The following is a 52,214-nucleotide window of genomic DNA, read 5'->3' on the forward strand; positions in this document are numbered from 1 at the left end:
GGTAGAGCATCTCCCTTACAAGGAGGAGGTCGTTGGTTCGAGCCCAATACCGCCCACCACTTCTTTTTATATCATTCGATAAAAATTCCTTTATTATTCCTTATCCTTATCCTTATCCTTATCCTTATCCTTATCTATTATCCTTATCTATTATCCTTATCTATTATCCATAGCGCTCATTTTGTATTCAGGACGTCTGTTACTAGACTACATCGACCTATCTATCTATCTATCTATCTATCTATCTACTTGGTGGTTTTATATCGAGCTGTGATCCCTGTTCTGTTCTCCTATTTATCGTTCTGAATTATTTTTGTGCTATCAGGGGTTGATTACCGACTTATTTACCCTACTAGTAGTGTTAAAAGATTGATGATGAAATGATTATTTAAAAGGATTAGCAAAATTACTGAGAGAAATAGCTAAGATGATACTTTTATTGAGTGCACATAGGTTATTTAATTGCTTATAAGATAGTTTAAAAATAGCAACGTCAAGGATATTCATTTTTTATCGCCTTGATATAGATAAGATTTTTAAATTAATTTTAAAAAAAAGTATTTTTTTATTATTAGTTAATTATACGTATTATGGTTTTTATATGGGTTAAAATAAAAATAATTCAAAATTATCCTTTACAGTAAACACCCTTAATATTTTTATGTGGTTTGTAACCAAATTATCTTTTTAATTAAAAATTATTATGTGTTTTTTCTGAAATATCGTTTTTTTGGTGCTATTTTTTGAACAAAATTTTTATATTAATTTGTTGATTTTAAACGTTTATTTTAATTATTGATTTTTATCAAATCGCTATCCTTATGAATTCAAAAGAAAATGATCTATGCCAATAAACGACATTTTCATTTGTTTAGATGTTGTCTTAAAGGGGGAAATTCCTTTTTTACACGAAAAAAGAGAAAATTGTGTATATAGCAGAAAGATAAATTATATAAAAATATTAATGTTTGCAGAGAGGCAAAAATACACTTTATAAGAAATAAGTATTTACACTTAGGATTAAAGGATTATCTAATTTTGAATTTTTAACAAAATGAGATCATTGTTAAATGGTCATTTAACAGCTTAATATAGCAAATATTTATCCTAAGTTACAATAACTGATAAGAAGTTCTTTTGTTTAAATATGTGGTTTGCGGAAGGTGGCAAAAAGCTATGCTGGCATGTTTTTAGTAGAACATTAGATGTTCTATAAATTAAGAAATGTATTATAACCATATGATATAAAATAGTTTTTATCATTTATTCTTCTTTTTATGGTCTTTTTCTATTTGGATTATCTTTAATAAGAGAACAAGAAAAAATATAAATAAATAATAATCCATAATGGAAATTATAATTCAAATTATAGTAAATAATAATTGGAAATTTATTTAAATTTAATAAGTACTCTAACGCTAAGTGTTTATGCTTATATAAATTAATTAACAAATGTTTAAAATTAGAACGAGTTCTATTACTTTATGAAAATTATGTAACTAATTGTTTCTATTGGTTTTAATCTGTGTCATTTTGTATTAATTAGAATTTATTGAGATTGCTCAATATTTTTTGTAAAAATGTAAAAAATGTTCTATTAACGAGGTTAATTCACAAATTTAAATAAATTAGACTGAAATTTATTGATTATTTTTTTATCAATTTGATATATTTATTCGTAAATTATTGCATTGATAGAATATAAATCTAATACATGAGTAATTCTAAAGATAAAAAAAGACTATATTTATATTTAATATATTATAAACTATTGATTAATATTGGATTTGTGACTTCTCCTAGGTATTAATAACTAGTGAGAGTAAAGGTGTTAGTTATTATTGTCATTTTTTGACTGGTTGAAAGTGTTTAAATGCGTAGTATATTATTTACATATGATAAGTGTTGTTATGAATTGTAATACTCTTATCAAGTCAAAATATTATTTTAATAAAATTAAAAAAGGTGCCCATGATATTATATTTTTTCATATATTATTAATGATGGCCCGCACTATTATAAATTAGATATCAATCAAAGTGAAAAGCGAGAACATATTATGAGTAACAAGTATCCAGTTGCTTACGCTGTTGGACAAAAAATAAAATCATTAAGAAAATCTCAAGGTTATACCGTATTTCAGTTAGCAAAAGAAATCGATATTAGTGAACAGCAATTATTTCGCTACGAACGCGGAGTTAATCGTATCGACATTGATTGCTTAGTTAAAGTCCTTGATGTGTTAGGCATTAATATAGGTAACTTCTTTGAAGATGTTATGGGGGGTATGGTTGATGTTCCTGAGAATAATGAACAACATATCCCAGCTCATTTCGACAATAAGGCTCTTTCTATTTTCTGATTGTAAGCTTTTAATTAGAAAGTTAGCTAGTATACAAATAATTAGATAAATAAGATGATTCTTATGAGAGTGTTAATCTAATTATTTAATAATAAGAATTATCTTATTATTAATTTATGCCTTGAATCTAAATAAAATGCCCTTAATGGGCATTTTTATTTTTTAACAGTAATAAGAATATCTAAATTATTCCATTAGTATAATAATATTGACTGTTACCTATAACATATCTTTTTTGTTGCTATTTCTACTATTATTTATGACTAAAATTTTTTATATAAAAGATTGGTTAATTATATTTTTTAATATATAAAAAATTTCAGTAAAAATAAAATTAAAACTAGCTAGTTCAAAAAACACTAATTTAGTAGAATATCATCATAAAAAGATTCATTTTTAGAAAATTAAGCTATATCAATTTTGTTCTGTTAATAATAAATAAAAAAATCGTAGTGAATAGGAGAATAATCTGTATTTTTACGTATCAGTGATCTTAGCTAAAAATACCAATACGTAAAAATGCCTGCTCGATAAGCAGGCATGAGGATATTAATAATTATCAACAAGGGATAATCAATTTTTTGTTGTTGTGCTTTCACCATGTTTTTGATGTCGATGATGCCCATCAATCATGCTGTGGAATGTTTGTGTAAAGGTATCGCCTAAAGTACATAAGTAGAAGTGTGCACAAATAAACATGAGTGCAACGATGCCTAATATAAAGTGTACTTTTAACATCCAATAGCCATAACCTAAGACTTCAGGGTATAAGCATAGTACGCCTGTGATAAGAAGTAGTGGAACTAACCCAAACATAACACCTAAGTAAGCAAGTTGTTGGAGAGGGTTAAATTTATCTGTTGCAGTCGCGGCAAAAGGATGTGGTTCACCTTTCATAATACCATAAAGATAAAAGCGAGCTTGCTTGATACAGCGTCCAATTAATCCTTGCGGTCTGACTTTGTAATGTACACCATTATTTGTGGTTAGGTTAATTACAACAAAACCTATCCAAAAAGCGATGAGAATAAAACCACAGATTTTATGTAGTAGTACCATCGATGGAACATTACCGATAGAAAAATGGCCTAACAATCCACTGATTAATAGAAGAATGAACAGTAAGGCATTACCCCAATGCCAAAAACGAATGGCTTTAGAGTATAAGTAAACACGCTCTTCTTCATAGTGACCACTTTGCTTAGGTGCCAGTGCATAACGTAAAAAACCATGTAGCACCAATATGGCTATCATGGCGACAATGATCAAACCTGCTGCAATTAACCATACAGGCCAGTAATCTGGCGTATAATAGAGTTCGGCTCCCCAGATACTTGTCATGCTTTATCTCCCTGATGGATCTCTTTACGGCGGAATAAATTTGGTTTTCCGACATTATCTAATTGGTATTGATAAACGGATTTCTGTTTGATCCAAGTTTGGATCTCGGGTGAGTCAATGCGACCAAATGCCAATGCATCAGTTGGGCATACCGTTACACAAGCAGGTAACTCACCTTCTGTTAGTCGAGTATCAGCACAGAAATTACATTTATCAGCAATGTGTGTTAATGGATTGATATATCGAACGTGATAAGGACAAGCACCAACACAGTAATCACAGCCAATACAGAGCTCTTTTTTAACCTGTACAATGCCATTTTCATCAATAAATGAAGCACCTGTAGGGCAGACAGAAACGCAAGGCGCATCTTCACAATGTTGACAGGAAACTCGGAAAAATTGGTAATGTGGATCTCCTGCCTCATCATTATGAGGGCCTTGAATTTGTACTTGTAGTCGGCTGTATCCTTCAGGAATATCATTGATGACTTTACATGCTACGGTACAAGCTTGGCAGCCAATGCAACGTTTTTCATCGTGTAGCATGACAAATTGTTTAGAGTTGCTATTCATCGTTATTTTTTTCCTTAAGCCAGACTAATTTTGACGCCTGAAGTATGTACATCAGTGCCTGAAACAGGGCTAATTTCATGAGGTAATAAACTACTGCAGTGGATCCCATTTGTGGTTGCTGGCGTTTTTTCGCCGGTCTTAGAGCCTGAACCCATATAGACAAACACTGTGTCAGGACGAATACCTGTGGTAATTAAGGCATGGGCTTTCTCTTTGCCTACGCTATTTTCTAAAATGATCTCATCACCATGCTTAATTCCATGACTTTTTGCAGTATCAGGATGTAACCAGACAGGATTTTTCCACATTAGCTCTGCTAATAAAGGTACATATTGAGTCGCGCCATTGGTATGTACTGCGACTTTTCCTTGAATAAAATAGAGTTCATCTTTTTGTTTTAATGGGAAGTTATGGAAACGAGGAATACCATAATTCTCTAATAGACTTTCTAACTCTTCCGAATAGATCTCAATAAGACCACTTGGTGATTTAAAAGAAAGAGATTTTTCCATCATATTGTTACTATCAACATGTTTGATAGCATCTGGGTATTGTGCAACAAAGGCTTTTACATAGGATGGTTCACGTAAAAGTAGCGGAATACCATAAGATAAATAGCCTTTTTGGTGGATCTCTTTATAGAGATTTTCATCCCCTTTAACTTGATAAAGTTGACGAACTCCCATGTTTTCCCAAGGAAAATAACTCGCTAATCCCAGTTTTTTTCCTAATTCCATCCAAATTAACCAACTTGGTTTGGTATCACCAATAGGTTCGACAACTTGTTGTCTTAATGCATAAGCAGGATTTAAACCAGAGACATCAGAAATCTCTTCATCTCTTTCTAAATAAGTGCTTTCTGGTAACAGATAATCTGCATAAGATGCACTTTCACTTAAATACACATCACAACTGACAATTAAGTCGAGTTTTTGGGCTGTTTTTTCTAGATCAGGTCGGCAACTTACTGTTTGAAATGGATTATGGCGTGACATAATCCAAGCTTTGGTTTGGTAAGGTACACCATGGAGTGTGGAGTCAATGATAGATTGAACAATACCGCCGCCTTTATTGATATATTTAAATTGAGGCGCTGTAGCATCGACTCGTTTTGCCGTAATTTTAGGCATGCCTTTAACGGTTGGTTTAGCTAATTCAGGGGCAACGTCGATGCCCGCTAATTTATTATATTTTGCAGCAGCTTTCTTTTGATACATGCCACCTTCACGTTCAATATTTCCCAGTAGGGCGTTGAAGGTGAAGATCATTCTGCGCATATTAATTTCATCTTTATTAAAGGTTGCGCGATGGCCTGGCATGACTAATGCGTGAGGAGCTTTAGCTGCAATTTCGCGTGTTATGCGAATAATATCTTTTGCGGGAACATCAGAGTGAGCTTGTGCCCATTCAGGCGTGGTATCTTGTAATACTTCCACCAATTGAGGGAAACCGACAGTAAATTTTTCTATAAAATCTTTATCATAAAGATTTTCTTTTACCATAATATGACACATGGCCATTAGAACAGGTAAGTCGCCACCTGGTCGGATAGCAAACCACTCATTGGCTTTACTGGAAACAACGGATAATCGAGGATCAAAACTGACTAATTTTGCACCACGCTCTTGTGCCGTCATTAATTCATAGGTTTCTGCAACTTCAATTCCTTCATAAAGATTATGACCAAAAGAAAGAATATATTTAGAATTTGCGAGATCCATTTTTAAATCACCACCCATCATTACCGATGCAGCAATGGCTTTGCCCGCAGGACAAGTTGATGCATGCGTAAAGGTGTTTGGTGACCCAAATGCCGCCGCTAAATGAAATAAATGAGAGGAAAGAGAGCCTGATTTTGATGAGAAAAAGATACTTTCAGCACCATAATGTTGTTTGATGCTTGCCATCTTTTCGGCAATTTCTGTATAAGCTTGTTCCCAGCTAATAACTTCCCATTCTCCGGTACCTCTAGGGCCTTTGCGTTTCATGGGCTTTACAATGCGTTTCGGATCATAAATAAGGCTAACACCACTGCCTCCTCTCGCACAGACTCGAGTTTTTTGATGTGGTGAATTTCGGTTACCTTGGATAAAGACAGTTTTGTTATTAACAACCTGAGCTTCTATAGGACAACGGTAAGAACACATCTCACACAAACTTGGTGTTAATTTAGACTGACCCTTAAGAGATGTTACTGGATTAAGTGCGAGGGCCCCTGGTGGCAAACTTCCCACCGTACAACCAACACATCCTATACCCATCCCCTTAATAAAAGAACGACGACTAATACTCATATAACCTCCAGTTTCTTCTTATAGCTAAATATTATATACAGTTGGTTAAATAAATATTTGATGGTGTCTTCAATTTATTCATTAATAAGTGATGAGTTAGTTGGAAATAATAAATAATAGCAACAAAGAAGTTAATAAATATCATAAAATAATTTAACAAATAGAGACAAAATAAAATGATAATTATTTTCTTCTAAGGCATTAGTTAGGATCTGGTTATTGTTAAAAGAAATGAATTAAGAGTTTTATAAAAAAATAACCATGCCTTTAATATTCATATGGTTATGGGAATGATTTATTCTTTTAAAGTGTATCTATAATATATTATTAAGGTAAGAAAAAATATTGATATAATTTCCAATCGATATATATTTTTATATATATCGGTGAGGGGTTTAATTGTAATTAAATTGTTATTAAAATAAAGACTAAATAAGTTTTTTAATTTTCTTAAGCTAAAGAAGCTATTTTATTATATTTGCTATAATGTCTTATTTTAATAATGAAATATCTATAAAAGATAGAATTAAATGTCAATTAAGATTTAATTTATCCAAGAGGTAGATAATTATGCCATCATAAAAAAGATAAGATAAATTATAATATATTATTCATTATGTATAATTTTTAATTAATTATATTAATGGTTATTGGGTTGTGTCTAGGGTGTCAAAATACGCTACTATTAAGTCGAGTAAATGTAACAATTTCACTTTTGTGTGAAATATTAAAGGCAATACAGATAGATAAGAATTGCCTTGTTCAGAGGTATGTTAGCGGGTTAGTTCAGCATAACGACTAACACCAATATCAATAACAGCGGATAAACTCTCGCATGCCATTTATCCGGTATACGTGATAAAAAACGTTCAGCTATTTTTAATCCTATCCATGTACTACAGATTAGAATAACGGCTGCTTTTATCCAAATATAGCCAACAAATCCAGCGCTATCCTCTAACGGGGTAGTGAAAGACAATAAGATATAAGTGAGTGTTGCCGTTAATGCTAAAGGGAATGTCAATGTGTTTGCCATTGCAGCCGATTGAGTCATTGACATACCTCTACGGCGTAATAAAGGTACGGTCATAACACTTCCACCTACACCTAAAAAAGCTGCAATAATGCCAATAATAGTGCCAGTTAACGCTTCTTTTTTGTTGGTTACTTTTTGTATTTCTTTGCGTGGCGCCATAAATCCGGGGCGAAAATAGCAATCTAAGATAGTCAGAAATAGATAACCAATAAAAATCCATCGGATCCATTCACCTTGGACGGTTGAGGCAAGTAAGGCACCGAAGATCCCACCGAATGCAATCCCCCAAAATAAGATCATAATTAATTTCCAATCTATTTTTTTCGCCTTATGGTGTTTTAGGGTCGTAATAATAGCGGAAAACAGCATAATGAGCGCAGAGGTAGCCACAGCAATTTGCATAGCATGTTCACCCGCTAAGCTATCACCCGCCCAAAGTGTAAGAATCAGAGTATAGAGTAGGGGCACAGTAACAAAACCACCGCCAAAACCAAATAACCATGTAGTAATACCTGAAATTAAGCCAAAAGAGATCAGCCAAAGTATCATTTAAATTCTCCTGTCCATAACAGGTGATATAAGCTACCGAATATAGATTTGATTTACTTCTGTCGTGCAGACAGTGAAATAGGAATTTAGGCCAAATTATCGACAATAAAGGTTATTATTTTTGATAAGGCTTTATTAAATCACCAAACTCTCATTGGGTGTTGTTAATAAAGAACCTATTCTTTATAGCAAGAATAAGCAGTGGGTAAAATGATAGGTTGTTATAATTGGCGTTCCCTACAGGAATCGAACCTGTAACTAGCCCTTAGGAGGGGCTCGTTATATCCATTTAACTAAGGGAACATTTTGCGAGAGGGTGCTTAACTGTTTCTCAGTGTCCGTATAGTACCGTTTTTGTGGTGGAGGGATCAAGGTATTTAGTCATTGAGTTAGCAAGGTTTATTTTGTAATCAATGATAATACTGTCTTAATCGCTATTTCTATATTTTTATATGTTACAGTAGATCGAAATAAAAATGATAAATATAAAATTAGTAGGTTAATTGAATGAGTCATAAAAAATAAAAACAATAAACGGGAGGGGAATGAAATAAAAAAGATCTCTACCCGTTTAATGTATACAAGCTAATAGCTTGTTAATATAGTGAGAGTGGTTTTGTTAAATTTTTTAAACACCGAAAGAGAATGTTAATACGGCCTCACCAATAAAATCGAGTCCATTACTAATATCTATTGCTTTTTTAGCCAACTCATCACGAGAAAGAATAAATGTATGAGATGTTTTTCCTGGCATGAATTTTGTGGTAAAGATTTCACCTGAGACTAATTTAAGAGATGCGGCGGATACATTCTCTTGTTGCTCTGATGTCCACCCATGAATATTATTTTTAACTAAGACAGATTTCCCCAGTTCAGCTATTTTAGGTGTTGCTCGGCTTATAAAAGCCGTTTTTCCGTCAACAGTTGCATCTTTCCAATTAAAAAATGAAGCCCCAACTGCTTTATCTGGGTTGGCTTTATCAACTAAGCGAAACCAAGCACTATCATAACTAGTATTATAATCAAGATCTACATCACCATATGTGTCAGTAGGTATAAACGTCAAATAAGTTTTAGCATCACATTCAATACTGATGCTTGTTTCTGGTTTCATATCCACATATTGATAGTTTGAAGATTGTGGTATCAAGCTTGGTGATATGCGGCCATAGTCAAAGACAACTTCTGTATTGTTAGAACTATTGATTGTACAAGTTGGCGGTTTTATATCTCCATTGATTTGTAATTGAGCTGAAGGAGCTACAGCCAGTGCTGATGTTGATATAGCCGTAAATAAGGTAAAATAGAGAAAATTCTTTTTCATTTTACTCTTCCTTTTCGTGAATGAATAATGAATTATTAAATTAGAGGATTATGATACCCCTTTTAAATTATTATTTAAGTTTTAAAATTAAGTATTTTCTTTTATTTTAGTCTGTTTAATCAAATTATGATGTTATTGAAAATATTTTATTATTTTCATCTAATTTAGAATATCACAAAATGTTTTATTTAAAATGAATCGTAAAGCTATTGTTTGAATTTTTATCATAAAAGTATAATCATTTCGTTAATGGTTATATTGTTATTTCTGCCCATTTTAATAATGAGTAATGAAAATTTTAATGCTTTTTGATTTTATATGTAGTGGGGCATCAAAAAGAGATTATTAATAATAGCTTACTTATAATGTGATATTTATTACTCATTTTGTTTAAATGTTAAATTCAAAAACTAAATGTAATAGTAGCTTGCTCTATATAATCTAAATTCTTCAGGAATATCTATATTTTATTTAGAGGTTTTTTAATTTATTTATATATCAATAAATTACATTACTTTCTGCTCCTCTGGTTTCTAAAATTACACTAAAGTTTTTTCCATGTGTTAGCTTTATTTTCTACAAACAAATCTGAAACTGTAAATGTTAAAAAAGTATCTACATTACAGGATGTTTTAATATCGCTACGTTGAGAGCCTAATGCATACTTAGCATTTTCAGGAATAATTGATAGTGCATGTTGGTGGCTTGATATCTCGATTAATTTGTAACTTAGCTGAAGGTATCTGGTAAAACTTGATGATATAATGGGTCAGCAAGGAAAAATAGAGAAATTTTTCTTCATTATATCCTAATATCGAAAATGATAATTTAGCTATTGATAGCCTAATCATGATATCTTTATTTTATCTATTTATGACTATCTTTAATCTATTCTAATTTTGCTTATTATAATTAAAAAATATTGATAAATTATTTTTATGTTTTATTTGGATAGGGAAATTTGTATATGTATCTTTATGTTTTTTTATTTCTTGATATAAAATGGATAAAAATAACAAATAAAATAGCGTATTTTTTATATAGATAGATACTTTAAGGTAAGAAAATTCTTAGCTTGATTATTGCGAATTACTTCTTCTTTGAACTATGTAACTATAGGTGTTTTGCATAAAAAACAATCTCAAATATTTTTATCAATCGGGCATAGTTAGCTCTATTGGATAAAAATAAATCCCGAATGTTCTTATAAGATTAAAAACGAATAACAGTATCACTTATCGCCTATTGACAGTATTATATGTAAAGATGATGAATAGTGACCTATGCTCTGATTATCATAGGACAGTTAGCGGAGAACATTATGAAGTATCGCCTGTGCGGTGTTGCTCTTTTAGTAGCTTTACTTTCAGGATGTGCAAGCACACCTAACAATGGTGACAGTCGTTCTGATCCCTTGGAAGGGTTTAACCGCCAGATGTTTAATTTTAACTATTATGTTTTAGATCCTTACGTATTACGACCTGTAGCCGTAGTATGGCGTGATTATGTTCCACCACCAGCACGTAATGGACTATCGAATTTCTTAGGTAACCTTGAAGAGCCAGCAAGTATGCTAAATAGCATCTTACGTGGAGATTTTGAAAAAGGGGCTAAGCATTTCGGACGTTTTTGGATCAATACCGTATTTGGTATTGGTGGTTTAATCGATGTTGCAGGAATGTCTAGAGAATCAATGGAAAAAGAAGTTCCTGTAAGGTTTGGTAGTACGTTAGGGCATTATGGTGTGGGATATGGCCCTTATGTGGTATTACCGGGCTATGGCAGCTTTACAGTGCGAGAAGAGGGGGGCGATTGGGCTGATGCCACCTATCCAGTACTGAGTTACCTCACTTTCTGGATGTCTGCGGGTAAATGGGCCCTTGAAGGTATTGAAACGCGAGCTCAATTATTAGATTCAGATGCAATTTTACAAAACTCATCTGATCCATATTTAATGATGCGTGAAGCCTATTTCCAAAAAAATGATTTCGATGCTAATGGCGGGAAAACAGGTGAAAATCCAAACGCAAAAGCGATTGAAGATGATTTAGATTCTATCGATTAATCTGTTTATCTGGTTGTTTAAATAAAAAATGGTCTTTTTTAAGACCATTTTTTGTATTTAAAGTAGCAAATCAGCTTAGAAGCGATAGTTAAAGTTCATACCGTATAACCATGCTTTACCTGATGATTCAAATTCATAAGCCGGCAATGGTAAGCTTTCAGATAGCTTCTCTTTAATCGTCACTTTCTTACCGTGCATATAGGCTAAACCAACATCCACAGACATATCTTTATTAAATGCGTAGGTTGCCCCTGCACTTAACCAGAAGCGATCTTGGTCAGGGATCGAGATAGAGCGTTTATCCGCAGGAACAGGACTATCATCAAAGGCAATACCGGTGCGGAATGTCCAATTATCATCATGGTAATAAGTGGTTCCTAATGCAATACGCCATGCATCACGGAAGCCTTCTTCTTTGTTGAAGAGTTGTTGACCATCACTTTTACGTGTTGCTCTTAACTCTTTAAACTCACTCCAACTGGTATAAGCTAAATTATAATGGACAGCCCATTTAGGGGCGACACGGTGGTAAGCGGCAAATTCCCAAATCTCCGGTAGGTTAAGGTCTAATTTACCTTTGATGGTGTCTCCATTAGTACCAATCACTCCCATACCTTCTAGTGCGGGTAATGAGCGGATATCACTTTGATAATCACCATCTTTAAATTTCACTTTTACTTTAGAGCGATAAGTGAAGCTGATACGGTTATCTTCATCAAACTCATATAATAAACCGGCGTTCCAGCCAAAGCCCCAAGCATCCCCTTTTAATTGTGCAAAACGATCACTTGGCGATAAGCTTGATAAATAACGGCCTAATCCCTGATAGTTAGTATCTGGATGTTGAGATAAGGTACCACCCAATAGCTTACCGGCTTCACCTACATGGCGGGTAATTTCAGCATCAGCATAGAGCGCATTTAAGCCTAAACCGACACTAAATTGTTTATTAACTCGATAACCTGCACTTAAATTTAAGTTCATGGTTTTTAAATCAGTTTTTCCGCCAATTAAACCTGCTGGGTAATCTTTTTTAAAGTCGGTAGCTAAACCAAAGTTAGTAGTACCTGATGCACCAATTGCCCATTTATCGTTGATAGGCGCAACAAAGTGAATATTGGGGACTAAAGCACTTGGGGCGATATCGCCGGCATTAGTGCTGGCGCCAGAGAGTGGAGATTTACCTTTAATATCAACACTGGGATTAATATGGATAGCACCAACGGAAAACTCAGGACGATCAAACATGGTCAATGCGGCAGGGTTTCGACTACCTACACTCGCATCATCTGCAATAACGCCTTCTCCTGAAAAAGCACGACCTAGTGCTGAAGTTGAATATTCATTTAACTGAAAACCGGCAGCGCTTGCATAAGAGGAAAGTGTTCCTACAATGGCAGCGAGAGCTGTGCGAGTAAACAGGTTTTTACGGTTCATGACCTAAACCCTCATAATTTTTTTAAATAAGTAACTTCTGATTAGAAGCGCTGGATTTTAGGTGCGGTTGTCGTTATGACAAATCAGACCAGTTGCTTAAGTATAAAGATGAATAGTGGTAATGTTGCAAGTTTGTTTTATATATATTTCCAATTTGATTTAAAATTTGGGATTTAGTTAACATTAATTTTACATTAAATGCCAATAAAGATGGTTTTGTTTATTAAACAAACAGTAAAATCAATTTTTTTTGTAAAATTGTAGGTTAATTTGAGCTAACGCAGGTTATTTTATTTTTTTGCTATTATGATAGATAATTAACACTTCTTTTGTTGGGAGACTAAAATGGCAGACGCAATTAATCGTTGTAATGCAGAAGAAACAGCTGCTTGTTGTTGTGTTGATGTTGGTACTATTATCGACAACAAAAATTGTACCGCATCTTATCAGCACGTTTTTGCCGATAAGGCTCAAGCTGAAGCGATGTTAAATGAGCTAACAGCTAAAGCTAATGCCACTGCATCTGAACCTTGCCAAATTAAACATCAATTTGCTGATGTTGAAGGTGGCGTTCAATTAACCGCTGATTTTACTTTCTCTTGTGAAGCAGAAAATCTGATCTTCCAATTAGGATTACGTTAATCCTTTGAAATTAAACTTCTTCAAGGCTATTGAAATTCAGTAGCCTTTTTTATTTTTTATCATTATTTATTCCTTCCTTTTATTGTTTTCTTCGAGTTACAGCTAATTGAATGAAATAATGAGCGCTAACTCCCACTTCTTATAAAATGATGTTTCTGATAAGTGAAAATTTTGTTAACTCTATTAATCAGGTCAGACCTCTTTGGTGTTAGGAATTCATTTTGTCAGGAGTCGTTATGAAGTCATCAGCGAGCAGTACCATAAAAGATCGTGTTGCGATTGTCAGTGGATTGCGTCTCCCATTTGCTAAACAAGCAACCGCTTATCGGGGGATCCCTGCGGTTGAGCTGGGGCGCTCGGTTGTACAAGAATTAGTGATCCGTAATGAAATTCCTCCTGAAATTATTGATCAACTGGTGTTTGGTCAAGTAGTACAAATGCCTGCCGCACCGAATATTGCCCGCGAAATTGTACTTGGCGCAGGGCTAAGTGTAAAAACAGATGCTTATAGTGTAACCCGTGCTTGTGCAACGAGTTTTCAGGCTATTGCTAATGTGGCTGAAAGTATGTTGGCAGGTCACGTTTCAGTGGGTATTGCTGGTGGCGCAGATTCATCTTCTGTATTACCGATTGGCGTGAGTAAAAAATTAGCCGATGTCTTACTCAGTTTAAGTAAAGCGAAAACATTAGGGCAACGGCTTAGTTATTTAAGTCAACTACGCTTTGGTGATCTGCTACCCGTTGCACCCGCAGTGGCTGAGTATTCCACAGGATTGCGTATGGGGGATACTGCTGAGCAGATGGCTAAGACTTATCATATTTCAAGAGTTGCGCAAGATGAATTAGCGCATCGCTCTCATCAATTAGCGGCCAAAGCGTGGGAAATGGGAAAATTAAATGACGAAGTTATGACGGCATTTTTCCCACCTTATAAATCAGGTTTTCATCAAGATAATAATATCCGCAAAAATTCTGTACTTGATTCTTACGCAAAACTGAAGCCTGCCTTTGATAGGCGCCACGGTAGTGTGACAGCGGCTAATAGTACGCCCCTTACGGATGGTGCTGCTGCTGTGCTAATGATGAAAGAGTCTGTTGCCAAAAGTTTAGGCTATCAACCTTTAGGTTATCTGCGTAGCTATGCTTTTACCGCCATTGATGTCTGGAAAGATATGTTGCTGGGGCCTTCTTATGCGACTCCGTTAGCACTATCAAGAGCCGGTCTTACTTTGAGTGATTTAACACTAATAGATATGCATGAAGCTTTCGCGGCTCAAACGTTGAGTAACTTAACCTTATTTGCAAGTGATAAATTTGCTCAAGAGCAACTCGGACTGTCAAAAGCAATAGGTGAAGTTGATATGGATAAATTCAATGTTCTTGGTGGCTCTATTGCTTATGGACACCCCTTTGCTGCAACAGGGGCGAGAATGGTGACTCAAACATTACATGAACTGAAACGCCGAGGTGGTGGCTTTGGTTTAACAACAGCTTGTGCTGCGGGCGGATTGGGTGCAGCGATGATTTTGGAGGTGGAATAATGGCGACTCAACAAAGGATACAAACCTCATCTGAGAAATCACCGGTATTCCAGTTTTCAGTACGTCCCGATAAGGTAGGAATTATCACCATTAATGTTGTAGATGAAAAGGTCAATACACTGAAAGCTGCTTTTGTTGAACAGTTTCAAAATGTATTAAAACAGGCTCAGCAACATTCAGGTGTAAAAGGATTAATTATCACCTCAGGTAAACCTGATAATTTTATTGCTGGTGCTGATATATCAATGATTGCAGATTGCAAAACCAAAGAAGAGGCCACCGCATTAGCAAAAGCAGGACAAGATCTTTTTACTCAATTAGAAAATTATCCTTTGCCTGTCGTCGCAGCCATCAATGGCGCCTGTTTAGGTGGAGGATTAGAACTAGCATTAGCCTGCCATGGGCGAATTTGCTCCGATAACAGTAAAACACGTTTAGGCCTTCCGGAAGTTCAATTAGGATTACTACCAGGTTCGGGGGGAACCCAAAGATTACCACGTTTAATAGGGGTTACGACCGCCTTAGATATGATCTTAACTGGGCGACAAATTAATGCCAAACGGGCTTTCAAGCTTGGCTTAGTCGATGACGTTGTGCCACAAGCTATTTTATTAGATGTTGCAGCCCAATGGATTTTAACAGCTAAAAAAGCTGCTAAAAAACAGACTATTATGGAGCGTTTTTGGGCAAATACCACATTAGGAAGAAATATCCTCTTTGATCAAGCTAAAAAGCGCACTTTAGCTAAAACCAAAGGTCATTACCCAGCGGCAGAGCGTATTCTTCACGTTATTGAACGAGGCTTAGAGAAAGATATTCAAACAGGTTTTAAAGAAGAAGCTAATGCGTTTGGTGAATTAGCCATGACCCCGGTTTCATCTGCATTACGGCATCTCTTTTTTGCCTCAACAGCATTGAAAAATGAAACAGGATCATCTGCAAAGCCAGATAACTTACACCATATAGGTATTTTAGGTGGGGGGTTAATGGGGGGCGGTATTGCTTTTGTGACAGCAACAAAAGGTAATTTACCCGTTAGAATTAAAGATATTAGTGATAAAGGTATTGCGCAGGCACTTAACTATAGTTGGAAAGCGTTATCAACTAAGGTCAAGAAAAAACGGCTCTCTGCTCGTGAACGCCAAAGACAAATGGGGTTATTATCAGGGACATTGGATTATAGCGGTTTCCATCAAACTAACCTTATTGTCGAAGCTGTTTTTGAAGATTTGGCTTTAAAGCAAAAAATGGTGGCTGATATTGAAGCCTTAGGTGAAGGCAAGATCATCTTTGCTTCAAATACTTCTTCTCTTCCTATCCATAAAATTGCTGAAAAAGCACAATATCCAGAAAAAATAATTGGGCTGCACTATTTTAGTCCCGTTGAAAAAATGCCCTTAGTTGAAGTGATCCCTCATGAAAAAACGGATGCTAAGACAATCGCCACAACTGTTGCTTTTGCTAAAAAACAAGGCAAAGTTGCCATTGTGGTAGGAGATAAACCCGGTTTTTATGTCAATCGAATTCTCGCCCCTTATATTAGTGAAGCCTTAACCTGTTTGGTTGAAGGGGAAACGATAGAGAATATTGACAAAGCATTAGTTCAATTTGGCTTTCCAGTCGGCCCCATTCAACTTTTAGATGAAGTGGGAATTGATATTGGTACTAAAATAACGCCTATTTTAGTCAATGAGTTTGGTGAGCGTTTTGCATCTCCTCCCGCGGTGGATGCGATTATTGCGGATGACAGAAAAGGGCGTAAAAACGGTCGTGGTTTTTATCTCTATAATCAGCATGCCTTACCTTTCTCTTTAGGAAAAAATAAAAAGCGTGCAGATCCGATGATTTATCGCTTATTACAGGTTAAACCTAAAAATCAGTTATCGGCTTCAGAAATAACCGAACGTTGTTTATTGCTTATGCTTAATGAAGCTGTTCGTTGTTTAGATGAAAACATTATTCAACAACCTAGGGATGGTGATATTGGTGCTGTTTTCGGTATTGGTTTTCCTCCCTTCTTTGGTGGACCATTCCGGTATATAGATAGTATGGGAACAACAAAAATAGTCGATAAGCTTAATCAATTAACTGAAAAATACGGTGAAAAGTTCCAGCCATGTGAGCGATTAGCAGCAATGGCCAAGTTAAATGAACGATTCTATAGCTAACTATCTATTCTATAATGTAATGAGTAGAAAGGATGATTAAGGCGCTTATGCGCCTTTTTTTGTACCTATATAATTGAGATGCAGTTCACTCATTGGGCGAGGGGTTACGGCGTTTTTCGCTAAATTAAGCGCTGATTAAACAAGGTGTTATTATTAATGAAAAATCGGCTCATAAATATTAATGATAGCTGAGTGAAAAGTGTTTTTGGGGGATAATAAACGCCAATGGTATATTCTAAAGGCAGTTTGTTTTAATAAGAGATTAAATATAATTTTTTGGTGTTAAAATATACCAAATAGAGCAAATTTACTGGATAAAATAGCGTATTATTTGTTAGGGGTTTTTGGTCAAAACTAGATATTTGTTATTCTTACTTGCTTTATGTATTGATACCCTTAGAAATGATAACAACAAAATAGGTTTATATTGATTATGCAAATTTTTATTATGCGCCACGGTGAGGCTACTTTTGATGCGCCTAGTGATGCACTACGATCTTTAACAGAGCGTGGTGAATATGAATCATTAACCATGGCGAATTGGATGACACAGCAAGAGCATAGTATTGATTATGTTTTAGTTAGTCCTTATTTGCGGGCACAACAAACACTTAATGTTGTGCAACAAGGCTTAGTATTACCCTCTAAGATAGAAACCGATGAAGGGCTTATTCCTGGGGGTAATCCTGATCATATTGCACATTATTTAAGGGCATTAGGGGAAGTGGGATATCACAATATTCTAGTTATATCACATCTACCTTTAGTGGGGTATGTCGTGGCAGAGCTTTGTCCAACAGTGAGTGCTCCGATGTTTTCTACCTCAACGATTGCTTGTGTTAATTTTGATTTATCAACAGGCTCGGGGAAATTGCTGTGGCAAGTCTCCCCAGCAAACTTAAAACAAATTACCGAATAAAGTCTATATGTTATTTATATTGTTCTGATTTATTCGGTGATGTTAACGACGCGCAATATCATCATTTTCGACTAACAGCAATAGTGCAGCATCACCTCCCCACTCTTTTGGTGCTTGATGAAAAGCAATAATATCAGGGTGTTGAGCTAACCAAAGAGGGGTTTGCTGTTTTAAAATATGTTTACCATGCCCATGCATAATACAGGCACAATACACATGCTCTCTTCTACAGGCCGCGATTAAGGCACCAATTTCTTGTTTGGCGATTAATTGTGTTAATCCATGTAAATCTAAAAAAAACTCTGGTACATAATCACCACGACGCAATTTTTTTAGCTCGTACGCATTTGCCCCTTCTCTTAAATAACGCATCGGGCCTTCTGTTGCCAAGTTAGGTTGAAACTCATCGGAAAAATAGTAAGAAGCATCTATTTGCTCTTGCTGTAATCGCTCTGTTGGATAATGAGTCACTTTTTTTCGCGGTGTTTGGTGGCGTATTTTATCTTGTGGGAGCTTTTTGGTGCCTTTTATCATCTCCTGAAATAATTCTATTTCTGAAGGAGGTAATATGAATTTTTTGTTCATTTTTAGCGTTCTTCATCATTGCTATCATCTATATCTATAAATAATAGTACCTTAAATATAAGGGGAGATAAAAAACTATTGTTAAATAGATGAAACAAAAAAGGCAGGGGGGATCCCTGCCAAAATAGTCACATAGCTAGCAAATAGATTAATTAGTGCCCTGATGTTTCTGCACGTCGACAAGCTTCAAATAAGAACCAAGTACGACGCTCTGTTTCATCGATCCAATTTTCAATTAAGCTTGCGGTAGAGATATCGTTATTTTCATCACAGACAACATGTGCTTTTCTCAGTTCTGCTGCAAGTAATTGATTATCTTGACATAGCTCAGCTAACATATCTAAAGGCTCAACAAATTCAGCATCATTATCTTTAATACGTTGCATTTTTGAGATCTGGCCTATAGAGCGTAATGTCATGCCACCAATTTTACGTACACGCTCGGCAATAGGATCTGTCATGGCAAAGAGCTGATCACCTTGTTCATCTAACATTAGATGATAGTCACGAAAATGAGGACCGCTCACATGCCAGTGGAAGTTCTTTGTTTTTAGATATAAAGCAAACACATCCGCAAGAATAGCATTCATCGCTGCACTAACTTCTTTTGTTGCTTTAGGTGCTAAATCTGTAGGGGTAGATAGAGGACGGGTTTGGAGTTTATGTGCATCATTAACTTCAGCAGGGGTTAGTTTTTTACTGCTCATTTTCATCTCCTAATAAATCGAAAAAGTATTATTGAGAGAACAACATCGTAAACAGAACAACCAATTGCAGAACAAGATGTTATTGATATTACTGACTGTTCAGTTCAATAATAAATCACATGTAAATAAGTATGGATCGATTTCTTATAATTACTAGTTAAAGTGATAAATATAATTATTTATTCTGGTTTTTTGTCTGTTGTTAGTTGATTGTATGGTTATTGTGTGATTGATTTGGTTTATCTGGCTAATATTGAATTTGTTTCGTCATAAAGATAAAACGAGATGAATTTAATAATATTGTCTTTTTTTATTATCTAACGCTGATTTATCACGATCTTCATGGCAAACTACAGACTTTCTATTTCGTCAGATCCGTCAGAGGACAACAGTTTTGGATATCACAGCAAAAGAAGAAGCCGTAGCTGATTTAAGCACGATCTTAGATATGTTACGTTGGGCTATGAGTCAGTTTAATTCATCAGATATTTATTATGGTCATGGTACGGATAACGCATGGGATGAAGCGTTACAGCTTGTTCTACCTACACTGGCTCTTCCTTTAGATATTCCTGATGCTCTTTTATCAACCAAACTTACAACCTCTGAAAAAATGGAAATCATTCAACTTATTGAGGTTCGTATTGAACAAAAAATTCCTGTGCCTTATTTAACGCATCGAGCGTGGTTTTGTGGACATGAATTTTATGTTGATGAACGTGTTTTGATCCCTCGTTCTCCCATTGGTGAATTGATTAATAACCATTTTGCTGGACTGATTGGGCAAGAGCCAACCCGTATCCTTGATTTATGTACTGGCAGTGGATGTATTGCTATTGCTTGCGCCCATGAATTTCAAGAAGCAGAAGTCGATGCAGTCGATATTTCAGCTGATGCGTTAGAAGTTGCCGAGTTTAATATTGAAAATCATGGTTTAATTCATCGTGTTTATCCAATGCAATCTGATCTCTTTGAGGCAATTGTTCCTACACCATACGATATTATCGTGACGAATCCACCTTACGTTGATGCTGAAGATATGGGTGACTTGCCTGATGAATACCATATTGAACCCGAACTTGCATTGGCTTCTGGTGTGGATGGCTTAGATATCACCAGACAAATTTTACTAAAAGCACCTGATTATTTAAGCGAAAAAGGCATTCTTGTCTGTGAAGTCGGTAATAGCATGGTGCATCTTATCGAACAATTTCCTGAAGTTCCTTTTACTTGGCTTGAGTTTGAAAAGGGAGGCATTGGTGTCTTTATGTTAACGCGTGAGCAACTTGTCGAATTTTCAGATAGCTTTGCTAGCGATAAACGTTGATGTCAATGTGATGAAACGGTAGATTGTTATGGTTGCAAATAACATATTAATAACATCACACAGTCAGTCATAAGATAGGAATTGAGGGATGGCGGGAAACAGTATCGGGCAATTATTTAGAGTAACCACTTTTGGTGAGTCTCATGGCACAGCGTTAGGTTGCATTGTGGATGGTGTTCCTCCCGGATTACCTTTAACGCAAGCGGATCTACAAGTTGATTTAGATAGACGTAAACCGGGAACTTCACGTTATACCACACAACGTAGAGAGCCTGATCAAGTGCGTATTTTATCGGGTGTTTTTAATGGTGTAACAACGGGAACCAGTATTGGATTATTAATAGAAAATACGGATCAGCGCTCTCAAGATTATAGCGAAATTAAAGATGTATTCCGCCCAGGGCATGCAGACTACACCTATGAACAGAAATATGGTTTACGTGATTATCGTGGCGGGGGACGCTCTTCTGCTCGAGAAACCGCCATGCGTGTCGCAGCGGGTGCTATTGCCAAAAAATACCTTAAACAAAAATTTGGTATTGAAGTAAAAGGTTACTTATCTCAATTAGGGCCGATTAGTTGTGAGTTAGTTGATTGGTCAATTGTAGAAACCAACCCATTCTTTTGCCCTGATCCTTCTCGCCTAGATGCCCTTGATGAATATATGCGAGCGCTAAAAAAAGAGGGTAATTCTATAGGTGCCAAAGTTACCGTGGTTGCAGAAGGTGTACCTGCAGGATTAGGCGAACCCGTTTTTGATAGACTTGATGCCGATTTGGCTCATGCGTTAATGAGCATCAACGCAGTAAAAGGCGTTGAAATCGGAGATGGTTTTGATGTGGTGACCTTAAAAGGGACTGAAAACCGCGATGAAATTACCAAAGAAGGTTTTAGCAGTAATCACGCGGGGGGCGTATTAGGCGGCATTAGTAGTGGTCAACCTATTATTGCACACATTGCTTTAAAGCCGACTTCAAGTATTACTATTGCTGGTAAGACGCTTAATCGACAAGGTGAAGAAGTCGATATGATCACCAAAGGGCGACATGATCCGTGTGTCGGTATCCGAGCTGTTCCTATTGCAGAAGCTATGATGGCTATTGTGTTACTTGATCATGCGTTACGTCAACGGGGTCAATGTGGTGATGTTATTCCTCCATTAATGCAATGGTGATCTTAGCTTACATCAATAATACAGCGCATAATCTGTAGTAAGTTTGCTATGAGTTTTTAAAGGTGTGAGCGCCTTATTATTCTATGCTCAGATAGTGTTACTGTTTTTATTTAAAATAATCAAATAAATCAGTAACACACGCCCCCTCATTTCTGATAATTCGGATAGATAAATGGATTGGCTATTTTCAGATGGCATCTACCTTCTACTCTTTTTTGTTGCTGTATTAGCAGGCTTTATTGACTCTATTGCTGGCGGTGGTGGGTTGATCACTATTCCTGCCTTGCTCTCTGCGGGGATATCACCCGTACAAGCGTTGGCAACAAATAAGCTTCAATCAGTGGGCGGTTCTTTTTCAGCCACACTCTATTTTATTCGTCGTCGCGTCATTGATTTAAAAGCACAGCGCTTTGCCATTTTTATGACTTTTATTGGTGCTGTTTCTGGTGCGATGTTAGTACAATTTATTAATCCTGAATTACTAAAACAAGCGCTGCCTGTTCTTACTATCGCAATCGGTCTCTATTTTTTATTAACACCATCTATCGGGGCTAAGGATAGTAAGCAACGTCTTGGCTATTATACTTTCGGGGTTATTATTGGCGGTGGTATTGGCTTTTATGATGGTGTTTTTGGTCCTGGAACGGGATCTTTTTTCGCTTTAGGTTATGTCATGTTACTTGGTTATAATCTCTCAAAGGCGACAGCACATGCTAAATTACTCAATTTCACCTCTAATTTTGGCTCTTTGCTATTTTTTATTCTTGGTGGACAGGTAATTTGGACCATAGGTTTAGTTATGTTATGCGGGCAGTTTATTGGTGCTCGCTTAGGTGCAGGGTTGGTGTTAACCAAAGGACAAAAATTAATTAGACCAATGCTGGTCATTATCTCCTTTTTGATGAGCATCAAACTCATTCATGACAATCATGGTGATACTATTGCACTTTGGTTTTCTGCACTTTTTAATTAGGAAAGATAATTTTTAAATGTCAGCACATCATTATCAGCAGTTAATTGATATTTTTAATCAATGTTTTAGCGATAGTTACCAAACACGTTTAGTTAAAGGTGATAACGAGCCAATTTATTTGCCTAAGAGTGAAGAGATACCTTATCACCAAATCATTTTCGCACATGGATTTTACGCGAGTGCATTACATGAAATATCGCATTGGTGTATTGCTGGGGATGCGCGTCGTCAGCAGGTTGATTATGGTTATTGGTATTGTCCTGATGGGCGAGATCAAGTGACTCAAGAGCAGTTTGAACGAGTTGAAATCAAGCCTCAAGCTCTTGACTGGTTATTCTGCCAAGCAGCCAATTATCCATTTAACGTGAGTTGCGATAATTTAGACGGGGATTTTGAGCCAGACCGTTACCAGTTTAGAAACAAGGTGAGAGAGCAAGTATTAGCTTATTTGCGCGATAAAAATATCCCGCCACGTGCACAGCTATTTATTAATGCGTTACATTTGTTTTACAATACACCTGAGTTAACGCCGGAGCAATTTCCTTATCAGGAAAATCCCCTCGTTAATTAAGGATGACGAGATAAACTATCCTCGTCTATCCACTGCGCAGGTTTTAGTAAACCAATAAAGCCTGAGGTAATAAGGTTGCTATTGAAACATTGAGTGACTTAAATCTGATAGCAACATTATATATTGAGGATAAATAATGCTTTCTGAGTATGAAACGTACTTATTAGATAAAATTGATAGCCGTGTTGAACATGCTACGGATGATGAATTATTTGCTGGTGGATATTTACAAGGCCACATCACTTTAGCGATTGCGGAGCTTGAGCAAGAAAACAATACGCAATTATCAGCATTAAAATCCCGTGTAGAAGAGAGCATTCAAAAAGCTATCAAAGCAGGAGAGCTTTCTCCTCCTGATCAAATATTGGTTTTATCGACGTGGCATGATTTAGTTAACTCGATTAATTAGTATAAATAACCTATATTGAGAACAACCGATACTATCGGTTGTTTTTCTTTGATTGCTAACGATTAACCACATCGAAAACCTTGTTTAAGACAGTTGAGCTTGAAAAAGAAAGGATTTTATACAAAAATTCTCCTTACTATTTATCAATTGTTTTTATTTGATTTTTCAAAGTCGATGTCTCTTTCATTGATTAAAGCATAATAGTGCTATCTTTTGTTACTCCTTGCCATTTCTGCCAAATTACTTTTAAATGTTTTTTAGGAATGTTTCTCGGGATGCAAATGATTTGCATAAAATATTTATGATAAGGATAACAATACGATGAAAAATTTCTTTAAAATAAGCCTTATTGCTAGCACGGTATTGGTTTTATCTGCCTGTGATCAACTTGATTTAGATAATAAAAAAGATAAGTTTTATTACAGTAATCCCAGTGAAAAAAGCATGAGCTTTGTTGTTGATGATAAAACATATCAGGTTGAGCCGGGTAAAAGTGGTTATTTAACACTCTCACCGGGCGAACATAGTTTACAAGATAGTGCAGGTAATAAATCCACTTTTATGGTGTATGAAAACAACAATGGTGGAATTTTAAATCCTGATAATTTTATGTATTACCGTTTATCTGAAGTCTATGCCGTACAAGGTAAGGGGGATCGCTTTAAACCAACAGAATATAAAGTGGTTATTAATGGCTATCAGTTAGAAATGCCATTACAAAGCACTAATGCTACCTTGATTGATGGCAATGTATTTAAATGTACTTATACGTTAGGTGAACCTTTCCCCAGTGAAATTAAAAGCCATAATAAAAACGAAATGGGGAACATCAAAACCAAATGTTTTGATAAACCTGAATTAATCCAATATATTATGACTGATTATGGTCAAGATCTAAAACCACTTTCCCCTCAAGATGAGTATAACGATACTGTTAATCTAGCGTTAGACTACAGTTTACCTCAACCACAATTTACTGATCCTGATATTCAAGCAGAGGCAGAAAATTGGGTTGCATTGCTTGATCAAATTAAAGAAAGTAATGATCCTAATATCCATAAACAGCTTAAAACACCATTACATGAAGCAATAAATAAGTTATCAAAAGCCGATAGTGAAAGAGCAGTAAAAAACTCTGTTGAAGATAATAAATACTATAATTCTTTTATTCACCAAGCGAGCCAATATCAATCTTATGGGATCTTACCTAGAGATTAAATTTTTGGTAGAACGGATAAAAAGCCATCCTTATGGATGGTTTTTTTATAGGTAATTGATACTCTTAATAAGCAAATAGCAAGTTATAAAAGAGATTATTTATGACCAACGCATCAAATAAAATCGCCACTCACGAGATCACTATTCGGCCAACTCAATTGGCTGATGCCAACCAACTACCGAAGATTGAACAATCGGCAGGAGAGTTATTTAGCAGCATAAAAGAATTAAGTTGGATCAGCGAAAGTGGTGTACAAAGTGTTGAGGCGCATATTCAATTTATCCATCAACATGCTCACTGGGTTGCTGTTAATCATGACAATCATCCCGTTGGTTTTATCATGACGCAACAATTACCTGAAAGTGTATTTATTCATGAATTATCGGTAAGTAAAGATTGGCAAAATAAAGGGATTGGTAAATTGCTGATCCAGACAGTAAAAAATGAAGCTAAATTACAGCAATTTAATGCGGTAACGTTAACGACTTTCCGCGATGTCCCTTGGAATGCTCCCTATTATCAGCGTTTAGGTTTCCATATCTTACTTGAGCATCAAATACCCTATTCTTTACAACAAATTTTAGATAATGAAGTAGAGCATGGGGGATTTGCGAGAGAAATGCGTTGTGCGATGAAGTGTGAAATTTAAATACTATAATAATTTAAATACTATAAAGATATTTAAGTAACCCATTAACAATAGTTACTTAAATATCAACCGTAATTTCAGTGACTGATCCTATGATTTTAATTCAATGGCTTTTCCGCGCAGTAATGGTCTTACCCAGAAACGATTAGGATGTAAGGCATTTAACACACTATCTTCTACAGGAAATGGCTCATCAAAGATTTGGCTTGCTAAGATCTCCGCAGATAAAGGTGCAGAGCATAAACCACGTGAACCTAATGCACTAATAATATAAAGCTGATGATAACTCGGCGCCAAAATAGGTGTTTGCTTTCTACGCTTAAATCGATCTAAATGCGTATAGGCGACAACTAATTTTTCAAAATCGGGTACTTCACCTAATAAAGGAAGGTGATCTCTTATTGTACAGCGGATCCCGACACGCGCATCGTTATCACTAAAATCTACCTGCTGTGCCCAAGGTGATTGTGCTAAACAGTGTGTGAGATGCCATTGATTATTTTGTTGCTCTTCAATTGAAACATTTAAATCTAGTCGATCACGACGAAAGCTTGCCCCAACACAATGCAGATTATCTTGAGGATCAACCGGCGTAAAATAGCCATCATAGCAGAGCACCGCTTTTAATTGTGCGATATCAGGTGTCGTTGAAATATGGCTAACTTGACCCCTTACTGCACTGATAGGCAGTTTTTCACTTTGTATAAAATCAGTAATACGGTGCCCATTAGCTAAAATAACACAATCATGTTGTGTTTTATACGTTGTTGCTTGGTGAGTCACCTCTAACTGCCAATGCTGTTGTTGTGAGGTTAATTGAGTGACTTGATGTTCAAAGAGTAGCTTGAGACCTTGTTGTTGAGCGTATTTTAATGCATTGGTGGTTAACTCTGTGGGAGAAAGCCAACCTGCTTGAGGATAAAAAAGACCATCTTGGTTGATAGCTAATCCACAAAGTGAATTCATTTCATCTTGATGAACATAATGAGCGAGTTGAGAAAAAGGTGTGGAATGCTCGATTATTCGCGCTATTTTTTTGCGTACTTTTTCATTATAGATAACTTGGGCAACACCAGACCATTGATGTGAAAAGTTTACGCCTTTATGGTTTAACTCATCATAATAACGGCGGGCATATAAAAAAGCGTTAGTGAAAAAGTGTTCTAACTCATCAGATTTACCATTAAGTAATGGATATAACACACCTTGCCGATTGCCTGAGGCATTTGCCGCAGGATGTGTATCTTCACAATAGAGCGTGACTTTGGCGCCTCTTTTTAAGCAGGCGAGCGCAGTTAATGTACTGGCGATCCCCCCACCGATAATGGCGATATCTTTTGTTTGTGTAGCACAAGGTCTGGCATAGTAGGGAACAAATGCATTGGCAGGAGGATGGGGAAATACCCCTGTTAACATTTCTCTTTTTTGACCAAAGCCTTTTATTTTCTTTATTTCAAAACCAACATGTTGCAATCCTCGTTTTACTATCCCAGCTGCGGTAAAGGTGGCAAAAGTGCCATTTTCACGCATCGAGTCTGCCATTGCTTGAAATAATGTTTCACTCCACATTTGTGGGTTTTTACTTGGTGCAAAGCCGTCAAGAAACCACGCATCAACTTTATTATGTAAAGCTTGGCGAGTTTGTGGCAGTAATGTATTGATATCACCGAACCATAAATCAAGCGTTATCGCGCCATTAGCAAGAATAAGACGATGACAACCGGCAATAGGTAAAGGCCACTGTGCACAAAGCGCTGTTGAATATTGTGCTAGTTCTGGCCAATGGCTATGGGCTGTTTGCAAATCAGCTTTAGTCAGAGGAAATTTTTCAAAACTGACATAATGTAAACGTTTTAATGACGCATCAGGTGAGTGATGACGAAATTGCTCGAAGGCTTGCCACAGTGTTAAAAAGTTTAATCCTGTGCCAAATCCGGTTTCTGCTATAACACACTCAGAGCGTACATGTGTACCAAAACGAGATGGAAAATGATTTCCATGTAGGAATACATGTCGAGTTTCTTCAAGACCATCTTGGTTGGAAAAATAGATGTCATCAAACTGTTTTGAAATCGGAGTACCAAGTTCATTCCAACTTAAAGAGGCGGTATTTATAGCAGTGTTATTCACGGAACTACCTGTATTTTACCAAAAATAATGGGCTATCTTAACGCTGTTCTTAAGCATCTTCCACCTTTTGAGTACGCAGAGATTTTTCATATTATCTGCATTTTTGTAAAAAAGATCCTGATCGGACTTGTTCAGCGTACAAGTGTACGCTAAAGTGCTATTCAGAAATCCCGCAGCTACAACTATTATTGTAAAGAGGTATAAATGAAGCGCGCAGTGATCACGGGTCTGGGTATTGTTTCGAGCATTGGTAATAACCAGCAAGAAGTGCTGGACTCTTTAAAAGAAGGCCGTTCCGGGATAACTTTCTCAGAAGAATTTAAAGAGATGGGGCTACGTAGCCACATTTGGGGTAATGTTAAGCTTGATACTGAAGGTCTTATTGACCGTAAAATCCGCCGTTTTATGAGTGATGCATCGGTTTATGCCTATTTATCTATGCAACAAGCGATTGAAGATTCAGGTCTAACAGAAGATCAAGTTTCTAACATTCGTTCTGGTTTAGTTGTCGGCTCCGGTGGTGGTTCTCCTCGTAACCAAGTACAAGGTTCGGACGGCATGAGAGCTAAAGGTCTACGCGGTGTAGGTCCTTATATGGTAACTCGTGCAATGGCGTCTGGTGTATCAGCTTGTTTAGCTACACCGTTTAAAATTAAAGGCGTTAACTATTCAATTAGTTCAGCTTGCTCAACATCAGCACACTGTATTGGTCATGCGGTTGAATTAATTCAATTAGGTAAACAAGATGTGGTTTTCGCCGGTGGTGGTGAAGAGCTAAGTTGGGAGATGACCTGTGAGTTTGATGCTATGGGGGCACTTTCAACAAAATATAATGATACACCAGCCAAAGCTTCTCGTACCTATGATAAAAACCGTGATGGTTTCGTTATCGCTGGTGGTGGCGGTATTGTGGTTGTTGAAGAATTAGAGCACGCATTAGCACGTGGTGCGCATATCTACGCTGAAATTGTCGGCTATGGTGCAACATCTGATGGTGCTGACATGGTTGCTCCATCGGGAGAAGGTGCCGTACGTTGTATGCAAATGGCAATGCAAGGTATTGATCATGTTGATTATATCAATACTCATGGTACATCGACGCCTGTGGGTGATTTAAAAGAGCTTGAAGCGATTGCTGAAGTTTTTGGAACTAAAACACCGGCTATTTCTGCAACTAAGGCAATGACAGGTCACTCATTAGGGGCTGCAGGTGTTCATGAAGCCATTTACAGTCTACTGATGTTAGAGCATGGTTTTATCGCACCAAGTATTAATATTGAAGAGCTTGATGATAAAGCGGATGGTATGAATATCATTACCAAACCAACAGAGCAAAAACTAGATACAGTGATGTCAAATAGCTTTGGTTTCGGTGGCACTAATGCTTCACTTGTGATGAGTAAGTATAAGAAATAGTTAGTTATACTTAGTTTTCCTTGTATAAATGATAAAGGCAGTTGCTTATAATAAGTGACTGCTTTTTTATTTTTTGTATAAATAAATTTGTTCTGCAAAATAAATAAAGATCCTTTTGGTTTTATAGAAAACTATGTTAAAAAAATGCTGTAAATATTATTAAAGCACAATCTTATTGATTGTCATTTTTTTATCATACAGAACCAATAGATAAAATAACTATCTAATTGTTTAAAATTAGTTGTTTTCACTATAGTTTTAAATCAATCATTTAATTAAAAACTAATTTTATAGATTAAATCCTTTATTTTATAAATAGTTAACTTAATGAAAATATCGATAGCATTAAAAAGGTGAGGGGAAAAATTGATCTGGATTATTTTATATTAAATAAGCAGGAGATATTTAATATAAAAGTTGGTAATGTTTGCAACGGATACTTGTATTACTTTATATTTTATACTTTGATTTTCTTGCCTTGGTTTTTATTTATAAAAACTAGGGGAGCAAAGTGACCGGCTAATTGCTTAGCCGGTATTTTTTTATTTATAGTCTAGCTGACATTGACTCACATCTCCTGCTGACAATCTGCTTTTTTTGTGACAGATTGACGACGGAAATTCAGTGGTGCTCTTAGTTTTTGTACTAAGAATATTCCCAATAAAATAACGCCTCCGCCAATAAAATGATAACTGTGCATCTCTTCACCTAGCACCGCTACAGCGATCATTGCGGTAAATAGAGGAATTAAATTCATAAAGATAGAGGTTGTATTTGCACCTAATTTCATTACACCTAAGATCCACAGATAAGGCGCTAAAATAGAGGCGCCAACCCCTGCAAAAATAACTAATCCAACATTATCTTTTGTTAATGCAATACTTTCTGCGGTAAGAAAATTAGGTATTAGTAATAAAACACCAAAACCTATTTGTACATATAGAGACTGCCAATTAGGTAAAGGAATTGACCAACGTTTGGTAAGTACTCCGTAAAATGCATAGGCAGTTGATGCGATAAACATCATTAATTCACCACGTCCTAAACCTTGAGAAAGGAGTTGTGAAGGATCACCGTGGCTGACTAACCAGACAAGCCCACTAATAGATAAAATAGTTCCGAGTGCAATCCCTACAGTAGGCACGACACGCAGTACAAAAATACTAATAATAACGGTTAATAATGGAATAAGTGAATTCAATATTCCCATAAAGGTTGCTGTCACATAATAAGCCGCATAGTAAGCTAAACTTTGATATAACCCCATACCTAATGCGCCGAGAATAAATAATTTCCACCAATATTGTTTTACGGTTTTACGATGATGCCAAACAGGGACTAATAGAAACGGCGTCATCAGTAAAAATGCTAAGAACCAGCGATAAAATGAGATAGCGGCTGGATCTATCACAGATGTTGCCGCTTTATTGACAACCGCATTAATTGACCAAATAAGTACCGCTAACAGCGGGAAGATTATACTTTTCATTATTCTCACATCTATTTTTAAACCAGATGGCTATTGTAAGCCTGTCTGATTAGATATATATAATGAAAAGCAGACAACCGATAGACCAATAAAGACAAAACGATAAAAGAGCAACATTAAGATGACAATTGAACAACAAAAAGAGATGCAGTGGTTACTCTCTGATCCAGATACGGTCCGTTTTCGTGATGAGCAATTGCTTGCAGAAACTGAATTTCGTTATCATCAACATGAGTTTGGTCAATTGCTTTATGTGATCTCTGGAGTAATGGATTTAGAAGCTGGCGGGCAGCGTTTTTTAGCGCCACCTGAATTTAGTGTATGGATCCCTGAAAAAGTAGGGCACGCAAGCTACAATAAAAAAACCTTATCTTTTAAGGTGCTAGATATTGCACCCAGTTGGTGTGAAGGTTTATTGGATAAACCCTGTCTTATTCAACTAAGTCCTATTTTTTCGACGATTTTTGCCGATTTCTTCCGTCGTGGTGTTTGTAAACCGCAAACAAAAGAAGATCTACGTTTATCTCAAGTGTTAATAGACCAACTAAAAGTATCTCCTATTCACCATACCTATTTACCTTCCTCAAAAGATAAGCTGTTAGCACCCGTTTTGGCAGCATTAGAGCAAAATCCTGCTGATAATACCTCATTAGAATTATGGGCAAAAAAACGTTATACCTCAGAAAGAACCTTATCACGTCGTTGTCAGCAAGAGTTAGGCATGTCTTTTAGTGAATGGCGTAAGCGATTACGTTTTTTACATGCTATCTCTTTGTTAGAACAAGGAAAAAGTGTTAATGATGTGGCCTTTGATGTTGGATATAGCTCATCCTCCTCATTTATTGCCATGTTTCAGCAATTTGCTGGAACAACACCAGAAAGATTTCGTCGCTTACCCAATGGTTAAGGTTTCTTTTCATATATTTACTTAAAATAGCGTCAGTTTTTATCGTCAATAATAGGCTTTACTTGGAATAAGTGGCAAAATAGACCGCTTAATTTTATTTTTGATCCTTTGTTTACACACATAAAAAACAAATCAGTGAGATAACACCGTGAAAATTCTGGTTGATGAAAACATGCCTTATGCGCAGCAGCTTTTTTGCCAATTAGGCGAAGTAAAAGCTGTACCGGGTCGCCCTTTACCTATTGAAGAGCTCGATGATACTGATGCATTGATGGTGAGATCGATTACTAAAGTCAATGCATCACTATTAGCGGGCAAACCGGTAAAATTTGTCGGCACCGCAACGGCAGGTTTTGATCATGTTGATACAGCATGGCTAGAGCAACAAAAAATAGCGTTTTCATCTGCGCCAGGTTGTAATGCGATCGCTGTTGTTGAATATGTCTTCTCTGCGTTGATGGTGTTTGCTGAGCAAGAAGGATTTCAATTAACAGATAAAACCGTTGGCATTGTTGGCGTTGGCAATGTTGGAGGGAGACTGGCAAAACGCTTACGCGCATTAGGTGTGAATGTACTACTTTGTGATCCGCCTAGAGCTGATAGAGGGGATGATGAACAATTTCATTCTTTAGAAACGCTATTAAAGCAGGCGGATATCCTGACTTTCCATACACCGCTAAATAAATCGGGTCGTTATAACAGTTACCATTTAATTAATGAGAGCAACCTCGATATTTTACCTGAAGGTCGTATTTTAATTAATGCAAGCCGTGGCGAGGTTATTGATAATGCTGCATTATTATCAGCCTTAAACCAAGGTAAAAAGTTACGCGTTGTTCTAGATGTTTGGGAGCCAGAACCCGATCTTTCTCTTGAGTTATTAAATAAAGTTGATATCGCAACACCACATATTGCCGGCTATACCTTAGAAGGGAAGGCGAGAGGAACAACGCAGGTTTATGAAGCTTATTGTGATTTTATTGGTCAACCTCAACACGTTGAATTATCAACACTGTTACCAAAACCGTTGATCTCCACAATTTCTGTACAAGGTGAATTAACTCAAACATTACTCAAACAGCTTATTCATCTTGTCTATGATGTACGTCGTGATGATGCACCATTGCGCAAAGTTGCCGGTATCAAAGGGGAGTTTGATAAGCTACGTAAGTTTTACCCTGTCCGTCGTGAATGGTCTTCATTACAGGTGGTATGTGATAACCCGACAACGGCGAGCTTACTCAATGCTATTGGGTTTAATGCAACACATAAATAAGACGTGACATTATTTAAACATTTTACTGTATTGGAGGATATTTTATGGGAGAGGGTTGGAATATTGCGCTTGTGGGCGCAACAGGTGCTGTGGGTGAAGCTATTTTAGAGCTTCTGCAAGAGCGTGATTTTCCTATTGGCGAATTAACGGCGATCGCCAGTGAAGACAGTATTGGCAAAACTATCCGTGTAAAGGGTAAAAGTGTTGCAGTACAAGGTATTCATAATATCGAATGGGCGGATATTCAACTCGCTTTTTTTGCCGCGCCGGTTGAGATTAGTGCGCAATACGCACAACTTGCAGCAGATTCAGGTTGTATTGTTATTGATTGCAGTGGTTTATTTGCGATGGAGTGGGATGTACCTTTAGTTGTACCAGGGGTGAATACATCTATGCTGGCAGAGTATCGTAACCGCAATATTATCGCTATTGCTGATAGCATGGTAAGCCAACTGTTACGCGCTATCTATCCATTAACCGAAGCCGCAGGCTTAACTCGCTTGAATGTGACAAATTTGATGTCAGTATCTCGTTTTGGTAAACAAGCTGTTGATGAATTAGCGGGGCAAAGTGCGCGCTTACTGAACGGTGTTCCTCCAGAACTTGGTCGCTTTAATAAACAACTGGCATTTAATATTTTACCATTGTTAGTTGATAATGAAGGCTCTATTCAAGAAGAGCGCCAAATGGTTGATCAGATCCGTAAAATCTTGCAAGACGATGGACTACCTATCTCAGTAACCACATTACAAGCGCCTGTTTTCTATGGTCATGCACAATCTGTGCAGTTGGAAACATCACGTCCAATGGGAAGTGAAGAAGCACGGGAAACATTACAAGAACATGACTCCCTCAATATTAGTGATGAAAATGATTTTCCAACTCAAGTCACCGATGCCTCCGGTAATGTTAGCTTGAACTTAGGTTGCTTACGTAATGATTATGGTGTGCCTGAAGCGTTACAATTTTGGTCTGTTGCAGATAACGTGCGTTTTGGCGGAGCATTAATGGCTGTAGAAGTGGCTGAAAAATTAGTGCAGGAGCAGTTTTACTGATGAACGACCAAGAGAGTGCTGATGTGATAGCGCAGTCAATCAGTGAGCCTGCGATTGCGACAGAAAGCACACCATTAAAGATAGCGCTAGGCATTGAATATGACGGTAGCCACTATTATGGCTGGCAACGTCAAAATGAGGTTCGTAGTGTCCAAGAACGGTTAGAAAAAGCGTTATCTCAAGTAGCAAATGAGCCTATCTCTGTTTTTTGTGCCGGCAGAACTGATGCCGGAGTTCATGCAACCGGGCAGGTTGTGCACTTTGAGACAACGGCTCATCGCAAAGATGCGGCATGGACGATGGGGGTTAATACCCATTTACCACAAGATATTGCCGTTCGTTGGGTAAAAACGGTAGCGAATGATTTTCATGCTCGATTTAGCGCAACCGCAAGACGTTATCGTTATGTGATTTTTAATCATCGCTATCGTCCTGCAATTTTATCCTCAGGGGTAACGCATTTCCATTACCCTCTAGATGCACAACGAATGCATCAAGCTGCCCAATGTTTATTGGGCGAGAATGATTTTACCTCGTTTAGAGCCGTACAATGCCAATCTAGAACACCTTGGCGTAATGTGATGCATGTGAATGTTTCACGCTATGGTGATTATGTGGTGGTAGATATAAAAGCCAATGCTTTTGTCCATCATATGGTAAGAAATATTGTGGGGAGTTTATTGGAAATTGGCTGTGGTAATCAGGCTATTACTTGGATGGCTGAATTATTAGCCTTAAAAGATAGGACTAAAGCAGCAGCAACTGCAAAAGCAAATGGTTTATATCTTGTTTCGGTTGATTACCCTGAACGTTTCGAACTTCCTAAACCTGCAATGGGGCCGCTATTTTTAGCAGATAACCCATTTTAAATACTTTAAACATAAAATTACCCCGTTTTCTGAGGATTTATGGAATTATTAACGCAATTTGCTGATTTAATAAAATTTCTAATTGATTTTATTTTACACATTGATGTCCATTTAGCCGAGTTAGTCGCTCAATATGGTACATGGGTATATGCCATTCTATTTTTAATTATTTTTTGTGAAACGGGGCTTGTTGTCACGCCATTCTTACCGGGCGATTCGTTACTGTTTGTTGCGGGGGCTTTATCTGCGTTAGATACCAATGATGTTAATGTTCACCTAATGGTTCTCTTACTGCTTTTCGCTGCGATTTTAGGTGATGCGGTTAACTATTCTATTGGGCGCATTTTTGGTGAAAAACTCTTTAGTAATCCCAATTCACGTATCTTTAAACGAGAATACTTAGATAAAACCCATGCTTTCTATGAAAAACATGGTGGTAAAGCGATAATTTTGGCAAGATTTGTGCCGATTGTCCGAACTTTCGCGCCATTCGTTGCAGGAATGGGCAAAATGTCATATCGTCATTTTGCTTTTTATAATGTTACGGGTGCCATTGCATGGGTACTGCTATTTACTTATGCTGGATACTTTTTTGGTGACTTAGATATTGTTCAAAAGAACTTAAAATTGCTAATTGTTGCCATTATTGTTATTTCTATTTTACCAGGTGTTATCGAGGTGATACGCCATCGTAGAGCGAGTGCAAAGGCCAAAAAAGAGAGTGATAACCAAGAGGTTTGAGCAGTTATCATTAGCTTTTGCCGTAGAATAGCAATAATAAAGAGATGCGCTGAAATTCAGTAAGCGGTATCATCATAAACTTTGCTAACCACATAGCCAGTATATTGTGAGTTAACATGTTCACAATAATCTGCTCTAAATAATTAGGGTTGTAGCTAGGCGATAAGTGAATGCAGCACGAAAAGCACACCGACAAAGTAGGTGACTTGTGCAATTAAACGCAGTCAACATGCTGCAACTTAAAATATGACGAGTATAAACTGGCGAAGGTCAGATTCAGACGAAAAGGTCCGTTAATGAGCTGGATTGAAAAAATTCTTAATAAAAGCAATATCACGAGTTCACGTAAAGCCAATATCCCAGAAGGGGTTTGGACAAAATGTGATAGCTGTGGGCAAGTACTTTACCGCGCAGAATTAGAGCGTAATTTAGAAGTGTGCCCCAAATGTGATCATCACATGCGTATTTCAGCACGCCGTCGCTTAGAAACTTTTCTTGATACAGGAAGCACGACTGAGCTGGGCAGTGAGTTAGAGCCTAAAGATATTCTGAAATTCCGCGACTCTAAAAAATATAAAGACAGAATTGCTGCGGCTCAGAAACAAACCCATGAAAAAGATGCCCTAGTGGTGATGAAAGGTACGTTAAAAGAAATGCCTGTTGTGGCCGCATCTTTTGAATTTGCATTTATGGGCGGCTCTATGGCGTCTGTTGTGGGTGCGCGTTTTGTTCGTGCGGTTGAACAAGCATTAGAAGATAATTGTCCACTGATTTGCTTCTCTGCAAGTGGTGGTGCACGTATGCAAGAAGCATTGATGTCATTAATGCAAATGGCAAAAACCAGTGCCGCATTAGCTAAAATGCAAGAGCGTGGTTTACCTTATATCTCAGTGATGACCGATCCTACTATGGGTGGGGTTTCTGCAAGTTTAGCAATGTTAGGTGATATTAATGTTGCTGAGCCGAAAGCCTTGATTGGTTTTGCCGGTCCACGTGTTATTGAACAAACTGTACGTGAGAAATTACCCGCGGGTTTCCAACGTAGTGAATTCCTGCTAGAAAAAGGGGCGATAGATATGATAGTTCGCCGTCCTGAAATGCGTGATGAGCTAGCTGAATTACTGGCTAAGCTGACTCAGTATGATTTAGCGAAAGACGAAGATGAACTGCTAGGCGAAGAAATGATCGCTGATGACATCGAATCTTCTGACAATGAGCCAGAAATTAACATCGAAACGAATAAAAAAGAAGATGTCTAATATCATAACTGCTCCTCAAGCCACATCGCCTTTGTCGGTGTGGCTTTCTTATCTTGAACACTTACACTCAAGTGCTATTGATATGGGACTTGAGCGCGTGGGCAAGGTAGGTCAATTACTGAATGTATTACGTCCTGCCCCTAAAGTTATCACTGTATCGGGTACTAATGGTAAAGGAACCACTTGCCATATGCTCGAGTCAATTTTGATGGCTTCAGGATTGAAAGTGGGGGTTTATAGTTCACCTCATCTTGTCCGTTATACCGAGCGTGTTCGCATTCAAGGTAAAGAGCTTTCACCAGCTGAGTTTTGTCAAGTATTTGCTGAAATAGAGCAAACCAGAGGCGATATTTCGCTGACTTTTTTTGAATACGGCACACTCGCCGCATTGAAACTATTTCAACAAGCTCAGCTTGATGTGGTTATTCTTGAAGTTGGGTTAGGGGGGCGTTTAGACGCAACCAATATTGTTGATGCCGATATTGCAGCTATCACCAGTATTGCCCTTGATCATACCGATTGGCTAGGGGCTGATAGAGAGCATATTGGTCATGAAAAAGCCGGTATCTTCCGTAAAAATCACTATGCTGTTGTAGGCGAGCCAGATATGCCACTTTCTATTGCACAAGTCGCGCAGCAGAAACAGGCTAAATTATTTCGTCGTGGTGTTGATTGGTCATTTTCTATTGATGGTGATCACTGGCATTGGCGTAGTGCAGATAAGCAGTTTGAAAAACTTCCCATCCCTAATATTCCCTTAGCCAACGCAGGTACGGCAATGGCAGTAATACGCTGCTTATTGAAAACCGATGATAAAGTGAGTCAAGGGATCACCCATCAAAGTATTGTTGAGGGAATGAGTAAAGCTCAGTTGCCGGGACGTTTTCAGATAATTTCGCAGCATCCATTAGTTATTTTTGATGTTGCTCATAATCCGCATGCTGCTGGATATTTAGCCGAAAAACTGGCGCAATTACCGCGTTATTCTGATACCAAAGTGCGCATTGTTGTTGGTATGCTGGGTGATAAAGATATTGCGGGTACATTAGCGTGTTTATCCCCTCAAGCCGATCAGTGGTATGTTGCACCATTGAATGAGTTTCGTGGCGCATCAGCCCAGGTATTAGCTCAGCACCTCGACTATCCGGCAGTATTTGATAGTGTCGAGCAAGCATGGCAACAAGCAATATCTGAGGCACAAAAAAATGATATTGTGGTTGTATGTGGATCATTCCATACCGTTGCTCATGTAATGGAACTATTGGAAAAGGAGAGTGCGAGTGGCAAGTAAATTTCAAAATCGCTTAGTCGGAGCCGTTGTTCTTGTGGCGGTAGGGGTTATTTTTCTTCCTACATTATTTGACGGCGATAAGAAATATAACGAAGACCAATTTGCCTCTATTCCTTTAGTCCCCAAACCCGGTGATGAGCAAGATATTGAATCAATAGCGCCGATTGAGCAAACCACGACACCGTCAACGCCATCAGAGGGTGCTTCTGAGGCGATGATCTCTGAAGCGGTAACGGGGATTGAACAGCCTCAAGTTTCTACTCCTGAAGTATCGGAGCCTCAAGTAGCGCCATCAACACCGGTTGTTGAGCCACCTAAAGTGGTTAATCCGCCTGTGGAGCCACCAACTACTCCGCCACCGGCGGTATCAGAAACAACCGCGCCGAAAGGTGAGGCTTGGGTTGTGCAGTTAGGTGCCTTGAAAAATGCGGCGAAAGTTGAAGAAATTATTGCAAAAATGCATCTCTCCGGTTATCCAGTATATACCGTGCCTGCTCGCCCTGTTTCAGGAAAAGTGACACGTATCTATATTGGGCCTAATGCCTCAAAAGCAGAGTTACAGGCGATGTTACCTCGCCTTAAAGAGCTAACAGGCCTGCAAGGTGAAGTAAGAGCCTATAAACCATAACTATGTTGATGAGACATCAGATGAGTGAAGTAACAAGGTGTTAACTTATTGCGGCGATTATGATTTTTCATGTCGCCGTAAATTATTTTAAAATTATCGAAAATTAGGGTTACGCAAACGTTTTCGTTTTCTGTTAGAATGCTACCGTATTAATGCGGGGCATCGTTATTGGATAGAGATTTATGGTCTGGATAGATTACGCCATTATTGCCATTATCGGTTTTTCTGCATTAGTTAGCCTGATCCGTGGCTTTGTTCGTGAAGCATTATCACTTATCACCTGGGGTTGTGGTTTTTTTGTTGCAAGTCAGTTTTATCCTTATCTAGCCGTCTATTTTACTCGGTTTGAAGATGAGCTGGTTCGTAACGGGATTGCGATTGTCACACTGTTTATTGCAACGCTAATTGTCGGTGCGGTGATTAATTATGTGATTAGCTCTCTTGTTCAACGCACAGGGTTATCAGGTACAGATCGTGTGTTGGGGATCTGTTTCGGGGCTTTAAGAGGTGTGCTGATTGTATCAGCGTTACTTTTTGTCTTGGGTGCTTTTACTCCTATGGCAGACAGTGCCGATTGGCAACGTTCTGAGCTTATTCCTCAATTCAACCATATTATTAGGTGGTTCTTTGACTACCTACAAAATGCGTCAAGTTTCGTGTCGGAGAAAATGTAACCTCTCCGTCTGGCTGATGAGGATCTTTTCATGTGCGGTATTGTCGGTATCGCTGGAGTTAATCCAGTAAACCAATCGATTTATGATGCGTTAACGGTGTTACAACACCGAGGTCAAGATGCAGCAGGCATTGCAACAATTGATGAGAATAACGGTTTTCGTCTACGCAAAGCAAATGGGCTGGTGAAAGATGTCTTTGAAACGCGTCATATGTTGCGTTTAAAAGGAACTATCGGAATAGGACATGTACGTTATCCAACCGCGGGCAGTTCGAGTGCATCAGAAGCGCAACCTTTTTATGTTAACTCACCTTTTGGGATCACACTTGCACATAATGGTAATTTAACCAATGCGCATTTGCTGCGTCGTCAATTATTTGAAACTGCTCGTCGACATATCAATACCACCTCAGACTCCGAAATTTTACTCAATGTGCTAGCGTATGAATTAGATCGCTTCGATCATTTTCCGCTAGAGCCAGATAATATTTTTACCGCTGTTGCGGCTATGCATAAAAAATTACGTGGCGCTTATGCTTGCGTTGCTTTGATCATCGGCCACGGCTTATTAGCTTTTCGTGATCCTTATGGCATTCGTCCTTTAGTGTTAGGCAAACGTACTTTAGAAGATGGACGCAGTGAGTATATGGTTGCGTCTGAAAGTGTCGCTCTAGATACACTAGGATTTGAATTCTTGCGTGATGTAGCACCCGGTGAGGCTGTTTATATCACAGAGCAAGGACAACTGTTTACCCGTCAATGTGCTGAAAATCCGCAATTAGTGCCTTGTCTATTTGAGTATGTTTATTTTGCGCGTCCAGACTCTTTTATTGATAAAATTTCCGTATATAACGCCCGTCTACGTATGGGGCAAAAGCTCGGCGCTAAAATTGCTAAAGAGTGGGAAGATTTACAAATAGATGTGGTGATCCCTATTCCTGAAACTTCTTGTGATATTGCATTAGAAATTGCCCACATCTTAAATAAACCTTATCGACAAGGTTTTGTGAAGAATCGTTATGTTGGACGTACTTTTATTATGCCCGGCCAGCAAGAGCGTCGCAAATCAGTACGTCGTAAACTAAATGCCAACCGTGCAGAATTTCGCGATAAAAATGTGTTACTTATCGATGACTCTATCGTACGTGGCACAACATCAGAGCAAATTGTTGAGTTAGCGAGAGAAGCGGGGGCTAAAAAAGTTTATTTTGCCTCAGCCGCTCCAGAAGTGCGTTTCCCTAATGTTTATGGTATTGATATGCCTAATGCCAATGAATTAATTGCTCATGGGCGTGAAGTGGATGAAATACGTAAACTGATTGGTGCTGATGGACTTATTTTTCAAGATCTCTCTGATTTAATCGCTGCTGTTCAAGAAGAAAATCCAGATATCAACCAATTCGAATGCTCTGTATTTGATGGTGTCTATATCACAAAAGATATTGATCAAGGCTATTTAGATTACCTTGAAAATTTACGTCGTGATGATGAACATAAAATTCGTGATCAACATGAAGCTGAGAACTTAGAAATCTATAACGAAGGATAATTTTCCGTTAAAATAGCCACCTTTATCAAGCGTCGATGCTAGCGTAACACTACATCGGCGCTTGTTTTTTGAGGGTTAATCATCATAATGATTAACAAAGATATATATTCTGAGGATTATAATGAAAAAGCTGATTGTCGGGCTAACAGGTGCCAGTGGCGCAATTTATGGTATTCGTTTATTAGAAATACTTAAATCCGTGCCATCCGTAGAAACTCACTTGGTGATCAGTCAAGCGGCGCGTCGTACCATTTCATTAGAAACGGATTATTCTCTCAAAGATATTCATGCTTTAGCTGATATTATTTATGACGATCGAGATATAGGGGCGACTATCTCCTCAGGCTCGTTTCGGGTCAATGGTATGGTTATTTTACCTTGTTCGATTAAAAGCCTCTCCGGTATTGTACATAGCTATACTGATACGTTAGTGACACGTGCCGCTGATGTCGTGTTAAAAGAAGGACGTAAATTAGTGCTATGTGTACGCGAAACACCGTTACATTTAGGGCACTTACGTTTAATGACTCAAGCTGCAGAGCTTGGTGCCATCATTATGCCACCAGTACCTGCATTTTATTTTCAGCCTAAAACGATCGATGACATTGTTAATCAGACAGTAAATCGAGTGCTTGATCAATTTGACATTGACTTGCCGGATGATCTTTTTCAGCGTTGGCAAGGGGATAAACCTGCCCGTTGATCCCCTGTGTGACGAGTGACTATTTTTTATGGCGAATAATATCTTCTAAAGCGCCTTCCAGTTGTGGGTAACGAAAGCTGAATCCTGCATCGAGCAGTTTCTTAGGAAACGCTTGTTGCCCACCTAAAACTAATGTGGCACTTTCTCCCATCATTAATTTTAATATTGTGGCAGGAACCGTCATAAATGCAGGGCGTTTCAGTACGTGAGCTAAAGTCGTGGTAAATGCTTTATTTTGTACTGGATGAGGGGCTGTCAGATTAAAGGCGCCTTGGGTATTGTTATTATTAAGTAAAAATACGATGGCATTGACCATATCATCAATATGTATCCATGGCATATATTGCTTACCATTACCTAATTTTCCACCTAAACCTAATTTAAAAGGCGGGCTCATTTTAGGTAATGCCCCTCCTTTTGTAGAGAGTACAATACCAGTACGTAGCAAACACACCCGTGTTAATGGCGTTTGTGCATCGAGTGCAATATTTTCCCATTTGGCACAGAGTTGATGAGTAAATTCATCCTTAGGTGGCGTCTCTTCAGTGACATTATTTTCACCTTGATCACCATAAAAACCCACCGCAGAGCCAGAAATTAAAACACTAGGGGGAGAGTCGCTGGCTTTTATTAAATCCACCAGCTTTTGGGTTAATTTGCATCGACTATTAACTAACGTTTGTTTTTGCTCCGGTGTCCAGCGTTTGTCTGCAATTGGTTCTCCAGCAAGATTAATCACTGCATCAAATTGGTTTAAGTTTTCTTTATCATCTAAATGCGTCCAACACGCCATTTCATTACAGAAATGAGAGTAGACTTTCTGTGGCGAACGGGAAAGTACGGTAATATTATGTTTATCTAATGCGAGTTGGCAGATAAGTGCTCTGCCAATTAATCCGGTTCCACCTGTGATAAGTATGTTCATCACCATCCTCCTGATTACTCTATCCTAATTAAGGTTGTATCATCCTGATAGGTGAGATTAGTCACTAACCAAACAGTTTTTTGGCTGCTGGACGTTGGCTTATTGTATTTAGCCATTTTTCTACCGCAGGATAATCTGCTAGATCAATATGGTGTGTGTCATGGTAACGAGCCCAAGTATAGGTGGCTATATCAGCAATGCTATAATCGTTTCCACCAAGATAGGGAGATTGAGCGAGTCGGCTCTCTAACACCTGATATAAACGCTCGGTCTCTTTTGTATAACGATTGATTGCGTAAGGTACTTTTTCAGGGGCGTAACGCGTAAAGTGATGATTTTGTCCAAGCATAGGACCAAATCCCCCCACTTGCCAAAATAGCCACTGCAGTTGGGTCATTTTTTCTCGCAGATCATGGCTAAGTAATCTGCCACTTTTTTCTGCTAAATAGATAAGAATAGCACCTGATTCAAAAATAGAGAGTGGCTCACCACCGTCAGCGGGAGCATTATCGACAATAGCAGGAATTTTATTATTGGGTGAAATAGCTAAAAATTCGGGTTTAAATTGATCACCTTTGCCAATATCAACATGATGCAAAGTATAAGGCATGGCGACTTCTTCGAGGAAAAGCGTAATTTTTTGGCCATTCGGGGTGTTTGCATAATAAAGATCGATCATAAAAACCTCCGCAATAAGGTGATATTCAATAGCGTATATTTTACAGTCTGCCTAGTAACATCATAAAAAGCAAAAAATCGCAAGATGAATAAAGCAAATTACCTATGATTATTATAGTGGTGAAATATGGTGATTTTGGTATATTCAGGATAAAAATTACGATCGTTTAGCATCGATTAAAAAAGGTTTGTTGAGGATGGAACAAGAAAATACGGCAGTGGTCGAGTGGGTTGATATTGTTGATGAAAAAAATGAAGTTGTTGCACAAGCAACACGTCAACAAATGCGAGCAGAAAACCTACGTCACCGAGCAACTTATATTGTCGTGCACGATGGCATGGGAAAAATTTTGGCACAACGCCGTACTGAAACAAAAGATTTCTATCCAGGTTGGTTAGATGCAACCGCGGGTGGTGTAGTACAACAAGGTGAAAATGCACTCGAAAGTGCACGTCGTGAAGCAGAAGAAGAGCTAGGTATTGCCGGGGTTCCTTTTGCCGAACATGGACAATTCTATTATGACGATGAGAGTTGCCGCGTTTGGGGAAGCTTATTTAGTTGTGTATCACATGGGCCATTTGCATTACAGCCAGAAGAAATCGAGGAAGTATGCTGGCTTACTCCCTTAGAAATCACTGAACGTTGTGATGAATTTACCCCTGATTCACTTAAAGCACTCTCTCTATGGTTAACGCGAAATAATAGTACTCGCTTGGACACAAAAGAAACCACTGACTAAGGGGTACTTTGTCCGAGTTCTAAACGATAAGCATAGTTGATAACGGTATTTTCAAACATAGCGTTATCAACCTCATCACGTAAATGTTGCAATAGTGCAATTAGGTGCTTACCTGCCTCTTTACCTATTTTATGGTAATTAAAATGTATAGATGTCAGGGAAGGTGCTATTTGGGCGCTATTTTCAGAACCTTCTAAGCAGGCGATAGCGAGATCTTGGGGAATTTTAATTAATCTTCGTTGGCACTCAAACATCATTCCCAAAGCAATACTCTCATGGCTACAAATAACGGCATCTAGTTCGGGCTGACGTAATAAGATCTCTGTTAATGCTTGTCGACCATATGCCATAGAAGCGGGGTCGGGCGTAGTAACACTTTGCTCAGCATTTAAATAATTTTTTAATAAAGCACGCGACCAACCAGTAATTTGCTGGTGGTGTAAACGTTGTCCTTGTAGCGCACCAACATAGCCGACACAACGTTTACCTTGCTGAATTAAATAATGGGTTAAATCAAATGCCGCTTTTTCATAACCGCAATCAATACTTATTGCAGATTGCTCATTAGATTGACTCGCGACACTGACAACAGGCACATTGGCATTACTGATATGTAAGAACTGTACATCACTTAATTGGGAGCCAAAGGCAACTAATGCGGCAGGGTTACTCTGTAATAGCATGTTAATTACATCAGTCGCTTTATGGAGCTGATATTCATAACATCCCACTAATATTTGATAATGATGACGGCTGAGGATCTGCTGCAATGATTGCATAAAATCAGCACTGGCTTTATCAGTAAAAGAGGGCAGTAGTACAGCAATAATATGGCTTTGAGCGGAAGCTAAGGCCCCTGCTGAGGCATTAGGGATATATCCCAACTCTGCCACTGCTTGGTTAACTTTTTCTCTTAATTTATCCGACACTAATTCAGGCGTACGCAATGCGCGAGATACGGTCATTGAACCGACTCCGGCATGTTTAGCAACTTCTTGTAAAGTGACGCGACCTGTATTTCGGCGTTTACGTGTTTTTATCATCGTGATCAGATTTATTCGGCTTTATTTTTAATTCGCAGATCCTACCTGAAATTTTCTCACTCTGCAGAAACAATACAGTGTCAATTGTTGCACTTGTTCGCAATTAACATTTCATCAAAATGATAGCGCTATCACAATTACATATAATCTATCTAGATAGCGCTACCATTAGTGATTATTATCCTTAATACAGAGATCAAAAAAGCACCTTACTGAGGTTATAAATATGCTTAAAACATTATTAACACCGGATGTGGTACAAGTGATCCCACAAGTCAAAGATTGGCGTGAAGCAATTAAAATCGCCTGTCAGCCATTAATTGACAAAGGTTGTATTGAGCCTCGTTATGTTGATGCGATTTATAAATCACACGAGCAAATAGGCCCTTATTATGTATTAGGGCCAGGTATTGCTATGCCTCATGCACGTCCTGAAGAAGGGGTTAATCAGCTCTCTTTAGCATTAACTATCATCGAAAAAGGGGTGGAATTTGGTGCTGATGAAAATGATCCGGTGAAACTTTTAATTGTTTTAGCCGCAACAGATAACGATAGCCATATTAATGCCATTGTGAAATTAGCTGAACTTTTTGATAACCAAGATGATATAGACACTTTGTTGCAAGCAAAAAGTAAGGCAGAAGTATTGGCTGTTATTAATCACTATTAATTCAATTTTAAATAACCAAGGGGAATATGATGAAAATTACCGTTGTATGTGGAAATGGTTTAGGCAGTAGCTTAATGATGGAAATGAGCATCAAAAGTATTTTAAAAGATCTGGCCGTCAATGCTGATGTTGATCATGTCGATTTAGGTTCGGCAAAAGGGACACCGAGTGATATTTATGTGGGAACTCGTGATATTGCGGAACAACTTAATGCTCAAGCGGTTAATGGCAAAATTGTTTCTTTAGATAATATGATTGATAAAGTCGCGATGAAAGAGAAACTTTCGACCGCATTACGTGAATTAGGCGCGCTATAAGGAGCCTAGTATGGACTTTTTCCGCTTTCTAATGAGCGATGTGCTTTCAGAGCCTGCTATATTGGTGGGTTTAATCGCATTGATTGGTTTAATTGCTCAGAAAAAACCTGCGACAGAATGTATTAAGGGCACCGTTAAAACCATTATGGGTTTTGTTATTTTAGGTGCTGGGGCAGGTTTAGTCATTAACTCGCTTGGTGATTTCTCAACGATTTTCCAACATGCATTTGGCATTCAAGGTGTTGTACCTAATAACGAAGCCATAGTCTCTATTGCACAAAAAAGCTTTGGTAAAGAGATGGCACTGATTATGTTCTTTGCCATGTTAATCAATATATTAATTGCACGCTTAACACCGTGGAAATATATTTTCTTAACGGGTCACCACACTTTATTTATGTCGATGATGGTCGCGGTGATTTTGGCAACAGCGGGTTTAGAAGGGGCGGTATTAGTTGCAGTAGGTTCATTAGTTGTTGGGGTATCAATGGTATTTTTCCCAGCCATTGCACATCCTTATATGAAAAAGATCACCGGCTCTGATGATGTCGCATTAGGCCATTTCTCTACTATTTCCTATGTTGTATCTGGTTTTATTGGTAGTAAATTTGGCAATAAAGCGCATTCAACGGAAGAGATGAATGTACCTAAGAGTTTACTCTTTTTGCGTGATACGCCAGTTGCGATTGCTTTCACCATGGGCATAATTTTTATTATTACGTGTTTATTTGCCGGTGACACTTTTGTTCGTGAAGTTAGTGGTGGTAAAAACTGGTTTATGTTCTCCTTAATGCAATCCATCACCTTTGCGGCAGGTGTTTATATTATCCTACAAGGTGTACGTATGGTGATTGCAGAGATTGTTCCTGCATTTAAAGGCATTTCTGATAAGTTAGTTCCCAATGCAAAACCTGCGCTTGATTGTCCCGTGGTATTTCCTTATGCACCTAATGCCGTTTTAGTCGGTTTTCTGAGTAGTTTTGCAGCGGGTGTCATTGGCATGTTTATTCTTTATGCTTTAGATTGGACTGTGATTATACCTGGGGTGGTACCTCATTTCTTTGTGGGGGCAACTGCAGGCGTATTTGGTAACGCCACAGGGGGACGCCGAGGTGCTATTTTAGGTGCTTTTGCTCAAGGTTTATTGATTACTTTCTTACCCGTATTTTTATTACCTGTACTTGGTGATATTGGTATTGCCAATACCACATTTAGTGATGCAGACTTCGGTGTGATTGGTATTCTATTAGGGATTATTGTTCGTTAATACTACCGACGTTGATATTACTTATTAGTGGAATTTTAATAAATGCCCGACTTTTTAACCCGTCGGGCATTTTTTTGGTAGAAATAGTGTATTTAAATCCTCTCTCTTATTGGCATTTATGCAGAGATGAATTTTTATATTTATTATATGAATAATAATGCTATTATCCTAAGTGAATATTCACTATGTGTATATTTTTGTGCCTAATTAATTATAAAAATAGGTTTAACATCATAATCACTAAGGAAGAAAGAAGATGTCTTTAGCTATTCGATATCTTGCGTTATTACCACTTTTCGTTATTACTGCTTGCCAACAGCCTGTAAATTATAATCCACCAGCAACTCAAGTGGCTCAAGCTCAGCCTGCTATTGTCAATAATTCATGGATTGAAATTTCACGAAGCGCACTCGACTTTAATGTAAAAAAAGTCCAATCATTATTAGGTAAGCAATCCTCTCTTTGTGCAGTGTTAAAAGGAGATGCTTATGGGCATGATTTATCGTTAGTTGCCCCAATTATGATAGAAAATAATGTGCAATGTATTGGTGTAACAAATAACCAAGAATTAAAAGAAGTACGTGATTTAGGATTTAAAGGCCGTTTAATGCGAGTGCGTAATGCAACAGAACAAGAAATGGCACAGGCAACCAACTATAACGTAGAAGAGTTAATTGGTGATCTTGATATGGCAAAAAGATTAGATGCTATTGCCAAGCAACAAAATAAAGTCATTCCTATTCATTTAGCATTAAATTCAGGTGGCATGTCTCGTAATGGTTTAGAGGTCGATAATAAATCTGGGCTTGAAAAAGCAAAACAAATTTCTCAATTAGCTAACCTAAAAGTGGTTGGTATTATGTCTCATTATCCCGAAGAAGATGCTAATAAAGTAAGGGAAGATCTGGCTCGTTTTAAGCAACAATCTCAGCAAGTGTTAGAGGTGATGGGATTAGAGCGTAACAATGTCACATTACATATGGCAAATACCTTTGCGACAATTACCGTGCCTGAGTCATGGCTGGATATGGTACGTGTGGGAGGTATTTTTTATGGTGATACCATTGCGAGTACAGACTATAAACGTGTGATGACCTTTAAATCCAACATTGCTTCAATCAATTATTATCCTAAAGGTAATACGGTTGGCTATGATCGTACTTACACATTAAAACGTGACTCAGTACTAGCCAATATTCCTGTAGGTTATGCAGATGGTTACCGTCGCGTTTTTAGTAATGCGGGGCATGCGTTAATTGCTGGGCAACGCGTACCTGTTTTAGGTAAAACATCAATGAATACCGTTATGGTTGATATTACCAGTCTTAACAATATCAAACCAGGTGATGAAGTTGTATTTTTTGGCAAACAAGGTAATAGCGAAATTACCGCAGAAGAAATTGAAGATATCAGTGGTGCATTGTTTACCGAAATGTCAATTTTATGGGGAGCAACCAATCAACGGGTATTAGTTGATTAAGCTAGGTTGTGAGTGTTACCAAATAATAAAAAGGCGATTGAAAATAACAATCGCCTGATATTATTGATAACTTAAAGCTATAAATTATCAGGTAACCCATAGGCCACTAAGCTATCGCCCATTTTAGTACCAAATGAACCATGTCCGCCGGCCATAATGACCACATATTGCTTGCCTCCAATAGAGTAGGTCATTGGCGTTGCTTGTCCACCTGCGGGTAATCGTGCTTCCCATAACATTTTGCCATTCGTCACATTAAATGCTCGAATATAATTATCCTGAGAAGCAGCAACAAACATCACATTACCTGCGGTTGAGATAGCGCCTCCTAGCCCAGGAACACCAATTTTTAATGGTGGTAATTCCACTAAATTAGGCAAACTATCCCTAATGGTGCCAAATCGTTGTTGCCAAACAAGCTCATTTTTTGTTAAATCAACACCAGCAACAAGTCCCCAAGGGGGTTGTTTACAAGGTAATCCTAGTGGTGATAAGAATGGATGAATATCAACACTATAAGGTGTTCCCGTCATGGGTTGTAAACCTTGCTCTCCGTGGCCTGCGTCAATTGCTTGACTATCTTGAGGATCTTTTAAATAAAGTTTTGAGATAAAAGGCAAGGTAATAAAGTTCATTACCGCGACTTGTCTATCTTGATTAACAGAAATACCGCCCCATTCAAAAATACCGAGGTTACCAGGAAAAACAAGCGTACCGTTTTCTGATGGTGGAGTATAAATTCCCTCATAATTTAACTGATGGAAGGCGATACGACATAACAGCTGGTCTGCCATTGTGCCGCCCCACATATCTGAACCTTGCAACTTATTTTTAGGTGCTAAATTAAGTGCTGAAAAAGGCTGAGTGGGTGAGTAATGCTCACCTTGTGTTTGTGGACCATATTTGACACTGGTAGGAACGGGTTTTTCTGTTACGGGAACAATAGGTGTACCGTCTCTTCTATCAAGAACAAACACATTCCCTGTTTTCGTGACGATATAAATGGCAGGTATTGTTTCATTTTTATCAGTTTTGATATCAACCAGTGATGGTTGCGAAGGAACATCCATATCCCATAAATCATGATGGGTGGTTTGGAAATGCCACAATAGCTCGCCTGTCGACCCTTTTAGTGCTAAAACTGAATTAGCGTAACGCTCTTTTAATGGATGACGATCGCCTCCCCAAATATCGGGTGTACCTACTCCTGTCGGAATATAGACCACATCCGTTTGTGCATCATAAGCTAAAGGCGCCCATGCATTAGGGGAGTTATGAACAAATTGAGTCTCTTTACCTGGCATCGCATTGGGATCTTCTGCGCCAGTATCAAATACCCATATTAATTTTCCGCTATTAACATCATAGCCACGGATCACACCAGAAGGCTCTTGAGTTGATAAGTTATCAGTAACAGAGCCACCAATGATAATAGTATTACCGGTGACGATTGGGGGAGATGTTGGGTTATATCCACCCAAATAAGCATAAGGCATAGAAGCTAACAGATTGATTTCTCCATTCTGACCAAAATCACGGCATGCATTACCCGTTTGCGCATTAACTGCGATTAGGCGGCCATCATTGACTGGAAGAAAGACTTTTTCAGGACATTCATCTGATATGCTTGGTTGGCGAACGTCGAGGCTTTTGGCAAATTCGGCACTATTATTTTGATTATAATAGGCAACCCCTCGGCAAGTCATATGCTGGAAGCTTTTGTTATATTGCAATTTAGAATCAAAACGCCACTTCTCTTTACCTGTTGCGGGATCTAAGCTAATTAAATATTGGTGAGGTGTACATAGAAAGAGATTATCTTCAATTTTTATAGGCGTAACTTCGTTGGTTATCTCAACGGCATCATTAGCTCTTTTTTCATCACCGGTATGAAAAGTCCATTTCTCAACTAACTTATCAACATTATCACTGTTGATTTGAGTTAATGGTGAATAGCGTATTCCGGCTTGCGTTCTGCCATAAGCGGGCCAGTCATTATCATTTACTCCGATAGGAGATATAGAGTTGGTGGGTTGTTGTTGTGTAAATTGACCATTAATGGCATGAGGATCGGTTAGTGAACTACCTAATATAATGATAAGTGTAGTGGCTAATAGTGTGAATAAGCCAATTTTATTGGTACGACAAGTGTAAACATTATTATTGAGTGTGAAAGGAATAAGGAGTAAGCCTAGAATAAAGATAATATCTAAGCGAGGGGCAAGTGCCCAAAAATCAAATCCTGACTCCCAGATACTCCAGACAATCGTTATTAAAAATAGAAAGTTAAAGAGTAATAGGGTGCTTTTCCTTCGACTTAAAAAGCAAGCTGCAATAATAAGAAGCATGACACCGGTAAAGAGATAAAAAGGCGATCCTGCTAATGAAACTAAATACCCTCCGAGTACAGTAAAGTAAAGCGCCAATATTGTGAGTATGATGAATACTATCCATCGATAGAAATGTGATATTTTCATAATGCTATCGTCCTATTCTTTCTTACCATCTTATAAATAGAATAGACAATAATTTATTAGCTCACCTATTTGTCTCTAACAACCATTGCATTAATATGCATTTATGAGAAATTTTAATATAAAACACTAGCATTAGTATTGAATGTAAGTGATATGATTATTTAAAGTAGGGTGCTTGTGAACACAAGGCGCAACAACGTTGGGCGAGAAATTGTGGGGGAAAATTCCCCCACAAAGCTATTTATCGCAAGATAAATTCGCTTGAACTAGGGTGTTACCGCTGCTGATATTAAAAGAGCACAATCTTTCATGTCTCAGTAGAGTAAAACACAAAACTGTAATACATACAGTAATCAGCCCAATAAGGGCAAGCTTAGTCATTTCTCTTGACACTCCTTGTTAAAGGAGACAGAATCAAGTTGTTTGGGACTTGAGACTGCCTCGAATTTTATGTAAATAGAATTCGGGGCTTTCGTCTTTTTGGTCCTTGCAAATGCTTGAACCAAAATGATCCAAGCACCCGCCTGTATACTAACAGAAAATAGCCGTGTGTCTCTGTTTATTTTGCCAAAATAAAGCTAAAAAGATTTATTAAATCAATAGGTTATTTTGTTTTATAAGTGGGGTTTATAATGCGTTGTTTGATTTATGATCTATTTAAAAACGTCCGTGATATATATTGAACGCAAGTGATATGATTGTTTAAAGTAGGGTGCTTGTGAACACAAGGCGCAACAACGTTGGGCGAGAAATTGTGGGGGAAA

The 52,214-nt window shown here is 37.7% G+C and carries 45 protein-coding genes, 1 tRNA gene and 1 pseudogene; 31 read left to right on the forward strand and 16 right to left on the reverse strand.

All coding sequences use genetic code 11. The features are described from left to right. A pseudogene (locus AACQ49_RS18145) lies at positions 1–306 on the forward strand (hypothetical protein); the annotation flags it as partial. Between the two features lie 1,753 nt (positions 307–2,059). Beyond that, positions 2,060–2,362, forward strand: coding sequence for a helix-turn-helix domain-containing protein (locus AACQ49_RS18150; protein ID WP_004243781.1), 303 nt, complete (start codon positions 2,060–2,062; stop codon positions 2,360–2,362). Positions 2,363–2,935: 573 nt separating this feature from the next. Here the strand turns inward: AACQ49_RS18150 and phsC are convergent. From phsC to AACQ49_RS18180, 6 genes are all read right to left on the reverse strand, one after another. Further along, positions 2,936–3,703: a thiosulfate reductase cytochrome B subunit gene (gene phsC, locus AACQ49_RS18155; protein WP_004248413.1), complete on the reverse strand. Its 768-nt coding sequence runs from the start codon at positions 3,701–3,703 to the stop codon at positions 2,936–2,938. Further along, positions 3,700–4,278 carry a 4Fe-4S dicluster domain-containing protein gene (locus tag AACQ49_RS18160; RefSeq protein ID WP_161778822.1) on the reverse strand — a complete coding sequence of 193 codons (579 nt, stop codon included), beginning with the start codon at positions 4,276–4,278 and terminating at the stop codon, positions 3,700–3,702. Before AACQ49_RS18160 ends, phsC begins: the two co-directional genes overlap by 4 nt. Positions 4,279–4,292: 14 nt before the next feature. After that, positions 4,293–6,572 (reverse strand): thiosulfate reductase PhsA, encoded by a 2,280-nt coding sequence (phsA, locus tag AACQ49_RS18165; protein ID WP_161778823.1) that lies wholly within the window; start codon positions 6,570–6,572, stop codon positions 4,293–4,295. A gap of 781 nt (positions 6,573–7,353) precedes the next feature. Further along, positions 7,354–8,157 (reverse strand): sulfite exporter TauE/SafE family protein, encoded by an 804-nt coding sequence (locus AACQ49_RS18170; RefSeq protein ID WP_161735714.1) that lies wholly within the window; start codon positions 8,155–8,157, stop codon positions 7,354–7,356. A 228-nt stretch (positions 8,158–8,385) separates the two neighbouring features. Beyond that, positions 8,386–8,460, reverse strand: a tRNA-Arg gene (locus AACQ49_RS18175). Between the two features lie 325 nt (positions 8,461–8,785). Continuing rightward, a complete protein-coding gene (locus AACQ49_RS18180) occupies positions 8,786–9,481 on the reverse strand; it encodes a type 1 fimbrial protein (protein ID WP_036907782.1) in 696 nt (231 codons plus the stop codon). 1,321 nt (positions 9,482–10,802) lie between these two features. Here AACQ49_RS18180 and mlaA point away from each other — a divergent pair. Continuing rightward, positions 10,803–11,546, forward strand: coding sequence for a phospholipid-binding lipoprotein MlaA (mlaA, locus tag AACQ49_RS18185; protein ID WP_004248410.1), 744 nt, complete (start codon positions 10,803–10,805; stop codon positions 11,544–11,546). Between the two features lie 75 nt (positions 11,547–11,621). Here mlaA and fadL read toward each other — a convergent pair whose 3' ends face one another. Then, on the reverse strand, positions 11,622–12,983 hold the full coding sequence (gene fadL / locus AACQ49_RS18190; protein WP_017627979.1) for a long-chain fatty acid transporter FadL: 1,362 nt from the start codon (positions 12,981–12,983) through the stop codon (positions 11,622–11,624). 345 nt (positions 12,984–13,328) lie between these two features. Between fadL and AACQ49_RS18195 the strand changes: the two genes are divergently transcribed. From AACQ49_RS18195 to sixA, 4 genes are all read left to right on the forward strand, one after another. After that, positions 13,329–13,625 carry a YfcZ/YiiS family protein gene (locus tag AACQ49_RS18195; RefSeq protein WP_004243769.1) on the forward strand — a complete coding sequence of 99 codons (297 nt, stop codon included), beginning with the start codon at positions 13,329–13,331 and terminating at the stop codon, positions 13,623–13,625. Positions 13,626–13,861: 236 nt separating this feature from the next. Continuing rightward, positions 13,862–15,166, forward strand: coding sequence for an acetyl-CoA C-acyltransferase FadI (gene fadI, locus AACQ49_RS18200; protein ID WP_004243765.1), 1,305 nt, complete (start codon positions 13,862–13,864; stop codon positions 15,164–15,166). Then, positions 15,166–17,334 carry a fatty acid oxidation complex subunit alpha FadJ gene (gene fadJ / locus AACQ49_RS18205; protein ID WP_049208150.1) on the forward strand — a complete coding sequence of 723 codons (2,169 nt, stop codon included), beginning with the start codon at positions 15,166–15,168 and terminating at the stop codon, positions 17,332–17,334. The genes fadI and fadJ overlap by 1 nt, the downstream gene beginning before the upstream one ends. Positions 17,335–17,767: 433 nt before the next feature. Beyond that, positions 17,768–18,253, forward strand: a complete 486-nt coding sequence (gene sixA / locus AACQ49_RS18210) for a phosphohistidine phosphatase SixA (protein WP_049208151.1) — start codon at positions 17,768–17,770, stop codon at positions 18,251–18,253. 42 nt (positions 18,254–18,295) lie between these two features. Here sixA and smrB read toward each other — a convergent pair whose 3' ends face one another. Continuing rightward, a complete protein-coding gene (gene smrB, locus AACQ49_RS18215; protein ID WP_004243759.1) occupies positions 18,296–18,838 on the reverse strand; it encodes an endonuclease SmrB in 543 nt (180 codons plus the stop codon). 152 nt (positions 18,839–18,990) lie between these two features. Further along, entirely contained in the window at positions 18,991–19,545 is a 555-nt protein-coding gene (locus AACQ49_RS18220) for a Dps family protein (RefSeq protein ID WP_004250672.1), read from the reverse strand. Positions 19,546–19,993: 448 nt separating this feature from the next. On the opposite strand from AACQ49_RS18220, the gene prmB reads away from it, so the two are divergent. The 7 genes from prmB to AACQ49_RS18255 all read left to right on the forward strand — a co-directional run bounded on the left by prmB (position 19,994) and on the right by AACQ49_RS18255 (position 25,867). Continuing rightward, complete coding sequence (prmB, locus tag AACQ49_RS18225) at positions 19,994–20,872, forward strand: 50S ribosomal protein L3 N(5)-glutamine methyltransferase (protein WP_046334445.1); 879 nt, start codon at positions 19,994–19,996, stop codon at positions 20,870–20,872. 88 nt (positions 20,873–20,960) lie between these two features. Further along, entirely contained in the window at positions 20,961–22,046 is a 1,086-nt protein-coding gene (gene aroC / locus AACQ49_RS18230) for a chorismate synthase (RefSeq protein WP_004243753.1), read from the forward strand. Positions 22,047–22,218: 172 nt separating this feature from the next. Continuing rightward, positions 22,219–23,019 (forward strand): sulfite exporter TauE/SafE family protein, encoded by an 801-nt coding sequence (locus AACQ49_RS18235; protein ID WP_004243750.1) that lies wholly within the window; start codon positions 22,219–22,221, stop codon positions 23,017–23,019. Positions 23,020–23,035: 16 nt separating this feature from the next. Beyond that, on the forward strand, positions 23,036–23,590 hold the full coding sequence (locus AACQ49_RS18240) for an elongation factor P hydroxylase (protein ID WP_004243749.1): 555 nt from the start codon (positions 23,036–23,038) through the stop codon (positions 23,588–23,590). 136 nt (positions 23,591–23,726) lie between these two features. Continuing rightward, entirely contained in the window at positions 23,727–23,999 is a 273-nt protein-coding gene (locus tag AACQ49_RS18245) for a YfcL family protein (RefSeq protein ID WP_004243748.1), read from the forward strand. 321 nt (positions 24,000–24,320) lie between these two features. Next, positions 24,321–25,217 carry a hypothetical protein gene (locus tag AACQ49_RS18250; protein WP_004243747.1) on the forward strand — a complete coding sequence of 299 codons (897 nt, stop codon included), beginning with the start codon at positions 24,321–24,323 and terminating at the stop codon, positions 25,215–25,217. Positions 25,218–25,318: 101 nt separating this feature from the next. Continuing rightward, positions 25,319–25,867, forward strand: coding sequence for a GNAT family N-acetyltransferase (locus AACQ49_RS18255; protein WP_004248403.1), 549 nt, complete (start codon positions 25,319–25,321; stop codon positions 25,865–25,867). Between the two features lie 90 nt (positions 25,868–25,957). On the opposite strand, the gene mnmC is transcribed toward AACQ49_RS18255, so the two are convergent. Then, complete coding sequence (gene mnmC, locus AACQ49_RS18260; RefSeq protein WP_161778824.1) at positions 25,958–27,997, reverse strand: bifunctional tRNA (5-methylaminomethyl-2-thiouridine)(34)-methyltransferase MnmD/FAD-dependent 5-carboxymethylaminomethyl-2-thiouridine(34) oxidoreductase MnmC; 2,040 nt, start codon at positions 27,995–27,997, stop codon at positions 25,958–25,960. 204 nt (positions 27,998–28,201) lie between these two features. Between mnmC and fabB the strand changes: the two genes are divergently transcribed. Next, complete coding sequence (fabB, locus tag AACQ49_RS18265; RefSeq protein WP_004243743.1) at positions 28,202–29,413, forward strand: beta-ketoacyl-ACP synthase I; 1,212 nt, start codon at positions 28,202–28,204, stop codon at positions 29,411–29,413. 568 nt (positions 29,414–29,981) lie between these two features. Here fabB and AACQ49_RS18270 read toward each other — a convergent pair. Then, entirely contained in the window at positions 29,982–30,902 is a 921-nt protein-coding gene (locus tag AACQ49_RS18270; protein WP_004243742.1) for a DMT family transporter, read from the reverse strand. Between the two features lie 121 nt (positions 30,903–31,023). On the opposite strand from AACQ49_RS18270, the gene AACQ49_RS18275 reads away from it, so the two are divergent. From AACQ49_RS18275 to AACQ49_RS18325, 11 genes are all read left to right on the forward strand, one after another. Further along, complete coding sequence (locus AACQ49_RS18275) at positions 31,024–31,809, forward strand: AraC family transcriptional regulator (RefSeq protein WP_004248400.1); 786 nt, start codon at positions 31,024–31,026, stop codon at positions 31,807–31,809. Between the two features lie 148 nt (positions 31,810–31,957). Further along, entirely contained in the window at positions 31,958–33,085 is a 1,128-nt protein-coding gene (gene pdxB, locus AACQ49_RS18280) for a 4-phosphoerythronate dehydrogenase PdxB (RefSeq protein ID WP_004243739.1), read from the forward strand. Positions 33,086–33,129: 44 nt separating this feature from the next. Beyond that, entirely contained in the window at positions 33,130–34,140 is a 1,011-nt protein-coding gene (locus AACQ49_RS18285; RefSeq protein WP_004243737.1) for an aspartate-semialdehyde dehydrogenase, read from the forward strand. Further along, a complete protein-coding gene (truA, locus tag AACQ49_RS18290) occupies positions 34,140–35,009 on the forward strand; it encodes a tRNA pseudouridine(38-40) synthase TruA (RefSeq protein ID WP_004248399.1) in 870 nt (289 codons plus the stop codon). The genes AACQ49_RS18285 and truA overlap by 1 nt, the downstream gene beginning before the upstream one ends. Before the next feature lie 39 nt (positions 35,010–35,048). After that, positions 35,049–35,750, forward strand: a complete 702-nt coding sequence (locus tag AACQ49_RS18295; RefSeq protein WP_004243735.1) for a DedA family protein — start codon at positions 35,049–35,051, stop codon at positions 35,748–35,750. 296 nt (positions 35,751–36,046) lie between these two features. Then, positions 36,047–37,009 carry an acetyl-CoA carboxylase, carboxyltransferase subunit beta gene (gene accD, locus AACQ49_RS18300; RefSeq protein WP_004243734.1) on the forward strand — a complete coding sequence of 321 codons (963 nt, stop codon included), beginning with the start codon at positions 36,047–36,049 and terminating at the stop codon, positions 37,007–37,009. Continuing rightward, complete coding sequence (gene folC / locus AACQ49_RS18305) at positions 37,002–38,300, forward strand: bifunctional tetrahydrofolate synthase/dihydrofolate synthase (RefSeq protein WP_049256224.1); 1,299 nt, start codon at positions 37,002–37,004, stop codon at positions 38,298–38,300. Before accD ends, folC begins: the two co-directional genes overlap by 8 nt. Then, on the forward strand, positions 38,290–38,928 hold the full coding sequence (gene dedD / locus AACQ49_RS18310) for a cell division protein DedD (RefSeq protein WP_161778825.1): 639 nt from the start codon (positions 38,290–38,292) through the stop codon (positions 38,926–38,928). The genes folC and dedD overlap by 11 nt, the downstream gene beginning before the upstream one ends. A gap of 182 nt (positions 38,929–39,110) precedes the next feature. Then, positions 39,111–39,602: a colicin V production protein gene (gene cvpA / locus AACQ49_RS18315; protein ID WP_004243731.1), complete on the forward strand. Its 492-nt coding sequence runs from the start codon at positions 39,111–39,113 to the stop codon at positions 39,600–39,602. Between the two features lie 30 nt (positions 39,603–39,632). Further along, positions 39,633–41,150: an amidophosphoribosyltransferase gene (purF, locus tag AACQ49_RS18320; protein WP_004243730.1), complete on the forward strand. Its 1,518-nt coding sequence runs from the start codon at positions 39,633–39,635 to the stop codon at positions 41,148–41,150. Between the two features lie 121 nt (positions 41,151–41,271). Then, positions 41,272–41,853 (forward strand): UbiX family flavin prenyltransferase, encoded by a 582-nt coding sequence (locus tag AACQ49_RS18325; RefSeq protein ID WP_017827869.1) that lies wholly within the window; start codon positions 41,272–41,274, stop codon positions 41,851–41,853. A gap of 19 nt (positions 41,854–41,872) precedes the next feature. Here the strand turns inward: AACQ49_RS18325 and AACQ49_RS18330 are convergent, their stop codons facing one another. Both AACQ49_RS18330 and AACQ49_RS18335 read right to left on the reverse strand, forming a co-directional pair. Then, complete coding sequence (locus tag AACQ49_RS18330; RefSeq protein WP_004250688.1) at positions 41,873–42,778, reverse strand: TIGR01777 family oxidoreductase; 906 nt, start codon at positions 42,776–42,778, stop codon at positions 41,873–41,875. A gap of 64 nt (positions 42,779–42,842) precedes the next feature. After that, positions 42,843–43,457, reverse strand: a complete 615-nt coding sequence (locus AACQ49_RS18335; protein ID WP_004248396.1) for a glutathione binding-like protein — start codon at positions 43,455–43,457, stop codon at positions 42,843–42,845. Between the two features lie 196 nt (positions 43,458–43,653). On the opposite strand from AACQ49_RS18335, the gene yfcD reads away from it, so the two are divergent. Continuing rightward, the gene (gene yfcD, locus AACQ49_RS18340; RefSeq protein WP_004243726.1) at positions 43,654–44,196 is read left to right on the forward strand and encodes an NUDIX hydrolase YfcD; all 543 of its coding nucleotides are present in this window, start codon (positions 43,654–43,656) and stop codon (positions 44,194–44,196) included. Here yfcD and AACQ49_RS18345 read toward each other — a convergent pair. Continuing rightward, positions 44,193–45,239, reverse strand: a complete 1,047-nt coding sequence (locus AACQ49_RS18345; protein ID WP_004243725.1) for a LacI family DNA-binding transcriptional regulator — start codon at positions 45,237–45,239, stop codon at positions 44,193–44,195. The two genes, yfcD and AACQ49_RS18345, sit on opposite strands and share 4 nt — an antisense overlap. Before the next feature lie 226 nt (positions 45,240–45,465). Between AACQ49_RS18345 and AACQ49_RS18350 the strand changes: the two genes are divergently transcribed. The 4 genes from AACQ49_RS18350 to alr all read left to right on the forward strand — a co-directional run bounded on the left by AACQ49_RS18350 (position 45,466) and on the right by alr (position 48,973). Then, positions 45,466–45,909, forward strand: coding sequence for a PTS sugar transporter subunit IIA (locus AACQ49_RS18350; protein WP_004243724.1), 444 nt, complete (start codon positions 45,466–45,468; stop codon positions 45,907–45,909). Between the two features lie 29 nt (positions 45,910–45,938). Next, on the forward strand, positions 45,939–46,226 hold the full coding sequence (locus tag AACQ49_RS18355; RefSeq protein ID WP_012368108.1) for a PTS sugar transporter subunit IIB: 288 nt from the start codon (positions 45,939–45,941) through the stop codon (positions 46,224–46,226). A 10-nt stretch (positions 46,227–46,236) separates the two neighbouring features. Then, positions 46,237–47,493 (forward strand): PTS ascorbate transporter subunit IIC, encoded by a 1,257-nt coding sequence (locus AACQ49_RS18360; RefSeq protein WP_004243721.1) that lies wholly within the window; start codon positions 46,237–46,239, stop codon positions 47,491–47,493. 256 nt (positions 47,494–47,749) lie between these two features. After that, positions 47,750–48,973, forward strand: coding sequence for an alanine racemase (gene alr / locus AACQ49_RS18365; protein ID WP_017627994.1), 1,224 nt, complete (start codon positions 47,750–47,752; stop codon positions 48,971–48,973). A gap of 77 nt (positions 48,974–49,050) precedes the next feature. On the opposite strand, the gene AACQ49_RS18370 is transcribed toward alr, so the two are convergent. Then, on the reverse strand, positions 49,051–51,450 hold the full coding sequence (locus tag AACQ49_RS18370; protein ID WP_087726456.1) for a membrane-bound PQQ-dependent dehydrogenase, glucose/quinate/shikimate family: 2,400 nt from the start codon (positions 51,448–51,450) through the stop codon (positions 49,051–49,053). Between the two features lie 237 nt (positions 51,451–51,687). After that, positions 51,688–51,831, reverse strand: coding sequence for a Hok/Gef family protein (locus AACQ49_RS18375; RefSeq protein WP_004247166.1), 144 nt, complete (start codon positions 51,829–51,831; stop codon positions 51,688–51,690). Positions 51,832–52,214: the final 383 nt, after the last annotated feature.

The organism is Proteus sp. G2675 (genome assembly GCF_963886535.1).
Classification (GTDB): domain Bacteria; phylum Pseudomonadota; class Gammaproteobacteria; order Enterobacterales; family Enterobacteriaceae; genus Proteus; species Proteus mirabilis.

Coding starts and splice junctions, on each gene's coding strand:
- accD (WP_004243734.1), top strand. CDS start 36,047: ATGAGCTGGATTGAAAAAATTCTTAATAAAAGCAATATCACGAGTTCA.
- AACQ49_RS18195 (WP_004243769.1), top strand. CDS start 13,329: ATGGCAGACGCAATTAATCGTTGTAATGCAGAAGAAACAGCTGCTTGT.
- AACQ49_RS18370 (WP_087726456.1), bottom strand. CDS start 51,450: ATGAAAATATCACATTTCTATCGATGGATAGTATTCATCATACTCACA.
- AACQ49_RS18375 (WP_004247166.1), bottom strand. CDS start 51,831: ATGACTAAGCTTGCCCTTATTGGGCTGATTACTGTATGTATTACAGTT.
- fadI (WP_004243765.1), top strand. CDS start 13,862: ATGAAGTCATCAGCGAGCAGTACCATAAAAGATCGTGTTGCGATTGTC.
- phsC (WP_004248413.1), bottom strand. CDS start 3,703: ATGACAAGTATCTGGGGAGCCGAACTCTATTATACGCCAGATTACTGG.
- AACQ49_RS18220 (WP_004250672.1), bottom strand. CDS start 19,545: ATGAGCAGTAAAAAACTAACCCCTGCTGAAGTTAATGATGCACATAAA.
- prmB (WP_046334445.1), top strand. CDS start 19,994: ATGTTACGTTGGGCTATGAGTCAGTTTAATTCATCAGATATTTATTAT.
- fadJ (WP_049208150.1), top strand. CDS start 15,166: ATGGCGACTCAACAAAGGATACAAACCTCATCTGAGAAATCACCGGTA.
- fadL (WP_017627979.1), bottom strand. CDS start 12,983: ATGAACCGTAAAAACCTGTTTACTCGCACAGCTCTCGCTGCCATTGTA.
- AACQ49_RS18270 (WP_004243742.1), bottom strand. CDS start 30,902: ATGAAAAGTATAATCTTCCCGCTGTTAGCGGTACTTATTTGGTCAATT.
- cvpA (WP_004243731.1), top strand. CDS start 39,111: ATGGTCTGGATAGATTACGCCATTATTGCCATTATCGGTTTTTCTGCA.
- mlaA (WP_004248410.1), top strand. CDS start 10,803: ATGAAGTATCGCCTGTGCGGTGTTGCTCTTTTAGTAGCTTTACTTTCA.
- sixA (WP_049208151.1), top strand. CDS start 17,768: ATGCAAATTTTTATTATGCGCCACGGTGAGGCTACTTTTGATGCGCCT.
- AACQ49_RS18160 (WP_161778822.1), bottom strand. CDS start 4,278: ATGAATAGCAACTCTAAACAATTTGTCATGCTACACGATGAAAAACGT.
- phsA (WP_161778823.1), bottom strand. CDS start 6,572: ATGAGTATTAGTCGTCGTTCTTTTATTAAGGGGATGGGTATAGGATGT.
- AACQ49_RS18350 (WP_004243724.1), top strand. CDS start 45,466: ATGCTTAAAACATTATTAACACCGGATGTGGTACAAGTGATCCCACAA.
- AACQ49_RS18330 (WP_004250688.1), bottom strand. CDS start 42,778: ATGAACATACTTATCACAGGTGGAACCGGATTAATTGGCAGAGCACTT.
- AACQ49_RS18250 (WP_004243747.1), top strand. CDS start 24,321: ATGAAAAATTTCTTTAAAATAAGCCTTATTGCTAGCACGGTATTGGTT.
- AACQ49_RS18170 (WP_161735714.1), bottom strand. CDS start 8,157: ATGATACTTTGGCTGATCTCTTTTGGCTTAATTTCAGGTATTACTACA.
- AACQ49_RS18150 (WP_004243781.1), top strand. CDS start 2,060: ATGAGTAACAAGTATCCAGTTGCTTACGCTGTTGGACAAAAAATAAAA.
- AACQ49_RS18360 (WP_004243721.1), top strand. CDS start 46,237: ATGGACTTTTTCCGCTTTCTAATGAGCGATGTGCTTTCAGAGCCTGCT.
- smrB (WP_004243759.1), bottom strand. CDS start 18,838: ATGAACAAAAAATTCATATTACCTCCTTCAGAAATAGAATTATTTCAG.
- purF (WP_004243730.1), top strand. CDS start 39,633: ATGTGCGGTATTGTCGGTATCGCTGGAGTTAATCCAGTAAACCAATCG.
- folC (WP_049256224.1), top strand. CDS start 37,002: ATGTCTAATATCATAACTGCTCCTCAAGCCACATCGCCTTTGTCGGTG.
- AACQ49_RS18245 (WP_004243748.1), top strand. CDS start 23,727: ATGCTTTCTGAGTATGAAACGTACTTATTAGATAAAATTGATAGCCGT.
- fabB (WP_004243743.1), top strand. CDS start 28,202: ATGAAGCGCGCAGTGATCACGGGTCTGGGTATTGTTTCGAGCATTGGT.
- AACQ49_RS18275 (WP_004248400.1), top strand. CDS start 31,024: ATGACAATTGAACAACAAAAAGAGATGCAGTGGTTACTCTCTGATCCA.
- AACQ49_RS18325 (WP_017827869.1), top strand. CDS start 41,272: ATGAAAAAGCTGATTGTCGGGCTAACAGGTGCCAGTGGCGCAATTTAT.
- AACQ49_RS18345 (WP_004243725.1), bottom strand. CDS start 45,239: ATGATAAAAACACGTAAACGCCGAAATACAGGTCGCGTCACTTTACAA.
- alr (WP_017627994.1), top strand. CDS start 47,750: ATGTCTTTAGCTATTCGATATCTTGCGTTATTACCACTTTTCGTTATT.
- truA (WP_004248399.1), top strand. CDS start 34,140: ATGAACGACCAAGAGAGTGCTGATGTGATAGCGCAGTCAATCAGTGAG.
- AACQ49_RS18235 (WP_004243750.1), top strand. CDS start 22,219: ATGGATTGGCTATTTTCAGATGGCATCTACCTTCTACTCTTTTTTGTT.
- AACQ49_RS18180 (WP_036907782.1), bottom strand. CDS start 9,481: ATGAAAAAGAATTTTCTCTATTTTACCTTATTTACGGCTATATCAACA.
- yfcD (WP_004243726.1), top strand. CDS start 43,654: ATGGAACAAGAAAATACGGCAGTGGTCGAGTGGGTTGATATTGTTGAT.
- AACQ49_RS18335 (WP_004248396.1), bottom strand. CDS start 43,457: ATGATCGATCTTTATTATGCAAACACCCCGAATGGCCAAAAAATTACG.
- AACQ49_RS18355 (WP_012368108.1), top strand. CDS start 45,939: ATGAAAATTACCGTTGTATGTGGAAATGGTTTAGGCAGTAGCTTAATG.
- AACQ49_RS18240 (WP_004243749.1), top strand. CDS start 23,036: ATGTCAGCACATCATTATCAGCAGTTAATTGATATTTTTAATCAATGT.
- AACQ49_RS18285 (WP_004243737.1), top strand. CDS start 33,130: ATGGGAGAGGGTTGGAATATTGCGCTTGTGGGCGCAACAGGTGCTGTG.
- AACQ49_RS18295 (WP_004243735.1), top strand. CDS start 35,049: ATGGAATTATTAACGCAATTTGCTGATTTAATAAAATTTCTAATTGAT.
- aroC (WP_004243753.1), top strand. CDS start 20,961: ATGGCGGGAAACAGTATCGGGCAATTATTTAGAGTAACCACTTTTGGT.
- AACQ49_RS18255 (WP_004248403.1), top strand. CDS start 25,319: ATGACCAACGCATCAAATAAAATCGCCACTCACGAGATCACTATTCGG.